The sequence below is a fragment of the Cohaesibacter sp. CAU 1516 genome (assembly GCF_005771485.1).
Classification (GTDB): Bacteria; Pseudomonadota; Alphaproteobacteria; order Rhizobiales; family Cohaesibacteraceae; genus Cohaesibacter; species Cohaesibacter intestini.
In genome coordinates this window covers 112496-170166 of the sequence record NZ_VANT01000002.1, presented here as the reverse complement: position 1 = coordinate 170166, position 57671 = coordinate 112496, and the positions used below count along the sequence as shown (strand labels likewise).

The window sequence follows — 57671 nt, the reverse complement described above, 5'->3', positions numbered from 1 at the left end:
TCGCCGTTGGCGCAGGGGATGCTGACCTCGAAATATCTTGGCGGCATCCCAGAGGAAACCCGGGCAACCCGTGGCGGCTCGTTCGACCCCAATAGCTTGACCGAGGATGTGTTGAGCCGCATCCGTGCGCTCAATGCCATTGCCGAGAGGCGCGGGCAAACGCTGGCGCAGATGGCGATTGCCTGGACCTTGCGCGACCCACGGGTAACCTCGTCCTTGATCGGTGCCCGCAATGTGGAGCAATTGTCCAATTCGCTCGACGCTCTTGATGGTTTGGACTTCACAGCGGAAGAGCTGGCAGAGATCGATCAATATGCCCATGATGGCAATACTGATCTGTGGAAGGCATCGACCGCGCTTTAAAAGGTGGTCTGTCGCCTGTTTTGCCAATCGTTATGGGCCAAATCCGCTTTCTGTCGGGTTTGGCCCCTATTGGCTGGAATCACTTGTTCCAGTTGCGCTGGGCGTGGGCGGTTTGCCATAGGCTTTGGGAATAGCCCCAGAGTGGTTTGGTGCGTTTGGGCTTGTCGTTCGGGCCACCCATGTCGTGCAGCAGAAAATCGCTGAGCGGCATCACGTCCTGACCTTCAAATTCAAACGTCTCGGTGACATGACATAGTGGGCAGCCTTGAGCGTCAAAACGGCCGCGCTCCCTTTCGGTGGCAAAGGGGCTCGTCGGGCTGGGGGACCGGGCGGCAAAGGCCTGTTTTACGGTCTTGATTATCGCATCACTTTCCAGTGGCACTGCATGGGCGGCCGAGGCGATCAGGGCAAAGTCTTCAAAGCGGGCGGCGGCAAGATTGCTACCCCATTTGGCAATCAGGGGCTGGCCGTGGCCGCTGACAAACTGCAGGCGTCCGGCAACGCCGTCGCTGTCCATGTCAAACGCATCCTCAAAGCGCATTTGCCAGTCTGGTGGCAGGGCATCGAGGGCCTTGATCCCGACAATGTCGAGCTTTCCCGCTTCGTCGATATGGCAGGACAGACAGGCCCTGATGGTCTGATCTGTGCTAGCGGCATTTGCCAGAGCGTGCGTGGCGAGCAGACAGGCTGCGAGAATGAGACGCTGCATGCGCTAGTCCTTGAACAGGCCTGCGGCTTGGTTGAATTCGGTGGCCAATCTATTGGCCGAGATTTGCACAGCAATCAGGTCCTTGCTGTCTGCGGTGAGGACAGCCTTGCCGCGAATGTGGCTTTTCACTCCAGTCAGCAGCTGATCAATGGTCGCTTCGATCCGGTTATCAAGCGGCTTATCCATCATGCCGATATAGGGCGCGAGTGTGTTCCAGACGGCGAGTGTGCCGACAATCCGGCCTGCAATTTCGTCACCGTCCTTGCCCAGCTCTGTCAGGGTCAGGTTGCTATGCCATGCAGCGCTGCCCAGATAATCGGCCATGGCGGTGAAAATTTCAGCCATCAATTGCCGTTCGGGCTTGGCTTGCTGGCTGATGGCTGCCCGTTCCACGGCATTGGCTGTGGCATCAAAGGCTTGAGAGGCGTTGAGGAAGGCGGCAAGGAGCGCTGCACGCTTTGTCTCGCAGGCTTCACCCTTGTTCTCGCATGTCTGCGCTGCGGCCTTGGCAACCGCGAGAACAACCGACGGATCGATTGGCGCTACGCTGCGGTCGGTGGCGAACAGCCAGTTGGCAGCACTATAGCGGGTGATCATGGTCTTGAGTGCAAAGCGTGCCTGTGGGGCAAGACGGGAAAAAGGCGTGTCCTTCTTGCCTGCCCGCAATATGTGATCGCTGACCACGTGACCGGCGCGGATACCGGAGACCGCCAATGCCCATGTGGTCAGGGCCGCTTCCTTGGCGCTCAGCTGCGGGTCATAGCTGTTGGGATCCACCGGCGGCAGCGGTACGGCCTTTTCGTCATTTGCTGCTTTGGCTGTTTGCGCAAAGGATGCAGACACCCCAACATTCAGGGCTTGCACGGTGAGGAACAGGCTGACAGCGCTGAGAAGGAATGCTGACCGGATAGACATATGGATCTCCATGAACTGATATCGGAGCAGCGATATTGGATTTGCTTGACGCTTTCGTGACACTGGCACAGGAGCACCGTGCGCGGGGCGGTTCTGCTGGACCATGATCACGAAGGGATGGAGATGCAAAAAGGCCCGCCTCTCGGGTGAGGGCGGGCCTTGATTGGATCAAGGCTTGTGTCGCTCGCGATGAGGGGCGGCTCAGTCTTCTTGGCGTTTTGCACGCTCGTCGTCGATGACCTCTTGCGGGAACTGGCTCATGAAGCAACAGCAGACGCCTTCATCGATCATGGTGCGTGGCCCGTGGGGATGGGCAATATGCTTGTAGATGCCATGGCTGTGACCGTGGGAATGGTCATGGCCGTGACCATGAGAGTGCCCGTGATGATCATGATGATCGTGTGAGTGGCCGTGATCATGGTGCCCGTGGTCATGCCCGTGATCATGCCCGTGATCATGGCTGTGATCGTGATCATGATTGCCCTTGGCTTCGTCATCATCCGGATCGGTGAACTCGGCATGATGGTGATGGATTTCCACTTCGCCGCGGGCCAAGCGTTCCTTGAAGGATCCCATCAAATCAAAAGTCTCGGTCAGCTTGCCGCTGCGGGCCTCTTCGATCCGTTCGACAAAGGTGTCGATGACGTGATCCTGATCCTTCAGATAATGGGCCTTGTAGAAGCTCACATCCGGATTGTCGCCAGCGACCTTGTCGACATAATTGTAGATTCGATCGATGAGACGGCCGGTGAACAGAAAATATGGGGCCACAACGACCTTTTTGAAGCCAAGCTTGAGGGCCATTTCCAGACCACGGCCGACGGACGGGTAGGTGACGCCGGAATAGACAGTTTCCGACCAGCCAAAGCCCATATCTTCCGAGACGATGCGGGTCAGGCGGGCGGCTTCGGCATTGGCCATGGTGTCGGAGGTGCCGCGACCGACCACCACCAGCATGGTGTCATAGAGATCGCCATCATGAACGTGATCCTTGCCGAGTGCTTCAAGAATGCGAACCTTGAAGGCTTCGATCATTTGCGGATGCAGGGCCAGTTCGCGGCCATATTGGATCGTGACGCCGGGATGCTTGTCCTGATAGGTGGTCAGGACGGACGGGATGTCGTTTTTCGCGTGGGTGGCGGCGAACAACATGCCGGGAACGGCGGTGATCTCGGTCACACCTGCCTTGATCAGTGCATCGAGCCCCATGTGAATGTTGGGGGCTGAATATTCCAGAAAGCCATATTCGACGGGGAGATCCGGGTAACGTGTGCGGATGCCTTTGGCAAGGAGACTGAATTCTTCTTCTGCTGATTTGGCGCGGCTGCCGTGGCCGCAAATCATGATACCATGTTTTGGCATTGTCCTGCCTTTTTTGGATGGGCGTTCTACTGAGCTATGGGAGACGCATGGCACAGCATTCTGACGGGATGCTGACGAACCGCCATCGGTTCTGGCGATATGCGGATAACAAGTCAGACAGATCTTGTCCTATGTCTATAGGCGTTGGGAAGGGGCAATTGCAAGCGGTCAAATGGCGGAGCTTGCCTGATCGCTGGCCGGCTTGATTGGGATTGTGCAAGTCCTTTCCAAGGCTTGCACTGATCGCGCGTCATGCTAGTGTTCCTGCCAGATTGATTTGATCCACAAAGGGGGCTTGATCGCGTGCATTGGTCATTCCCTCTGGGCGAAGAAAGGGGCCGTTGGCATGGCTGAGGAAAAGACCGCACCGATGGGCAAGGGCTTGATGGCGCTGGAAGAGGCGCAGAGCAAGATTTTGGCCTCGGTCACGCCCTTGTCGGACCATGAGGCATTCGCACTCGGCGATGGGCTGGACCGGGTTTTGGCCGAAGCGGTGTCGGCGGCTGTTGACATGCCGCCATGGGACAATAGCGCCATGGATGGTTATGCGGTGCGCAGCGAGATGCTGTCGCAGGATGGCCCAATCCGTCTGCCGGTCTTGCAGCGTATTCCGGCGGGATATGTCGGCGAGGCGATGGAGGCGGAAACGGCGGCGCGCATTTTTACCGGCGCAGCAGTGCCCGACCGGGTGGATGCGGTGGTGATGCAGGAAAATTGCGTCGCTGAGGATGGTTTCGTCGCGTTTGAGGGGCCGGTTAAGGCGGGCAACAATATCCGCCGGACGGGGGAAAGCGTCGCCAAGGGGGTGCGGATCCTTGAGGCGGGTGTGAAGCTCGGCCCGGCCCATATCGGGCTGGCGGCATCCGTCGGGGTCGGCTCTTTGTCGGTGGTCCGTCGGCTGAAAGTGGCTGTGCTGTCGACCGGGGATGAGTTGCGTGATCCCGGTGAGGCTTTGGGGCCGGGGCAGATCTACAATTCCAACCATGCGGCCCTGATTGCCTTGTTGACCCGGATGCAATGCGAAATTGTTGATCTGGGCTGTGTGGCTGATGAACCGAATAGCACGCGCCGTGCTTTGGAGCAGGCGGCAAAGGCAGCCGATCTGGTGGTGACGTCGGGCGGGGTATCGGTGGGCGAGGAAGATCACGTCAAGGATGCGGTCCTTGCTCTGGGGTCGCTCGATTTGTGGAAGTTGAACATCAAGCCGGGCAAGCCGCTGGCCTTTGGCTGGCTGGGGGCGGTGCCCTTTGTCGGGCTGCCGGGCAATCCGGTCTCGGCCTATGTCACATTTCTTCTGGTCTGTGCGCCCTTGATCCGCAAGATGCAGGGCCGGTCGGACAGTTTGCCCACTGCTTCCAAGATTGCTTTGGGCTTTGATCAGGGCAAGGTCAGCATGCGGCGGGACTTTGTCCGCGTGCGGGTGGCGGACAATGGAAAGGGCGCGCAGGAACTGGTGCCTTTTCCCCATCAGGGGTCAGCGGTGATGGCCAGTGTCTTCTGGGCTGACGGGTTGGCGGCTTTGCCGGACGGTGTCCTGTCACGAAAAGGGGATCTGGTTGACTATTTCTCCTTTGATCGCTTGCTCGGCTGATCAGAGGCTATCGGCTTGGCGCAGGCCAGTGAAGCAAAGCCGGATCTGACGCTGATGACGGTGAGCGCGATGCTCGATGAGATAGATGCCCTGCCATTGGCCAAGCAGCATCTGCCCGTGATTAACGGGGATGGTTTCACTGACTGATGTGAGCGCGGTTTTCAGATGGGCAGGCATATCGTCCGGTCCTTCATAGGAATGGACATAATGGCGCCCCTGTGGTGCCAGATCTTCGAGATAGCTTAGCAAATCGTCCTGCACGGTCGGATCGGCATTTTCCTGAATGGTGAGGGACGCCGATGTGTGCTGGATGAATAGGGTCACCGTGCCGGAGATGGCCCCTATGGATTGCAACCAGTCTGCCACTGGACGGGTGATGATCTGGATGCTCTTGGCGCCGGTCTGAAAGGACAGGCTGTCATGAATCACATCAAAGTGGGTGTTGGGGGCGGCTGGCATCGGCTGTTTCCTAATTCCTTTAACAGAATGAGCGCACTCTAGGCCCGTTTGCTGCCCCAAGACAAGGAGGGTGACAAGGTGGGCCTAGAGGATGATGCCATCCCGAAAGGGGTCGGACGGATCAAAGATCAGCTTCGTCTCGGCCATGATATAGGCTTGCCCGGTGATCTGCGGGATGATCCCTCCCGCTTGGCCGGGCTGATAGGAGAGCTGGTAATGAGAGCCGATGATGCTTTCCTGCTGGATCTCTTCCCCTGGTGCCAACAGACCATCGGCGGCAAGGCAGGCGAGCCGGGCCGAGCTGCCCGTGCCACATGGAGAGCGATCGTAAGTGTCGTCCGGACATAGGACAAAATTCCTGCTTTGTATGTCCGGTTTGGGCGATGGGCCCTGGAAGATCACATGATCGACCTCGATCCCAGTTTGATCGGCTTGCTGGCGTTCATTGATCGCTGTGCGGATTGAAATCGCTGTGTCTGTCAGTGCGCGCAGGTTGGATGGCTCCACGGCAACAGGGCTGGGATCGATGATGTAGAACCAGTTGCCGCCATAGGCAATGTCGCCTGTGATGGTGCCCAAATCATCAAGCGTTATGCTGACATCCTTGGCCACGCGGCGGCTTTCAATGTTGCGCACGGTGACGGTGTTGCGGTCTGTCAGGGTGACTTCGACGATGCCTGCCGGAGTTTCGATCCGGTGGGTGCCGATGTCGATCCGACCCAAATGGGCCAAGGTGACGGCCAGACCGATGGTGCCGTGACCGCACATGCCAAGCACGGCACCAGCGTCAAAATAGATCACACCAGTGACGCAGCTTTCGTCGGTTGGCTCAACCAACAAGGCCCCGACCATGGCCGGTTGGCCGCGTGGTTCCATCATGATCGCGCGATAAAGCGCCTGATGGTCGGTGGCCAGACGCTGAGCGCGATCTGAAAGCGACCCGGATCCAAGATCCGGGCCACCATCAAGGATCACCCGCGTCGGCTCACCACCCGTATGGCTGTCAATTACATGCATTCCTTGATGATCCCGCCTTGCGTGACCCAATCGGCAAACCAGCTGCGGAACAGGGCATATTGCTGTTCGCAATAGGTGGCTTGCGAAGCGGTCAGAGCGTCGGTTTCGTTGAAATGCAGACGATATTCTTCTTCGCCATTCAGGACCAGCAGATACTTGTAATAGAGGACAAGATCCGGGCCTTCGTCAAAGCTGGACAGCACCTCGATGGCTTCGGTCAGCTCCAGCGCCCGTTGGCGGGCTTCGGCGTGCCCTTCGGCAGCCTTTTTCGACAGGCTCGCCAGCAGCAGGACTTCCTTAGGCAGAGCGGTGCCAATGCCGGTGATCGAGCCGGTGGCGCCGCAATTGACGATGCCATGATAGACGGCGGTGTCGACACCAACCATCAGGGTGACCTGATCATCCTGCGCGGTGATGTTTTCCGCCGCATAGCGCAGATCGGCCGGGCCACCAAACTCCTTGAAGCCAATCAGGTTCGGGTGCTCGGCCCGCAGGGCAAAGAACAGATCGGCCTTGGTGGCAAAGCCATAATAGGGGCTGTTATAAATGATCGAAGGGATGTCCGGTGCAGCTTCCAGAATGGCCTTGAAATGGTTCTTCTGGGCAGCTGGGGACGGGCCGCGTGACAGGACGCGGGGAATGACCATCAGACCGGCAGCGCCCACTTTCTGCGCATGAGCGGCATGAGCGACTGCGGATTTGGAGTTGATGGCACCGGTACCGACCACCACAGGCAAACCGGCTTTGACCAGACGTTCAACGCCTTCCATGCGCTGTTCGTCACTGAGCAACGGCCAGTCGCCCATCGAGCCGCAATAGACCAGCGCGGACATGCCAGCCTCGATCATTTCTTTGCCCTTTTTCACCAGCGCATCAAAATCCGGGGTGCGATCCGCTTTGCAGGGGGTCATTAAGGCAGGCATCGTGCCGCTGAAAATGTTGGAAGCCATCGTGTCTGTTCTCGCCTCGTGATAGGGTGTTTTCGTTTGTTGGATATTGTATACTATTTTCAATCACAGGCAATCCCTTTCTTTTTATCCGCTTTCCGGATCCTTGCTTCGTCTTTCGACGTCTCTCAAAAACCGATGAAATGGGACGAGGCGGAGCAGGCTCATCCTGTTCAGACAGATGAATAGGGATGGGAAAGCGGGCGAAAAGGACTGGATTTCACTTGATCATATTGCCTATTGATGAGGGAGAGGATACCAGTAGAGCAAAGCAGATCGGTCTTTGCCGGTCATCCCCTTTTGCGCATGGTGTCTTGTGCATGCCGTCTGTTGGCCATCGACAGGGCAAGTGTTGGAGACATTTGCATCGCAAGCAGGGTTAGAGCTTCGCGATAGAAGCGTTTTCCCAAGAGTGGACTTTGATATTTATGACGAAAAAAGCACTGATCACAGGCATTACCGGGCAAGATGGCTCCTATCTTGCGGAGCTGTTGCTGGAAAAAGGCTATGAAGTGCATGGCATCAAGCGCCGGGCTTCCCAATTCAACACCCAGCGGATCGACCATATCTTTCAGGATCCGCATGTTGAGAATGCCAATCTGAAACTGCATTATGGCGATCTGACCGACACGTCGAACCTGACGCGGATCATCAGCGAAGTGCAGCCCGATGAAGTGTATAATCTGGGGGCGCAGTCTCATGTGGCCGTCAGCTTTGAAGCGCCGGAATATACCGCGGATACGGATGCGATTGGCACTTTGCGGTTGCTGGAGGCCATTCGTTTTCTGGGCCTTGAGAAAAAGACCCGCTTCTATCAGGCGTCGACGTCAGAGCTATATGGTCTGGTGCAGGAAACACCGCAGAAGGAAACCACGCCCTTTTATCCGCGTTCGCCTTATGCGGTGGCCAAGCTCTATTCCTACTGGATCACGGTCAATTATCGCGAAGCTTATGGCATGTATGCCTGCAACGGCATTCTGTTCAATCATGAAAGCCCGCGTCGTGGTGAAACCTTCGTGACCCGCAAGATCACCCGCGGCCTTGCCAATATTGCGCAGGGGCTGGAAGAGTGCCTCTATATGGGCAATATCGATGCCTTGCGCGACTGGGGCCATGCCAAGGATTATGTCCGGATGCAGTGGATGATGCTGCAGCAGGACGAGCCGGAGGACTTCGTCATTGCCACCGGGGTGCAATATTCGGTGCGCCAGTTTGTGCAATGGTCGGCAGAAGAGCTGGGCATCAAGCTGCGCTTTGAAGGCACGGGGCTTGAGGAAGTTGCTGTGGTGGAAGCCGTGATTTCCGACATGGCTCCGGCGGTGAAAGCCGGAGATGTTGTGTTGCGCATCGATCCACGCTACTTCCGTCCGGCAGAGGTGGAAACCCTTCTTGGTGATCCAACCAAGGCCAAGGACAAACTGGGTTGGGAGCCTGCCATTACCGTTCAGGAAATGTGTGCGGAGATGGTGCGCGAAGACCTCAAGGCTGCACGTAGGGCCCGAGTTCTGCAAGAGCATGGCTATGAGTTGCCGGTATCGGTCGAGGGATGAGCATGGACAGTCAGAAGCGCCTGCTGCTGACCGGTGGCGGCGGCATGGTTGGCAGCAATGTTTTGGATCATCCGGCAGCGGCCAGCTGGGACATTGTTGCGCCGCGTAGCGCGGATCTGGATCTGACGGACCGGGTGGCGGTGGATGCCTATATGGCTGAGATCAAGCCCGATCTTGTGATCCATGCGGCGGGTCGGGTCGGTGGCATTCATGCCAACATTGCCAACCCGGTGGCTTTTCTTGATGATAACCTTCTGATGGGGCGCAATGTGATCATGGCGGCTCGTCAGGCCGGTGTGAAGCAGCTGATCAATCTGGGCTCGACCTGCATGTATCCGCGTGAAGCGGTCAATCCTCTGGTCGAGGACAGCATCCTGACCATGCCGTTGGAGCCGACCAACGAAGGCTATGCGCTGGCCAAGATCATGGCGGCGCGTCTGTGCGACTATATCCGCACCGAAGATGCAAGCTTTGCCTACAAGACCCTCATTCCCTGCAACCTCTATGGGGCGCATGACAAGTTTGATCCGCGCCATTCGCATTTGGTGCCTGCAATCATTCACAAGGTGCATCAGGCCAAGAAGACTGGCATCAATGAGGTTGAAATCTGGGGCGATGGTACCGCTCGGCGCGAATTTCTGTTTGCGGCCGATTTGGCGGATGCGATCCTGAAGGCGGCAGAGGATGTCGAGGGGCTGGCCGGCGCGATGAATATCGGTCTTGGCCATGACCATTCGATCAATGACTATTATGCCATCGTGGCCGAGGTGATCGGCTGGGACGGGCGCTTTGTGCATGACCTGAGCAAACCGGTCGGCATGAAGCAAAAGCTCTGCTCGGTTGCCAAGCAAACGGCGTGGGGCTGGGAAGCGCCCACAGCCTTGCGGGATGGGATTGCCCGGACATACCAATATTATCTGGAAAGCGGACATTCATGACTATCAAGTTTCCCCTTGCCACATCGTCCTGGGATAAGGCTGAGCTGGATGCCTTGCAGAAGGTGATCGCGTCGGACATGTATTCGATGGGGCCGGAAGTGAAGGCGTTCGAGGCGGAGTTTGCCGACTTTTTCGGTAGCCGCTATGCGGTGATGGTCAATTCCGGCTCCTCTGCCAACCTGCTGATGACGGCTGCTCTATTCTTCACCAAAAATGCCGATCTGAAGCTGGAACGGGGCGATGAAATCATCGTGCCGGCGGTCAGCTGGTCGACGACCTATTATCCGCTTGGACAATATGGCCTGAAGATGAAGTTCGTCGATATCGACCTTGAGACCCTGAATTATGATCTTGAGGCATTGGCTGGGGCCATTTCCGAGAAGACCAAGGCGATCATGCTGGTCAATCTGCTCGGCAATCCGAATGATTTTGACGCCATCAAGGCCCTCGTCGGCGACCGCTCAATCGCTCTGATTGAAGACAATTGCGAGTCCATGGGGGCGACCTATCAGGGCAAGCAGGCTGGCACCTTCGGGGTTATGGGCAGCTATTCCTTCTTCTTCTCCCATCATATTTCCACCATGGAAGGGGGCATGGTGGTGACCGATGATGAGGAGCTCTATCACGTCATGCTGAGCCTCAGGGCCCATGGCTGGACCCGCAATCTGCCGAAATTCAACCATGTCACCGGCGAGAAGAGCGACGATCCGTTCGAGGAAAGCTTCCGCTTCGTGTTGCCGGGTTACAATTTGCGGCCGCTGGAAATGTCCGGGGCCTTGGGCCGTGAACAGCTCAAAAAGCTACCATCTCTGATCAAAGGGCGGCGGGCAAACGGGACGCTGGTGCAGGCGGCTCTGTCGGATCATCCCGCTTTCATGATCCAGCGGGAAATCGGCGAGGCGAGCTGGTTCGGCTTTTCGCTGGTCATTCGCCCGGATGCGGGCCTGACGCGGGCTGAACTGGTGCAGCAACTGGGTGCGGCAGGTTTTGAGTGCCGGCCGATCGTTGCAGGCAACTTCGCCAAGAATGAAGTGATGCGCTATTTCGATTATGAAATCCATGGCCAGTTGGCCAATGCGGATTATATCGACGCCAACGGTCTGTTCGTTGGCAATCACCACTATCCGGTGCCCGAAGCGGTTGAGGCTTTGGCCAAAATCGGCTGATAGGATATCCATCTTTGACAGACAGAAAACCCGCCAGTTGGCGGGTTTTCTTTTTCAGGCTTTCGGGGCTTAGATGCCACCCATGCAGACATATTTGATTTCGAGGAAATCATCGACGCCATATTTCGAGCCTTCGCGACCGAGACCGGATTGTTTGACGCCGCCAAAGGGGGCGACCTCGGTCGAGATATGGCCGGTATTGACGCCGACCATGCCGGTTTCCAAGCTTTCCGCCACGCGCCAGACCCGGCTCATGCTGTCGGAATAGAAATAACCCGCCAGACCGAATTCGCTGTCATTGGCCATGGCGATCACGTCTTCTTCCGTTTCAAAGCGGATCAGCGGTGCAATGGGGCCGAAGGTTTCTTCACTGTTGACCAGAGCAGTGGAAGGCACATCGGTCAAGATGGTCGGCTCGAAGAAAGTCCCTTCCAGCCGCTTGCCACCGGTCAGCACTTTTGCGCCTTTGGAAAGGGCGTCCTGCATGTGGCTTTCGACCTTGGCGACGGCGGCTTCGCTGATCAACGGCCCAGAGGTGACGCCTTCCTCCATGCCATTGCCGGTTTTCAGCCCGGCGACGGCGGCTTTCAACTTGGCGGCAAAGGCATCATAGACCCCACTCTGGACATAGATGCGGTTGGCACAGATGCAGGTCTGACCATTGTTGCGATATTTCGACATCATTGCGCCGTCGACAGCTGCATCGAGGTCAGCATCGTCAAAGACGATGAATGGCGCATTGCCACCAAGCTCGAGGCTCAGTTTCTTGATGCCTTCGGCGCATTGGCGCATCAGGATTTTGCCGACCCGTGTCGAGCCGGTGAAGGTGATTTTGGAGACTTTGGGGTTGGCACAAAGCTCTTCACCCGCCGCTGCTGCATTATGGTTCGGTACAACGCTGAAGACGCCCTTTGGGACACCGGCCCGTTCAGCCAAGACGGCCATGGCCAAAGCCGACAAGGGCGTCAATTCTGCCGGACGGGCAACAAAGGCGCAGCCAACGGCCAAGGCCGGGGCGACTTTACGGGCGATCATGGCATTGGGGAAGTTCCAAGGGGTGATCGAGCCAACCACGCCGACGGGTTGTTTCAGCACGATAATCCGTTTGTCTGGCTGGTGGCCGGGGATGGTGTCGCCATAGATTCGCTTGGCTTCCTCGGCGAACCATTCAAGGAAAGCTGCGCCATAGAGAATTTCGCCCTTGGCCTCAGGCAGGGGTTTGCCCATTTCGGCGCACAGGATGATCGCCAAATCATCGGCATTGGCGATCAACAGCTCCTGCCACTTGCGCAGGATCTTGCCGCGTTGTTTGCCGGTCAGAGCAGCCCAGTGTTTTTGGGCGGCGTAGGCACCATCGATGGCCTCGCGCATGTGGGATATGTCGCAGTCGGCGACCTTGGCCACCAGATCGCCTGTGGCCGGGTTGGTGACATCGAAGTGTCGATCAACGGCACGCCATTCCCCATTGATGTAGGCACGTGTCTCCAACAGGCTTGCGTCTTTTAATTCCAGCATGGCTCTTCCCGAACTTTGGCTGCCTTCTCCTTTGCATCGGTTGGTAGAACGGCAGATTGTTGTATTTGCGGCGAGAGCCTATGTGATCCGCTTCAGGGTCGCAAGCCAGAGGAAGGTCGTGTTTTGGGGAGAAATGAGGCTTGCTGACAGCAAAAAGGCCGCACTGGGCGGCCTTTTCAAGGATGATGCTTTTGTCTGGCTCAATGCGAGCCAACCGCTTGTCGGACTTGGCTGAGGAAGCCCTGAACGCCGTTGCGCAGATTGGTGGCCTCGCGTTGCAGCTCAGAAGCGGACTGGCTGACGAGCCGTGCTGCATCACCGGTCTCGATGGCTGCTGCCGACACACTGGAAATGTTGGTCGACACTTCCTTGGTGCCAACGGAGGCTTCCTGAATGTTGCGGGCGATTTCCTGATTGGCGAAACCCTGCTGTTGCACGGCTTCGGAAATCTCCGAAGAGATCTGGTTCATTTGCTCGATGGTGTCGGTGATGATCTTGATGGCATCCACCGCTCCATCGGTCTCCGCCTGAACCGCCTGAATCTGCTGGGAGATTTCGTCGGTGGCCTTCGACGTCTGGTTGGCCAGTCCTTTCACTTCTGCGGCCACCACGGCAAAGCCCTTGCCTGCTTCTCCGGCGCGGGCCGCTTCGATGGTGGCATTCAGCGCCAGAAGATTGGTCTGTTCGGCAATGTCGGTGATCAGGCTGACGACTTCGCCAATGCGGCTGGCGGCCGTAGACAGGCCCTGGATCTTTTCGTTGGTCTGACGGGCTTGCGATACGGCGCTGGCCGCGATCTGGCTGGATTGACCGACCTGACGATCAATCTCGCTGCCGGAGGCGAAAAGCTCTTCGGCGGCAGCGGCAACGGTCTCGACGTTGGCTGAGGCCTGCTCGGAGGCAGCTGCCACGGCGTTTGACCGGGACGAGGTGTTGTCCGCTCCATGGGTCAGGACCTCGGAGGTCTGGTTGAGGCTGTCAACAGAGCCGGAGACGGTATCAAGCAAGGTGGTGACCTGCTTGTCGAAATCCATTGCCAGTCGGTTGACCAGCTCTGCCCGCTTGATCTGTTCTTTCTGTTCCTGTTCCTGCTCGGCGCTCAGCTGTTCTGCCCGCTGGGCGCTCTCCCGGAACACTTCGAGTGCCTGATTGATCTGGCCGATTTCGTCCTTGCGGTCCAGATGATGCAACTTGACACCATAATCGCGATTGACCAGAGCCCGGATGCTCTCGATGGTCGTCGTCATGGGTTTGCGGATGATCGACTGACCGACCATGAAGAGGGCAGCTGCCACGGCGAGGATCAACACGATGCCCGTCAGCAGGACAGACAGGGTGATCTCAGAGCTTGCCACGTCGAGGGTTGTCATCGGGACATTGACGATGAGTGCCAGTTTCTTGCCGGTGTCGCCCAATTCGATTGGCTCCACGATGCGGATGACGTTCTGAGCAAGGCTGTTGGAATAACCCTGATATTCAAATCCGTGCCCCGCTTTGACGGCGGCGAGCAGATCCCCCTGGTGGGCGAGATCGGTTTCCGAGCGACCTTCGCTCCAGTCCTTGCCAAGCAGCTTGCCATCCGGATGGGCAATCCATTTGCCAGACTGGGAGAGGAGATGCACCGAACCGGTGCCCAGTGGCTTGACCTTGGCAAGCATGTCGGACAAACGGGTCAGAATGAGATCCGTCCCAACAACGCCGATTGTCTTGCCACCATTCTTGATCGGGGCGCCAATGGAAACGCCGACCACGGTCGTGCCACCCATATCCCAACTATAGGGATCGGTCATGTAGGTCTTGCCGCTGTCATAGGCGCCATAGAACCAGGATAGTTGTTCCTTGGTTTTGTCGTCCATGTCGGCAATGGTGCGAAAGCCGATGGAACCGTCGGCATTGCGGTAGAAATAGGGACGCCAGATACCCGATGCATCATGATGTTCGGCATCGACAAAATCCTTGTCCTTGCCATCGAGTGCATTTTCGACGACCGCGCCCCAAGTGCCTGCCAGCTTCTTGTCCTCTTCGACCACCAGTTTGAGAATGTGTGTCCAGTCGTTGCGGGTGGGGGCCTGATTGAGACGCAGGGCCGAGAGAGTCTCGCCAAGCTTGTTGGCGGTTTGCAGACCATATTCCAGTTCGGCCTTGACCAGAGCGGCTTCGCGACCGGCAACGGCTTCGGCTTCGCCTACGGAAATCTTATGGGTGATCGATGCGCTCTGCATGCCGATAAAGGCGATGCCAATGGCCAGCACGAAAGCCAGCGTGGCAATGCTGGCGACCAGCATCTTGGTTGTGATCATCATTCTCGAAAACATGGCAGACTTACTCCGGATGTCGGCTCGATGCGTGAATTGGCAAGCAACTGAGAATTGGGTAAAATACTTATGCTTTGTTGCGTAAGTATTGGCTGTCTAGACATAATAAGGAAGAGTCGTTAATCCTTTGTGTTTTCGCTGATCTGCCGGATAACACATATTCATCATGTTTGTTCTTTTGGGCCTCTTCGCCATGGCGGCATATGGGATGGCGTCATTCTGATTGCGATCGTGCGGAATGAAAGGGGCGTTTGGTGTGTTGCCGGTTCTTGGCATGCGACAGATGTTCAATATCCAAGGGACAGGCTTGGGACTAAAGACAGGAGCAACTTTGCCCGCAATGCAGTTGCAACTGCTACAATTTCCGTGGAAACACGCTTGAATGTCGGAAGTCGGTTGACGCATAGTGCGAACACTTCTGACCGATCGCTTGCAAAGCGGAACATGTCGGTGCTGGAAACTGGGGAACCAGAAAGGTAGAAAACATGGCCTCTCAATCTAATCCAGATATCATTTACACCATTGTCGACGAAGCGCCTGAGTTGGCGAGCGCCTCGCTTTTGCCAATCATCCGGTCGTTTGCTTCGGCTGCCGGTATCGAGGTTGGCACCAAGGATATTTCCCTTGCGGGCCGCATTGTTTCTGCGTTTCCGGAATATCTCAACGATGACCAGCAGCAGAGCGATGATCTGGCCGAGTTGGGCAAGCTGGTGAAAATGGCTGATGCCAACATCATCAAACTGCCAAACATCTCCGCCTCCGTGCCACAGCTGGTCGTGGCTATCGCAGAGCTTCAGGCGCAGGGCTATGATCTGCCGAACTATCCTGAAGAACCAAAGAATGCGACCGAGCGCAAGGTCAAGGCCCGGTATGATGCAATCAAGGGCTCTGCCGTTAACCCGGTTCTGCGTGAGGGCAATTCCGATCGCCGTTCCGCCAAAGCCGTGAAAAACTACGCCCAGAACAATCCGCATTCGATGGGTAGCTGGAGTGCCGACAGCAAGACCCGTGTCGCCTCCATGCCTGGCAACGACTTCTATGCCAATGAGCGCTCGGCAACCCTCTCCTCCCAGCAAGCCGGGGAAGCCCGGATCGAGTTTGTTTCCAAGGGCGGCGATATCACCGTTCTGAAGGACAAGTGGATGCTGCAAGCTGGCACCGTTGCCGATGCGACCTTTATGTCCGCAGACGCCCTGTCCCGTTTCCTTGAGGACGAGATCGCAAAGACCAAGGAAGAGGGCATCATGTTCTCGCTTCATATGAAAGCGACCATGATGAAGGTGTCCGATCCGATCATCTTTGGCCATGCGGTCCGTGCTTGGCTGGCTCCGATCTTTGAGAAACATGGCGACGCCTTGGCGGCTGCCGGTGTCAATGTCAATTCCGGCATGGGTGACGTGCTTGCTCGCATCGCCAAGATGCCAAAGGGTGCACAGATCCAGAAGGAAATCGATGCTTTGGCCAAACAGCGGCCTTCCATGTATATGGTCGACAGCGACAAGGGCATCACCAACCTGCATGTGCCGTCGGACGTCATCATCGACGCTTCCATGCCTGCGCTGATCCGTGCTGGTGGCAAAGGCTGGAACGAAGCAGGCGACAAGGGCGATGTGAATTGCGTCATCCCGGACAATTGCTATGCAACGGTCTATGATGAAACCATCAAGTTCTTCAAGGAAAATGGCGCTCTGAACCCGGCCACCGCCGGTGCGGTCGCCAACGTTGGTCTGATGGCCCAGAAAGCCGAAGAATATGGCTCCCATCCAACCACCTTTGAAGCGCCTGATGCGGGCACCATCCGCATCGTGCTGGCCAATGGCGACACGCTGCATGCCCATGTGGTTGAGGCTGGTGACATCTGGCGCGCCTGCACCGTCAATAAAGCTCCGATCGAGAACTGGATTGAACTGGCAATCGAACGTCAGCGTCTGACCGGTACGGAAGCGATCTTCTGGCTGGATGAAAAGCGTGCGCATGATGCCGAGCTGATCAAATATGTCGTCCCTGCCCTGGAAGAAGCTGGTGTGGCCGACAAGTTCCAGATCATGGCTCCGCGCGAAGCAACCCGCGCGTCGCTTGAAACCATCACGGCAGGCAAGGACAGCATTGCCATCACCGGCAACGTGCTGCGTGACTATCTGACCGACTTGTTCCCGATCCTTGAGCTTGGCACCTCTGCCAAGATGCTGTCGATCGTCAAGCTGATGAATGGTGGCGGTCTGTTTGAAACGGGTGCTGGTGGCTCTGCACCAAAGCATGTGCAGCAGCTGGTGGAAGAAAACCATCTGCGCTGGGATTCCATGGGCGAATTCTGTGCTTTGGGTGAAAGCTTCAAATTCCTCGCTGAAAGCAAGGGCAACAAGAAAGCGGGCGTGCTGGGTGCTGCTGCCGATGTGGCAACACAGGGCATTCTCGACAACAACAAGTCCCCATCGCGCAAAGTGGGTGAACCGGACAACCGCGACAGTCATTATTGGTTCGCGCGTTACTGGGCCGAAGCTTTGCACGCTCAGAAGGACGACAATGCACTGGCCAAGAGGTTCGGTCCGATTGCCAAGAAATTGATTGATGGTGAGAAAGCCATTCTTGAAGAGTTCAAGGCGGTTCAGGGCAAACCTGCCGATATTGGCGGCTATTATAAGCCAAATGGTGCGAAGAAAGCCGATGTGATGCGTGCCAGCAAAACGCTGAATGCGATCATCAAGTAATCGCTGCCTGTCTTGGCTGCATATTAAGAAGCGTCCGGTCCTGCCGGGCGCTTTTTTGTTGGCACCATGTGCCGCTCTGGCGTAGGATTCGTTCTGTTATTTTGTGCCCCGCCTTTGAAGAAGTCAAAAGATTGACATGAAGTCCCAAGCTCCTCTCCTGTTTCGCAATCGTCACATCAATACCATCTTTGGCAACAATGGACCGCGCAAGTGGGTTGTTGGCCGTCGGGCTGAAGCGCTGAATGCGGCAAGCCATCCGGTCATACTGGATTGTCGCAATGGTGTGCAGTTGCATGGCCTTTATACGCAGGGTCATGATGCCGGGCGCGGGCTGGTGGTTTTGCTGCATGGCTGGGAAGGCACGGCCTGGTCAACCTATCTGCAGTCGCTGGCGGTGCGTCTGATGGGGGAAGGCTATAGCGTTTTTCGATTGCATATGCGCGATCACGGGCCAACCCATCATCTCAATCATGACCCGTTTCTGGCGATCCGGCTTGATGAGATCCTTGATGCGCTGGAGCAGATCTGCGCCCAGTTTCCCCATGACAGGACGGCCCTTGTTGGCTTTTCTCTGGGGGCCAACATGGCTGTGCGGGTGGCGGCCAATATCGGTGAACGTCCGATCCACCTTGATCGGGTGATTGCTGCCTCACCGCCAATCGACCCGGAGGCTGCCGCCGTGTCGATCCGTTCCTATCAGATTTACAATCGCTATTTCATCTCCAAGTGGCAGCGCTCCTTCGAGCGCAAGATCGAACTGTTTGCCGATTATCGCCAGCATGCGGATCTCCTCAAACATACCGATATTCTGGAAATGCATGATGATTTCATCCCGCGTTTTTGCGAGCATGAAAATGCTGCCAGCTACTTCAGGGCCTATGCGTTGAGCGAGGCCAATATCGCGGCTATGGATGTGCCCTGCCATATCGTAATGGTGAAGGATGATCCGGTGATCCCTATTGATGCGCTTGGCTTGCTGCCAAAACGGGATGGGCTCAGCCATGAAATTGTTGACGATGGTGGGCATTGCGGTTTCGTCAATGGCTATCGTTTGACCAGCTGGTTCGATGACAAGGCGGTGGCAATGCTGTCTCGGGCTGGTTTCTGACTGGTGTATTTGAGCGGTGGATGCCCTTATGCTAAGGGCCGTTGGTTGGGTCAGACCGGTTCCGGATGAGGGGGCGAGTGGGTTCGATCGACCTATTTTTGAGGCTCAAAAGGGCTGCGCAGTGGGTATAGGGGGAAGATTGCGGTCATTCATTTTCCTGTCATGGGAGGGAGATATGCACGCGCAGTGTTTGACTGTCGGCGCCGTTTGGTGCAAATGAAGGGCAGCTTTCAAGAAACATTCGGTTTTTCTTCCCCCGATTTCTCCGCATTCTCCCCCGGATGCGGTCCGTTTGTTTCACCCCGACAATCGGGAATGGGCCTGATTGTCCAATATGTTGAATGGTATGTCCGGGCTGATCCATGACTATGGATGTCCGTCGGTCTGCCATCGTAGGTTTGGAGAAAAATATGATCCGTATCGGTCTTTTGGGCGCTGGTCGCATTGGACAAATTCACGCACGGGCGGTCAGCGCTCTTGATAATGTCGAAATTGTTGCGGTTTACGACCCATTTGATGAAGCGGCTGCCTATGTGCAGGCCATGACCGGCGCGGCCCGCCGGACCTCGGTGATGGAAATTGTCGACGATCCGGAGATCAACGCTGTCATCATCGCCTCGCCAACCAATCAGCATGCGGATCAGATCATCGAAGCTGCGCAGGCTGGCAAGCATATTTTCTGCGAGAAACCAATTGATCTTGATCTCAAGAAGGTGCGCGAATGCGTCGACGAAGTCGAGAAGGCTGGTGTTCAGCTGATGATCGGTTTCAACCGTCGCTTCGACTACAACTTCAATGCGGTCAAGCGTAACATCGACAATGGCGAAGTCGGCGAAGTCGAGTTGGTGCAGATCACTTCGCGTGACCCGGAAGCCCCCTCGGCTGCCTATCTGAAGAATTCCGGTGGTCTGTTTCTTGACATGATGATCCATGATTTCGACATGGCTCGTTACATGCTCGATGACGATATCGTCGAAGTCTTTGCCACAGGCTCGGTGTTGACCGACCCCGAGATCGGCAAGATTGGCGATCTGGATACGGCGACCGCTACGCTGAAAACTGCCAAGGGCCGGATTGCGGTGATCACCAACTCGCGTCGCGCCTCCTATGGGTATGACCAGCGGGTGGAAGTGCACGGATCCAAAGGCATGGTGCGTGCTGACAACCTGCGGGGTACTTCGGTGACGTTGGCCACCAAGCAGGGCTATCGCAGCGATCCACTGCTTGATTTCTTCATTCAGCGTTATGCTGAAGCCTACAAGGCCGAGCTGCAGACCTTCTGTCGCCTGTTGGCCGGTCAGAACGAGATTTATCCGGATCATGTCGATGGCATGAAGGCTATTGAGCTGGCCCATGCGGCACAGCAATCCTTTAAGACCGGCAAAGCGGTCAAGATCCGTTAAGGTCTGTTGGCCTTGGAAAATCAAAAAGAAAAAGGGTCGCGGTAGCGACCCTTTTTTGTTGGCTTGCATGTGATCCTTCAGATTGGTCGGGCAAAGCCAACCAGAATTTGCCTCAGACCCAGAGCTGCTCCGGCAATGATGGCGGCAAGGGTGACCGGGCCGCTATAGGCAAGCACGGAAATGGCCGACAGGCCCTGACCGATGGAGCAGCCGACGGCGGTGACCGCGCCAATTCCCATCAGGCCTGCGCCAATGATCTGACGCCGCAACTCGCGGGGATCTTCGCAAGCCTCCCAGCGGAAATGACCCTTGATCAGGCTGCCAATGAAAGCGCCGATCCAGATGCCGGCAACCGAGCCGATTCCAAAGCTCAGCTGGCCGCCGGAAGCGGTCATGATATAGAGGATGGTCTCTCCGATCGGGCCGGAGAAGGTGTGCGAGGAGACCGGCACGGCTTCGAAGCTGTCGGTGGCCACCCATTGGGTGCCCCACCAGCCCGATGCAATGGCCAGCCCGATCATGGTGCCCCAGAAGAGGGTTGTGCGATTGTCCCGCACATGGCGTGGAGCGACGACAGCGATCAGAATGATGCAGCCGACAAGGATGCCGATCAGCGAAGGGGGCAGGCCCGTGATGTTTGCCAAATCCTGGGCAAGACCAGGGCCGCCATTGACGGCCGGTTTGTCCGGGAACAACCAGACCCGGATATAGGCCAAAGGCCCGGAAATGGTGGCATAGGCGCTGATGCCCATCACCACGACAATGACGAAGGCGCGCAGATCTCCGCCGCCCAGCCGGGCCAGTGCGCCATAGCCGCAATTGCCCGAAATCGCCATGCCATAGCCAAAGATCAGACCGCCCAGAATGCTTTGCATGGGATACCAGTGCTGGCTGAGATAAGGGGTCTGATTGAGGGTGAGGGCGTTGAAATGGACAAGCAGGAAGGCCCCGATCATTGCGACGCCGATGGCGATGCCCCACATGCGCAAGCGCAAATCCGAACTTGAGTAAAAATAGTCCTCAATGGCGCCAAGCGTGCAAAAACGCCCAAGCCGCGCCGCCAGCCCAAGCGTGATGCCGCCCAATAGTCCGATGGCGGCTACCATCACAGGTGCCGTGATCCAGTCTGTCATCGTCCGTTTCCTCCCCGGCCGATTGGTTTTTATGGGTCGGCCAATGGTGTCAGGCGATGGATTTTTGGTGTTATGTCTCTTCGCCTTCGACCGTGTCCCGACAAAAGAGGTCGTAGACCACTTCCATTATTTGTTTCGGGCGGTCATCGGTCAAGCGGTAATAAATCGACTTGCCTTCGCGGCGGGGTTCGATCAGCCCTTCCAGACGCAGGCGGGAAAGCTGCTGGGAGACAGCAGCCTGTCGGGCGGAGAGCAAATCTTCCAGCTCGGTAACCGACTTTTCTCCTGTTGCCAGATGGCACAGGATCATCAAGCGTCCGTCATGGCCGATTGCCTTGAGAAAGTTCGAAGCGGTTTGCGCCTTCTGAGCCATTTTCTCAAGGGCATCCTCATCCATTTCTTCATGGAAGACGGGAAGCGGCATTGGGGGTCACCGAGGGTTTGTGTCGTCATCAATCTGCATTGGCAGACACTGCTTTATCTACAGAAGAAACCAATTGATCAAGTAGGCCCCAGAAGAAATCCTCTCCGGGATAGCCTTCGATACGCCCTTTTTCCTGCCCGTCCACAAGCAGCACGAAGGTCGGCGTATAGAAGAATCCGCGGGCCAGCCAAATCCCTTCGGGCAAGGGGTCTTGCTTGTCGATTCGCCGCAAGGGCGCCCGCTTGCCTTCGTCTGTCTTTGGATAGATGGGGCCAATTTCCTTGTTCCAGCGCGCGCACCAGACGCAGCCTGCTGCCTCAACCATCAATAATTCCATGCCTTTTCCGGTTGGCCCGGCAGCGTTGGCAGGCAGGATGCCAGTGAGAAGAAAGGAGAGCAGGATGCAGATTCTGATCATGGGTTGTAACGAGCCGGTTGACGAATGCAGTTTTATATAATCTAATTTGAATATGTGAATTATACAAGAGACAGGGGATCAAACATGTTGGACGTGACGCTCTGGGGCGCGCTTGTGGCGGGTCTGCTGTCATTTTTGTCTCCCTGTATTCTGCCCATCGTGCCCTTCTATCTGAGTTATTTGGCGGGCGTCGGGATGAACCAGATCTCGGCGGACGCGAAGATTGATGCGGCTGTTCGCAAACGGGCGGTGCTGGCGGCGATCTGCTTCTCCGCTGGTGTGATCACCATCTTCATGCTGCTTGGGTTGGCCGCCACTTTGTTCGGGCAGTTGGTGCGCGATTATTTCGACATTCTGCGCTGGATCGCCGCTGGAGTGATCATCCTGATGGGGCTGCATTTTCTCGGTGTCATCCGGATCGGATTTCTCTATCGCCAGTTTCGCAGCGATGCCGGGGCGACAAGCAATGTCGGCTATCTCGGGGCCTTCGTGATCGGGCTGGCTTTTGCCTTTGGCTGGACACCCTGTGTCGGGCCGGTGCTGGCCTCGATCCTGTTTATGGCGGCGGGGGCCGAGGGGGCGTCGCAAGGCTCGTTGCTGCTGTTTGCCTATGGGGTCGGCATGACCTTGCCGTTTGTCATAGCGGCAATGTTTATCGGTCCCTTCATGCGGTGGATGGCGGGATTTCGCAAGCATCTGGGACTTGTTGAAAAGCTGATGGGCGGGCTTTTGATCCTGTTCGGCGTGTTGATCGCCACCAACAGCATCAATCTGATTGCCCAATGGATGATTGAAACCTTTCCGGTCTTTTCCGCCATCGGTTGAATGGCGGGACAAACAGGAGCGGATCAAATCCTGAGGACGGGAGGCCTCTGGACATGACCTTTTTTAACAAGCTGCTGCTGGCCTGTCTGGTCAGTTTGATGAGCCTCATTCCCCTGACTGCGGCACAGGCCGAAATGGGGGATGATGGGCTGCATAAGGCGTCCTGGATGCGGGACACCTTCAAGGATCTGGGCGAGGATCTGCAGGAGGCCACTGCAGAGGGTAAACGCCTGATGGTGATCATCGAGCAACGGGGCTGCATTTACTGCAAGAAGATGCATGAGGAAGTGTTTCCACGGCCGGAAATTGCTGACTTCATTGAGAAAAATTTCTTCGTCGTGCAGCTCAACATGTTTGGTGATGTCGAGGTGACGGACTTTGACGGCGAAGCTTTGCCGGAGAAGGACATGGTGCGCAAATGGGGTGCCTTATTCACGCCGACCCTGATGTTTTTCCCACAAGAGGTGAGTGGAGACAAACCTGCCAATCAGGTCGCTGTGGTGCAAATGCCCGGCGCTTTCGGGCGGCACACAACCTTCAACCTTCTCAACTGGGTCGTTGAGAAAGGCTATGAAGGGGAAGAGAGCTTCCAGAAGTATCACGCCCGGAAATTCGCCGAACAGCAGCAGTAAAGCGCCATTTCTGCGACTATTGCCTCATTGCATAAAAGTGAATTTAAACACATTATGAAATTCAATTTTTTGAATTTGTTCTTGTGTAACGGGAGGAAATGAGGGTACGCTTCTATCTGAGGAGATAGGAACAAACACCTAGAGTGACGCACGGAGTCGATCCACACAAAACAAGGACCAGGGATCGGTTCCGGCAAGGGGAGGACCGGAATGAAACAACTCTTTTGGGCAGCAGGAGCCCTGATCCTGAGCTCGGGCATTGCTTTGGCTGATGCAGTTAAGCCAGCTGACGTGATGTTTTCCGAAGGCGCCGTCGAGGCATCCCTGACGGGCCAGGCGGGCAATGTGGATGAGGGCCGCAAGGCATTCATCAATCGCAAGCTGGGCAACTGCCTTGCCTGCCATGAAAATAGCGATTTGCCAAAGGAACAGTTCCACGGCGAGGTTGGACCAAGCCTCGACGGTGTGGCTGATCGTTGGAATGAGGCCGAAATTCGCGGCATCGTTGTCAACTCGAAGCTGACCTACGAAGGCACCATCATGCCTGGCTTCTATGTGGCAACAGACTTTCCGCGTACGGCCGAAAAATTCAAGGGCAAGACCATTTTGACCGCTCAACAGATCGAGGATGTGGTCGCCTATTTGATGACACTGAAAGAAGAGTAATTCGGGGCTATTGCGAAGCCGCAAGACCGGCTTCGTGCGCTCTGCATCACTGGAGGATGACAATGAAATTTACACGCAGGGACGTGCTTGCACTCGGGTCTGGGGCAGTGGTCGCAGTCAGCTTTGCAAGCCTGCCAGCCATGGCCAGTGCATCGGATGATGCGATCAAGGCTTTTACCGGTGGCATGGACATGACCGAGGGTGGGTTGACACTGACCGCGCCGGAAATTGCTGAAAATGGCAACACCGTGCCGGTGGAAGTGAGTGCTGAAGGGGCCGAAGCCATCACCTTGCTTGCTCTTGGCAACCCGACGCCCGCAGTGGCCACTTTCAAGTTCGGTCCGCTCAATCCAAGCCAGTCCGCATCCACCCGCATTCGTCTTGCCAAGACGCAAGACGTGTTGGCGATTGCCAAGATGAAGGACGGCACCTTCCGCAGTGCCAAAGCGACGGTCAAAGTGACCATCGGCGGCTGCGGCGGTTAAGAAATCAAGGGAGAATAAATCATGGCAAAGGGTGTAAAACCTCGCGTGAAAGTGCCTCGCAAGGCATCCGCCGGTGACGTCATCACCATCAAATCGCTGATCAGCCACAAGATGGAATCCGGTCAGCGCAAGGACGGCGACGGCAATCTGATTCCGCGCTCGATCATCAATCGCTTCACCTGCGATTTTAACGGCCAGAATGTGATTGATGTGACGTTGGAACCGGCAATTTCGACCAACCCCTATTTCCAGTTTGAAGCAACCGTGCCGGAAGCCGGCGAGTTTCACTTCACCTGGTATGATGATGATGGTTCGGTCTATGAGACCAAAAAGAAAATCAACGTTGCCTGATCATCTGAACTGACCATCGGACGCATTGGCTGGCCCGGAACGAGGAAGTCCGGGCGCCGGAGGGAATGCGCTTCGAAGCAACATTTACGGGCTGGTGTCTGACAGTGTCCTGTCTGTCGACATCCGCGCCCGCAGAGGGAGGACCAAACAATGGCAAAGGGACCAATTATCTTATCGTTGGCGCTGGGCGTCGGGATCACCATGACCAGCATGAGCGCCATGGCCGGAGAAGATTCCAAGCTGGTGATCGATGGGCAGGAATTTGTAACCAAGACCGAAGCGCCGGACCATCTGAAGGATAATCTCGACGAGATCTATTCGGGCTGGGTGTTCCGGTCTGACGAGACCCAGGCCCTGCAGCTTGATGATTTCGACAATCCCGCTTTCGTTTTCATTGATCAGGCAACCGAACAGTTTGATGTGAAAGAGGGCTCTGCCAACAAGGCCTGCGCAGACTGCCATTCCGGCGTCGAGGATTTCAAGGGTTTGCGGGCGATGATACCACGGGTCAAGGATGGCAAGCTGCAGACAATGGAAGACCAGATCAACCAGTGTCGCACCGAGCAGATGGGGGCCGAACCATGGAAATGGGGAGGCGCAACCATGCAGTCGATGGTGGCATTGATCGGGCTGCAGTCGCGCGGCATGCCGATGAATGTGAAAATTGATGGCGACGCCAAGCCTTTCTGGGAGAAGGGCAAGGAAATCTACTATACCCGCCATGGACAACTGGATATGGCATGCGCCAATTGCCATGAAGACAATTACGGCAACAACATCCGTGCCGACCATCTCAGTCAGGGCCAGCTCAATGGCTTTCCGACCTATCGGTTGAAAAATGCCAAGCTCAACTCGGTCCATGATCGCCTGTTTGGCTGCATTCGTGATGTGCGTGCCGAGCCCTACAAGGTTGGGTCTGATGCCTTCCGTGCACTGGAGCTTTATGTCTCCTCGCGCGGCAATGGCCTGACAATCGAGACGCCAGCTGTCAGAAACTGAGCCGACTGCCCGCGCTTGTCAGAGTGCGGGCATCCTTTCATTTGTCATATTCATTTATGCGAATGTGTAGAAAAATACTTATCAGGATGAATGTTCGATGATTTCCCGACGCGATTTTCTTCAGGTGGGAATGGCTGCTGCCTCCCTTTATGGTCTGAGCTCTTTTGGTGGCTGGTCGCGGGTCGCGGCCCAGCAGGCCCTGACGCAGGATCAATTGCTGGAATTTGACACCTTTGGCAATGTGTCGCTGATCCATGTCACGGACATTCACGCACAGCTCAAGCCGATCTATTTCCGTGAGCCGGAGATCAATTTGGGCGTCGGATCGAATCGCGGGCAGGTGCCGCATTTGACCGGTGCGGATTTTCGCAAGGTCTATGGCGTTGCCGACGGCACGCCAGCCCAGTATGCGCTGACCTATGAGGATTTTGTCTCTCTTGGCAAGGGCTATGGCAAGGTGGGTGGACTTGACCGGATGGCCACCGTGATCAATGCCATCCGTGCCGATCGCCCCGAGGCCCTGCTGCTCGATGGTGGGGATACCTGGCATGGCTCCTATACCTGCTATCACACGCAGGGGCAGGACATGGTCGATGTGATGAATGCCCTCAAGCCTGACGCCATGACCTTCCATTGGGAATTCACCCTCGGGTCCGACCGGGTCAATGAAATTGTCGAGGGACTGCCTTTTGCCGCGCTGGCGCAGAATATCTTTGATGCGGAATGGGATGAGCCGGCGGAGCTGTTCAAGCCCTACAAATTCTTTGAGCGTGGCGGGGTGAAGGTGGCCGTGATCGGTCAGGCCTTCCCTTACATGCCGATTGCCAATCCCGGCTGGATGTTCCCCGAATATAGCTTCGGCATTCGCGACGAACGGATGCAGGAAATGGTGGATGAAGTGCGGGCTGAAGGGGCGGAGCTGGTGGTCTGCCTGTCGCATAACGGCTTTGACGTCGACAAGAAGATGGCATCCATGGTGACCGGTATCGATGTGATCCTGTCTGGCCATACCCATGATGCGCTGCCTGAACCGGTGCAGGTGGGCAACACCTTCATCATTGCGTCCGGGTCAAACGGCAAATTTGTCAGCCGGATCGATCTCGATGTCCGCGACGGGGCGATGAAGGGCATCCGCCACAAGCTCATTCCGATCTTCTCTGACGTGATTGCGCCGGATCCGGCCATCACCAAATTGATTGACGAAGTGCGAGCGCCGCATGAGGAGGCCATGGGCGAAGTGATTGGGCAGACGGACAGTTTGCTTTATCGCCGAGGCAACTTCAACGGCTCGTGGGATGACCTCATCTGTGCGGCCCTGTTGTCCGAGCGCGAGGCAGATATTGCCATGTCGCCCGGGGTGCGCTGGGGGCCAAGCTTGCTGCCCGGTCAGGATATTACCCGTGAAGACATCTGGAATGTCACCTCAATGACCTATGGGCAAGCCTATCGCACGGAAATGACCGGCGAATTCATCCATGTGATTTTGGAAGACGTGGCCGACAATCTGTTCAACCCGGACCCCTATTACCAGCAGGGGGGTGACATGGTGCGCACCGGCGGGCTTGGCTATGCCATTGATATTTCCAAGAAACAGGGCGAGCGGATCACTGATCTGACCTTGCTGAAGACCGGCGAAAAGATCGATCCGGCCAAAACCTATGTCGTGGCTGGTTGGGCCAGCGTCAATGAGGGCACCGAAGGTCCGCAGATCTGGGATGTCGTCGAGAGCCATATTCGCAAACAGGGCACCGTCAGTGTGTCGGAAAATACCAGCGTGAAAGTGACCGGGGCCTGATCGGCTCGACATTTCAGCGCTTTGCATATGAGGGAGGGATAGATTCTATGCCTGTATTGTTCAAAGGGAAAAAACCGTCCCGCCGTGCCTTTCTGAAAGGGGCAGTGGCAACGGGCGGAGCCGCGTTGAGTGGCGGAGCAGCCTTGGCTGCCGGCGAGAAAGTGATCACGGAAGTCCAGCCATGGATGTCGGAATCCGGAGCACCGGTGGATGCGGCGCCCTATGGCAGCCCGTCCCCATTCGAAAGCCATGTGAAACGCCGCACCGTGGAATGGCTGACGGCGGATCCGATTTCATCGATCAATTTCACGCCTTTGCATGAGCTGGATGGCATCATTACGCCAAACGGGTTGGCTTTCGAGCGCCATCATGGGGGAGCGGCCGAGATTGAGCCGTCCAACCATCGCTTGATGATCAATGGTCTGGTCGATAGCGAGCTGGTTTTCACAATGGAAGATCTGATGCGGTTCCCGCGTGAGAATCACGTCTATTTCCTTGAATGCGCGGCCAATTCCGGCATGGAATGGCGCGGGGCGCAGCTCAATGGTTGTCAGTTCACCCATGGCATGATCCATAATGTGATGTATACCGGCGTGCCATTGCGGCTGCTGCTCGAAGAAGCGGGGGTCAAGACGGCTGGCAAATGGCTGCTGGCAGAAGGGGCGGATTCCGCCGCCATGACCCGCTCCATTCCGATGGAAAAGGCGATGGATGATTGCCTCGTCGCCTTCAAGATGAATGGCGAGGCGTTGCGTCCCGAGCAGGGCTATCCGGTGCGTTTGGTGGTGCCCGGCTGGGAAGGCAATATGTGGGTCAAGTGGCTGCGTCGTCTCGAAGTGGGCGACAAGCCCTGGCATCACCGCGAAGAAACCTCGAAATATACCGATCTTTTGGAAGATGGCCGGGCGCGGCGCTTCACTTGGGAGATGGATGCCAAGTCAGTCATCACCAATCCCAGCCCGCAAGCCCCGATCAAGCATGGCAAGGGGCCAACCATCATCACCGGTCTTGCCTGGTCAGGACGGGGCACGATCCCGCAGGTTGATGTGACCATCGATGGGGGCATCACCTGGCACAAGGCGCGGATTTCCGGGCCGAGCCTCGATAAGTCGATGCATCGCTTCTATTACGAATTTGACTGGGACGGAAAACCGCTTCTGCTGCAGAGCCGGGCCCATGACAGCACCGGCTATGTCCAGCCGACCAAAGACCAGCTGCGGAAGTTCCGTGGCGTCAATTCCATCTACCACAATAATGGCATCCAGACCTGGGCCGTCAATGAAGAGGGGCAAGCGGAAAATGTCGAAATTTCTTAAAGGATTGATGGCGACCGCCTTGCTTGTCTCGCCGCTGATGTTGGCTCCGGCACAGGCGGAAAAACTCGGTCTTGGCCGCCCGGCAACCCCCGATGAGGTCAAGGCCTGGGACATTGATGTGCGACCCGACGGCAAGGGATTGCCGGTGGGCAGTGGCAGTGTGCTCGATGGAGAAGAATTGTTCATCGAGAATTGTGCGGCTTGCCACGGTGATTTTGGTGAAGGGGTGGATCGCTGGCCGGTCTTGTCCGGCGGCCATGGGTCCCTGAAAGACGCCCGACCGGTCAAGACCATCGGCTCTTACTGGCCCTATGCCTCCACCGTGTTTGATTACATCAACCGGGCGATGCCGTTTGGCGCGGCTCAGACGCTGGAACCGGATCAGGTTTATGCGATCACCGCCTATCTGTTGAACATGAATGACGTGGTGGATGAGGACTTTGTCCTCAGCAATGAGAATTTCAACGAGGTGACGCTCGAGAATGAAGAGAATTTCTTCATGGATGACCGGGCAAATGGCGAGCTGAAGGAATTTTCTGCCACGCCGTGCATGAGCAATTGCAAGGCATCGGTGAAAATCACCAAACGGGCCGCGATCCTTGACGTGACGCCGGAGGAAACCGCTGCCGCCAAAGCTGCCGAGGAAGCCAAAAAGGCTGAAGAAGCCGAAGAGGCGGCCAAAGAGATGAAAGTGGCCTCAGCCGAGGCACCAACGGAAGAGATGAAGGCGGAGGAACAACCTGCTGCTTCCGAGGCCAGCGCACTGGACCCTGAACTGGTGAAAGACGGCGAGAAGGTCTTCAAGAAATGCAAAGCCTGCCATCAGGTTGGCGAAGGGGCGCAAAACAAGGTTGGCCCTGTACTCAACGGTGTTGTCGGCCGCGAGATCGCTGCGCTTGATGATTTCAAATATTCCAAGGCCTTCAAAGCCAAGCAGGAAGAAGGTGGTTTTGTTTGGGATGAGGCCAATCTGACCGGCTACCTGACCAAACCGAAAAAGTTCATTCCGAAAAACAAGATGGCCTTTGCCGGATTGAAGAAGGACAAGGATATCAAGGCGGTGATTGAGTATCTCAAATCATTCCAGGAGTGAGGAGATCATGAGCATTTCGAGATGCTTTCTGCTGGTCGTTGCCTGCGCTTGGGGCGTGGTTGGTATGTCTGGAGTTGGGTTCGCCAAGGACCTTTCCGCGCTGGAGATGACTGGCAAGACGGTTTTTAAGAAATGCATGGCTTGTCATGCAATCGGGGCTGGCGCGAAAAATCGCGTCGGCCCTCACTTGAATGGGCTGTTCGGGCGGCGGGCGGCCAGCATCGAAGGCTTTAAATATTCCAAGGCGATCATTCGGCAGGGGCAGGATGGGATGGTCTGGAAGGCCGCCAATCTCGATGCCTATATTGAAAATCCGAAGAATTTGGTGACCGGTACAAGGATGAATTTTGCCGGAATCAAGGACAAGGAGAAGCGCACGGCTCTGCTTGCCTATTTGCGAATCTTCTCTGACAATCCTGCCGACATTCCCGAGGCTGCACCCACCGCATCTGATAGAAACCATGATCTGGACCCTGCCATTCTGGTGCTCAAAGGGGACCCAGACTATGGGGAATATCTGTCGAGCGAATGCACCACTTGCCATCAGACAAGCGGGGCGGATGAGGGCGTGCCGTCCATCGTGGCATGGCCTGAAGAGGAATTCGTTATTGCCATGCATGCCTACAAACGAAAATTGCGTGTGCATCCGGTGATGCAGATGGTGGCAGGGCGTTTGTCCAATGATGAGATCGCAGCTTTGGCTGCCTATTTCGGAGATTTGACACCAGAATAAACTGAGAAAAAGTGGGAGGAAGATACGATGACACTGAATAGACGTGCTTTTTTGGGCACAGCGGCCGCTGCGGCAGGAACGCTGGCGGCGCCTGCGGTTCTGGCAAATGGCCAGAAGAAGGGCCGTGTGGTAGTGATTGGCGGCGGAGCTGGCGGGGCAACGGCCGCGCGCTATCTGGCCAAGGACAGCAAGGGGGCGCTGGATGTCACGTTGGTTGAACCGTCGCGGGACTATTATACCTGTTTCTTCTCCAATCTGGTGATCGGCGGTGTGAAGGAGCTTGCCTCGATCCGTCATTCCTATGGCACGCTGGCCGCCGCCTATGGTGTCAATGTCATCCATGACTGGGCCATTGAAGTGGATCGCGCCAATAAGACAGTCAGTCTGGCGGGGGGCTCAAAACTTGCCTATGACAAGCTGGTGATTGCACCGGGGATCGATTTTGTGGACGGGGCTGTCGAGGGCTGGAGTGTGGCAGCCCAGAACAAAATGCCCCATGCCTATAAGGCCGGGTCGCAGACCGAACTGTTGCGGGCGCAAATTCTGGCGATGCCTGAAGGCGGAACTTTTGCCATGGTCGCCCCACCCAATCCCTATCGCTGCCCTCCCGGACCCTATGAACGGATTTCGATGGTCGCCCATCTGCTCAAACAGGTGAATCCGAGCGCGAAAATTCTGGTGGCCGATCCGAAGCCGAAATTCTCCAAGATGGCCCTGTTTCAGGAAGGCTGGAACACTCATTATGAGGGGATGGTCGACTGGGTCGGGCCGGACTTTGGCGGCGACAAGGTTTCGGTCAATCCCGATAGCATGACGCTGACCATTGATGGCGAGGAAAACAAGGTCGATGTCTGCAACGTGATCCCGGCCATGAAAGCGGGACGCATTGCCGAGATTGCCGGGGTGACCGAGGGCAACTGGGCGCCGGTCAATGCCAAGGATATGTCATCGAAGATTGACGGCGATGTCCATATATTGGGTGATGCCGCCGCACAGGGCGACATGCCCAAATCCGGTTTTGCGGCCAACAGTCAGGCCAAGGTGGCGGCGATGGCCATTCGCGGTGCGCTGACCGGCTCCAAGGTCTTTCCGGCGAAATTCTCCAACACCTGTTGGTCACTGATTGACACGGATGATGGTGTCAAGGTCGGAGCGACCTACAAGGCAACGGATGAGAAGATCGCCAAGGTCGATGGCTTCATTTCCAAGACGGGCGAGAGCTCGGCAGTCCGGGCGCAGAATTTCAAGGAATCCGAAGGCTGGTATGCGGGCATTACCAAGGACATGTTTGGCTAGGCTCTATTCCAATATTCAAAGACCGGTGCGTTACGGGACGCACCGGACCATAAGATGGTCGGGAGGACTGACGGAATGAAAAAGTGGATTGCGGTTGGTGCAATGCTGGCAGTTGGCTTGTTTGGCCAAGCTGCCGCGGCGGATGATCACATGGCCAAGGTGGCAACGGTTTATCCGTTCGAAGGTTCATTTGACGATGCGACCTTTGCGGTGGAAAGCGCGATTGTCGACAAGGGGCTGGTGATTGACTATGTGAGCCATACCGGCGAGATGCTGGCCCGCACGGCGGCTGATGTGGGCAGTGACAAGAAATTGTTCGATGGGGCTGATGTGTTTCTGTTCTGCTCGGCGGTGCTGTCGCGCAAGGTGATGGAAGCGGATCCGATGAATATTGCCCATTGTCCCTATGGCATCTTTGTTGCCGACCGGGACGGCAAGGTGATGATCGGCTATCGCAACATGCCCGAAGGCCCGATGCAGGAAGTGCAGGCCTTGCTGGATGATATCGTCAAGGCAGCGCTTGAAGAGTGAGATTGGCCGCCGGAACGACCGGTAAGCCAATCACTTGAAGAAGTTGATGTTGTGTGGTCGGCATATCCTGTGCGCTCGACCGTCTCAACCGCCTTTGCGTGAGGAGGCGGCTGGAGGAGGACGTCTATCGGAAGGACGCTGATATGGAAGCCTTCATCGAAGTCCTGATTGAACAATTTGGCGACGACGGCGTGATGATGCTGGCGGGGCTTTGTGTCGGGTTGGTGTTCGGGGCCGCTGCGCAACATTCGCGCTTTTGCCTGAGGGCCTCCATTGTGGAGACGGCAGAGGCCAAACTGGGGGGGAAGCTGGCCATCTGGTTGCTGGCGTTTTCCGCAGCGGTCCTGTTTGTTCAGCTTGCCATCCTGCTTGAGTATCTTGATGCGTCGCAATCACGGCAATTGTCAGCGGTCGGCAGCATGTCCGGAGCGATTGTCGGCGGCGTGTTGTTCGGGGTGGGAATGATCCTGTCGCGTGGCTGTGCAAGCCGGCTGCTGGTTCTGTCGGCCACGGGCAACTTGCGGGCTTTGGTGACGGGACTGGTGCTGACGTTGGTGGCACAGGCCTCGTTGCGCGGGGTGTTGTCGCCCGTGCGGGAAGCGGTCGGCGGCTGGTGGCTGGTTGATGGCGGGGAAGCGCGGAACCTGTTATCTCTCATCGGTCTGTCGTCCAAAGGCGCTGTCCTGATCACTCTGGTTGTGATGATCGCTGCGCTGGGGCTGGCGCTCAAGCGGTCGGTGCGCTGGAGTCATATTGTCGGGGCCTTGTTGGTGGGCTTCGCGGTTGCCCTTGGCTGGGGCTTCACCTATCAGATTGCGCAAGTGTCATTCGAGCCGATCGCTTTGCAAAGTGTCACCTTCACCGGACCGTCGACCGACACCTTGATGACCTTCGTCAATCAGTCGGAGCTTGATTTGGGGTTCGGGGTTGGTCTGGTGCCGGGGGTGTTCATTGGTGCGGCCCTGATGTCCCTTGTGACCGGAGACTTCGAAATTCAGCGCTTTGGCTCTGATGTCAAAATGGAGCGTTATCTGCTGGGGGCCTTTCTGATGGGCTTTGGTGCGATGCTGGCCGGAGGCTGTGCGGTCGGAGCAGGGATGACCGGCGGATCGATCTTTGCAATCACAGCCTGGGTGGCGGTTTTCTCGATGTGGATGGGTGGGCTTCTTGCGATGGCCTTGCTTGAAGGGAAGCATCCGTTCAAATCGCGCGTCAGGGCGTGATCAGGCACCCCGTGACCGGGATGCCTGATAGACGTTGTTTCCGGTCTGAACTCTATTCAAATTCCATCTGCTCATAGACGCGTCCGGCATTCTTTCTGGCCAACTCTTCGAATGTATCCAGATGCTTGTAAGGCGACTGATCAACATAATAGGCGTCTTCGAGTGTGCCATCCTTGTCGAGATGTTCGCGGATTTTCTCGCGTAGATATTCCAGATACCCCTTGGTGTAACGCCGCACCTGATCCATGTTGGTCGGGTGGCCATGGCCGGGAATGACATAGGTGGCATTCAAGGCCTCAAAGGCGGTGTCCCATGTTTCCAGCCAATCGGCGGTCATGGTGTCTTCGAACAGCGGCAGCATGCGTTCATGGAAGGCCATGTCACCAGAAATAACGAGGCTTTGCTCAGGCAGCCAAACAACGATGTCGCCATGGCTATGAGCGGGGCCGAGATAGCGCGCTTCGATGCGGTAATCGCCCATCTCGACCAGATAGGCGTCGGTGAATGTTTCGGTCGGCGGGGTCAACTTTGTGCCTTCGGCCTTTTCTTTGTTGAGCTTTTGCATGGCGGTGAGGCTTTGAGGGCCGCGGTCAGCAAATTCGTCAGCCGCTGCCTCGTGGGCGATGATTTTTACCCCTTGCTCAGCCCAGTAGGTGTTGCCAAGCATGGCGTGGCCTTGGCCATTTTCGCAAATGACCAGTTTCACCGGCTGGTCAGTAAGCGCCTTGATTTCCTCATGCAATGCCTTGGCGAGACTATAGGCGCCGCCGCTATTGATCACCACCACACCATCGCCGGTGATGATGAAGGAAAGATTGTTGTTGTGGCCGCTATTCTCATAGGTCGGTGGCGCTGTGGCCCCGATGGCGGAATAGACATTGGGGATGAACTCAACCGGTTTTGAATATAGCACTGAGCCGGGATATTGATCGGCAATGTCTTCACTGGCCATCAACGAAGTGTTGAGGCCAAGCAGCAGAAGGCCCGCAGCGAGGGTGGAAGGGATGCGTCTGTTCATGGCTCAAACCTCCGGTATGAAGCGGAAGCCGCCATCATGTTTCTCGGCATGGCCCATGCCACCATCGGGCAAATGGAAGCCGATCAGCCGCATATTCTCGCTGGCAATCTGGTCGAGCAGACCAAGGCGGGTTTTGGCGGCTTTTGGCTGGTCCTGATCGGAGCCGGAGGCCCAGTCGGGTTTCTCGAAGGCGACATGGTGGTTGCCTATGGCGTCGCCGATGATCATCAGGCTTTCGCTGCCATCACGGATCTCGAACGACATGTGGCCGGGTGTGTGGCCGATGCTGGCGCGGGCCGCAATGCCGGGCAGGATTTCCTCGCCATCCTTGAAGAAGGTGATCGCATCTTCGATCACTTCAAGGCGACGTTGAGCGCCGACGGCAAAGGCGGTTCTGGCCGTGCCGATGGTGTTGACGGTGTTGGGATCCATCCAGTAATCCCATTCCGCTTTGCCAATCATATGGGTGGCGTTGGGGAAGAGGGGGTCATCGAAATCGTCGAGCAAGCCCCAGAGATGATCTGGATGGGCATGGGTGAAGACAATATGGGTGACGTCCTCAACGCTGAGATCTAGGGCTTCCAGAGCCTCAAGGGCCTTGCCGGCGGTCGGTTGGAAATTGGGCCCGGAGCCAACGTCAAACAGGATCACCTTCTCACCATCACGCACGAGGGTCATGTTGCATTCGGGTTCAAGCCTGTCACTTGTGAGATGATATTGCGTGAGGATCGGGGCCAGCTCATCCTTCGGCATTGGCGCGAAAATGAAGCTGCCCGGCAGGACAAGCGTGCCGTCATGGATCGTATCAATCTGCTTTTTGCCCAGCGTCAGGCTGTTTTTTGCCCAAGCAATGCTGGGTGGCGTCAAGGCCATGGCAGCCATCATGGCTGCACTGCCTTTCAGAAATTCGCGTCTTGTGGTCATGTCTCCCCCTGTGCCGCTATCCATCAAGTGGGAGTGTTTCTCCTCCCGCTGTTGATGGGTTGTTCGGTCTGTTGCTTTGTCTGCCTGATTTTGCTCGGGTTCTCGCCAATCTCCTGTTGCATGGCGGTGCCTCAGTCACTCTTGCAAGCAATAATCAAACATATTGCAATATTATGATATATTATGCGCAGAATATGGCCGCAAATCCAGTCATCAAAGGTCGCAAAAGGGAGGTATCTGCCTTTCAGGCGGATTTTTTGAGGCCGGGGGAGCCTTCGGACCGGTTGCTTTCATTCAGATAGGCCGTGAAATCGGTCTGTGACATTGGCTTGCCGAAATAATATCCCTGACCGATGTTGCATCGCGCAATCTTCAGGACTTCCGCCTGTTCTGCCGTTTCCATGCCTTCGGCAATGACATCCATGCCAAGGCCATCAGCAAGGGCAGTGACTGCATTGATGACGGCCATCGAATCGGTGGAGTGGGGAAGATCCTTGACGAAAGCACGGTCGATCTTGAGCTTGTCGAGGGGGAACCGGTGAATGTAGCTCAGGGAGGAATAACCGGTTCCAAAGTCATCAAGGGCGATTTTGATGCCGTCGGCGCGGATGGCATTGAGGGTTTCGATCACTGGTTCGGGGTCGGCAATGAAGAGGGATTCGGTGATTTCGATATGGAGCCTTTCCTTCGGCAGGCCCGAGATCGTCAGTGCGTGCTGGATGTCGGCGCGGATATCCGAGCGGATGAATTGGACCGGTGAAATATTGACCGCCACCGTGATCGGTTTGGGCCATGTCATCGCATCCTTGCAGGCCTGTTCGAGAATCCAGCGGCCAAGCTCGACGATCATGCCGGTTTCTTCGACAATCGGGATGAACAGGTCCGGACGGACCACGCCCAGTTCTCGGTGCCGCCAGCGGATCAAAGCCTCACAACCAACCACGTCTTCTAACTTCAGTTTAACCTGAGGCTGATAATGCAGTTCAAATTCCTTGCGATCCGTTGCGTCGATGATTTCGCGTTCAAGAAGCCGGCGGTGGACAACATCGGCGGCAAGCTCCGCGGTGTAGAATAGCTGCCGGTCGCCGGTTTCCTTGGAGCGATAGAGGGCAACAATGGCGGCGTTGGCGACTTCTTCTGCCAGCAGGCCGCTCTGCTCGAAGTCCGCAACGCCGACATGGCAGCTGGCAATGATGCGGTGACCGCGCACATCGAAAGGTTGGTCCAGACACTCGAAAATGACATCGGACAGAGCAACAAGATCCCGTTCAGTTGCACCGACCTTGGCGATCAGAAACTCTTTCTGTTCCGAGCAGCCGACCAGATCGAAGGCGTCGAGTTGCGCAAACCGTTCGCCCATATGGCGCATCAGGAGGTCGGAATATTCTGCACCGAGTGACTGGGTGACCTTGTCAATCTGTGGGCATTGGCAAGCAAAGATCAAGGCATCCTGCTCGATGATGGAAATCATACGCTCGTCGAGCTCGTTGCAAAAACCGGGCTTGTTGAGCAAGTCTGTCAGTTGGTCATGATCCGCCAGATAGGCCAGTCGCATTTGCTCCTGTTTGGTGGCGGTGACATCGTGAAACAGCATGGTTGCCACTTGAATACGCTCATGGGTTCCATCCGTTTCGGCGGTGATCCGCGACGGAGTGAGAGAGTACTCATAATAGCGGGTCTCATCGCCCTGATTGACCAACAGGGTTTTCAAAGTCTGGTCGTGGTCATAAAGATCGGGATTTTGCAGGCAATCCTTGATCAGGTTCTGGAAGATGGTGGGCAGTTGTTTCTCAATGGTGGTGTTGCGATCAATGTCATGGCCCAGCGCCTTGAAGCTGGCTTCGGCTTGCTGGCTGATCTCCCGGATATAGCCTGCCTGGTCGACAATCAGGATGCCCGAAAAGCTGTCGGTGACGATGGTCTGTAGCAGGCGTGAAATGCTGTCGGCGCGGCGCTTTGACAGAGTCAGCATGAGATCCTTGAACCGGATTTCAAACAATACCAGAGCTGCTGCGGACAGGGCCAATTGCGTCTGAGGCAGCCCAGTGCGCAGAATCAGAGGTTGGTTGAAATAGATCCAAGCGCCAAGCGCTTCGATGCCAAGGGACAGCACGGTGAGGACACCAATCTTGGAGTAGGTGTTCCAGGAGCGTCGAATATTGACAAGTATGCTGATGCCGAGCAACAGGACTGTCAGGCCGACGGTCCAGCTTTTCGGTGCATAGCCCAGACTGCGGCCCTGAAGGATGTTCTCGGCTGCCAGAACCTGCATTTTGGGTCCGGAAATCATGCCATAGATCGGCACCGTCAAGGTATCACGCAACTCGGCCGCGCCTGCACCGATCAGCAGTTTCTTGCCACGCAAGGCATCCTGCGGCAGCTTGCCCTCCAGCAGATCAATCACCGAATAGGTCGGGATGGTGTCGGGGTCTATGCCATAATCGACCAGAAAGGTTGAGGGGATGACATGCTGAACGCCGCCAAGCACGCTGGTCAAGGAGGGGACATACTCGCCGTCAATTTCCTGCGCGAAGGGGAAATGGCGGATCACGCCGTCCGGGTCCGCCAGCACATTGACGGTGGCGAGCCAGGCATTGTCTTCAAGGCGCGAAATGGGACGGTTGGTTTGTAGGGTCGCTTCACGATTGTTGGAGATACTGTTCTGCTGGAAAATGGCCAGTGTGACGGGGCCAGATGCATTTTCCAGAGCCTGTTGGAACTCCCGGTCCTCTTTTTCCGAGGAGGAGGCGCTGAAGTCGATATCGAAGGCGATTTCCTCCGCACCTGAGGCAAAGGCTTTTTCGACAATCTGGCCGTAGATAGAGCGCTTCCAGGGCCACAAGCCGATGGCGGTCAGGCTCTTGTTGTCGATTTCCAATAGCACGATGGCCCCGCTCGTGGGCTGCTTGTCGAGCATCATGCGTTTTTCGGCGAGAAATTGACTGAGATAGTACAGCAAGCCTGAATTGGCAGCGAAGGAGCAGCCTACAAAGATGACGACCAGAATGAGGATACGACTGAAGGTGACTTTTTTCATGATGCGCCAGATGTCGACTTGAGCTTTTCGGCAAGTCTAGGTGGTAAATCTTGCTCAAGTCTTTTGGCTGGCGGATTGTTGGTCACAATTGTGCGCTATGGCAAACAAGGGGTTAATGGTGGGCCGTGGGATCGGTCCACCGGGGCCCTCGTCTGGCGGGGCCTTTAGGCCGGATGCGCCAAAGCGGCGCGCAAATGGGCCACCCGGTCGGCATTGTCGCGTGCCAGGCTGCCGTCGCTGTGATGGAGATTGTTTTCAAACCCGATCCGCACCTTGCCGCCCTTTGCCACCGCTCGGGCGAGGCAATCGGTTTCGGCCTGTCCAAAGGCGCAGCAGGCCCAGTCCGATGGCGCGCCGCATGTCTGGTCGAGCGCTTTTTGTGCCTCGAGGAAGGGCAGCAAGTCGTCCGGGCTAGACACCTGTCCTGCCGTGTAACGCCCCAACACAAACAACAATTTCAGATCATCTTTGGGGACGATGCCTCGCTGGCAGAGGTCCTGCAGAAGGGCAATGTCGTCGGTGCCATAGAGGATATGCTGGATGCCGGAGCTAGCGTGCCACTGGTCGTGATAGAAGCGAAGGATGTCCCGATTGTCGCCGTCGCTCAACATTTCGCGGATGGAAATGGACACCGCTTTGGGTTGAACCGACCGGACCAGTGCCCGTTGTTGCTCCGGGTTGTAGATGCCGACTGCCTCGGTGGTGATCTGGACATAGAGATCCGGGGTCTCATGGGCCAGTTCCGCCAACAGTTCCTTGTAGAGGCCACTGTCGAGCACATGGCGGCCTTCTGCATCGCGGACATGGGCGTGCAAACCGTCTGCGCCGGCCTCTTGGCAGGCCTTTGCGGTGGCCACCACTTCGGTGATGGTGATGGGAAGCGCTGGATGGTCGGCCTTGGTGCGGCGGGCTCCATTGGGCGCGACCATGATTGTGGGCAGATTCTGAATGGAAGAGAGGGTCATGGCAGAACCTTGTCGAAAGCGATGCGGATTTTCCCGACCAATTCCTCGATATGGCTGTCATCAATGATGAAAGGCGGGGCGAGGAGAATATGATCCCCATTGCCGCCATCAATGGTGCCGCTCATCGGATAGCAGATGAGGCCAGCCTCGAAGGTTTCCGCCTTCAGACGCTTGGCAATTGTTTTGGCCGGGGCAAACGGGCTTTTTGTTTCCCGGTTCTCGACAATCTCGATGCCGATGAACAGGCCGCGACCGCGAATGTCGCCGACATGGGCGTGCTGGCCAAAGGCTTCGATCAGGGCGGCTTTGAGCTTTTCACCCATCATCCGGCTGCGCTCGGCCAGACCACCGTCAGTCAATTTGGTGACCACGGCCAACGCGGCGGCTGCGGCGGTTGGGTGGCCCATATAGGTATGACCATGCTGGAAGAAGCCTGTGCCGCTTTCAATTGCGTCATAAATGGTCTGGGTGCAAAGGGCAGCGCCGATCGGCTGATAACCAGCGCCCAAGCCTTTGGCGATGGTCAGAATGTCAGGTGCGATGCCGTCCTGCTCGCAAGCAAACAGGGTGCCGGTGCGGCCCATGCCACACATGACCTCGTCGAGAATCAACAAGATGCCATATTGGTCGCAGATTTCGCGGATGCGCTTGTAATATCCCTCGACCGGAGGCAAGGCACCGGCGGTGGCACCGACCACAGGCTCGGCGATGAAGGCCATCACCTTGTCTGCTCCGACCCGCAGGATTTCGGCTTCCAACTCGTTTGCGACACGCTGGCCATAGTCAAAGGCGCTCTCATCAACCCTGCGGTCACGATATTCATAGCAAGGGGCGATGTGGCTGGTCTCGATCATCAGCGGTGCAAAGGGCTCGCGGCGCCACAGATTGCCACCGGCAGACAGGGCACCAAGGGTGTTGCCATGATAGCTCTGACGGCGGGCAATGATGCGGTGGCGCTGAGGTTGGCCGATTTCGAGGAAATATTGGCGGGCAAGCTTGATGGCGGCCTCCACGGCTTCCGAACCACCCGACACCAGATAAACACGGTTGAGGGCGCCGGGCGCGTGGGCAATCAGCTTGTCCGCCAACTTTTCTGCGGGGGCAGACGTGAAGAAACCGGTATGGGCGAACGGGATGGTGTGGATCTGTTCGGCAATGGCGGAGATCACATCCGGATCACTATGGCCCAGACAGGAGACGGCAGCGCCACCCGAACCGTCGAGATAGCGCTTTCCTTCGGTGTCGAACAAATAGACGCCCTCTCCTCTGGCAATCGTGGGGAGAACGGCTTTGGTATGACGGGGAAACATATGAGACATGTTTTCAAATGCCTGAAACTGGTTGTTTTCTGGATGCAATCGCACATTAAGCGAGAGATTCTGAATTGAGAATATAGATAAAAGAAACATATGTTTCAAGTGTTGACTTTGTGGGGCACAATTGAAATTTTAGTGAATAGATCATTGCCTGAATGCAGGGTTCGATCATACGGGGAGTGGAACACTGGACGCATTGTCGATAAAGGATCGGATTGCCGGCCATTATGGGGAACTGAGCGAGCGGCTGCGACAGGCCGCGGACTATGTGGCTGCCCATGAAATGGAGGTTGCGACCTATTCTCTGCGGGCGGTTTCCGGTCGGGCGGGATTGGCTCCAGCGACCTTCACACGGTTGTCTCAGGCGCTTGGCTTTGCCAATTATGAAGAGATGCGGGATCTGTGTCGGGCTGCTGTGGGGCGCCAAGCGCTGAGTTTTGCACAGCGTGCAGATCTTCTTGTGCAAGAACAGCATGGAGCGGATGCTCCAACTTTTTTTGATCGGCAAGTGTCTGCCTGCCTCAACAATATCAGCATGATGGGCAGTGAGCTTGACAGGGAGCGTCTGTTCGATGTGGTCAAGACTCTCGATGCCGCGCGCGAGGTGCATCTGTTTGGTGCCTTCAGCTCCTCAGGGCTCATCGAGTATTTTGCCTATCTGGCCCGGTATTTTGCCAAAAACTGGCGGGTTGCAGGACGTATGGGTGCGTCTCTGAGTTCGTCTCTGGTCGGTCTCTCGGAAGAGGACGCCCTGATCATCATCACCAAGTCGCCCTATGCCAGACGATCGATCCTTGCGGCTCAGATGGCTCATGAGGCTGGTGCGTATGTCTTTGTAATAACGGATAAACATTCCTGTCCGGCGCTCGAATTTTCCTCCTCCTATTTCATTGTACCGACCGATAGTCCGCAATTCTTCTCTTCTTATGCAGCCACTCTTGTGCTAATTGAAACTATAGTCGGAATGTTGGTTCATCGCGCCGGCAAAGAAGCGCGTGCGCGAATAGAAGAAGTCGAAACCCGAAACCATCTCAATGGTGAGTTTTGGGATTAAAATAAGCACACTGGACCTTTTCAACTCAGGGAGAACAATATGTTGAAAAAAGTAACCTTGACGGCCGCTGCACTCGCAGCCGGTGTCACCTTCTCGCCAGCCGCTTTTGCTGAAGAGTTCATCACCATTGGTACCGGTGGCGTAACCGGCGTTTACTACCCGACCGGTGGTGCGATCTGCCGTCTGGTCAACAAGGGCCGCAAAGAACATGGTGTTCGTTGTTCCGTCGAATCCACCGGTGGTTCCGTATACAACATCAACACCATCCGCGAAGGCGAGCTGGAATTCGGCGTTGCCCAGTCCGACTGGCAGTATCATGCTTACAACGGCACCTCCAAGTTTGAGGATAAAGGCAAGTTTGAAGACCTGCGCGCTGTCTTCTCCGTGCATCCCGAGCCATTCACCGTGGTTGCCCGTGCCGATTCCGGCGTCAAGTCCTTCCAGGACCTGAAAGGCAAGCGCGTCAATATTGGTAACCCTGGCTCCGGTCAGCGCGGGACCATGGAAGTCCTGATGGAAGCTTTGGGCTGGACGACCGAAGATTTCGCTCTGGCAACCGAGCTGAAAGCGGCTGAACAGTCTGCTGCCCTGTGTGACAACCAGATCGATGCCATGGTTTACACCGTTGGTCACCCATCCGGTTCCATTCAGGAAGCAACCACCGCATGTGATTCCGTTTTGGTGACCGTTGACGGCGCTGCTGTCGAAAAACTGATCGGTGACAACAGCTACTACCGCACCGCGACCATTCCAGGCGGCATGTATCGTGGCAATGATGCAGACACCAAAACCTTCGGTGTTGGCGCGACCTTCGTGACCTCTGCCAAAGTTTCTGAAGACACCGTTTACACCTTGGTAAAATCCGTCTTTGAAAACTTCGATGCCTTCAAGAAGCTGCATCCTGCTTTTGCCAACCTGAAGCCTGAAGAAATGGCAAAAGACGGTCTGTCTGCTCCTCTGCATGCAGGCGCTGCAAAATATTACAAAGAAAAAGGCTGGATTAAATAATCCATTTTGATGCCGGGCTTCGGGACAGTCAGTCCCGGAGCCTTTTTTCGTTTAACAGAAGTGGACAGCACATCCTGATTGCGTGCTGACTCCCACTCGATACGATGCTGTTGCAGACTGAGGTGTGACATTCCGCGGCCTCTGCATGCCTTTCATGCTTGTCATTGTGACCCATTTCGGGTCTGTCCGGGGGATCCGTTTTGGTTGATCTCCGGTGGCGCGTTCGCATGATGGCCAGAGACATATGCCCTGCGGTGAGAATCTCCTGACGATTCTCTGGTCAGCCGCGCTGTTGTGACGGCAGGGAGCTGTTTGAAATGTCACAAAAAAAGGAAAGCGGGCGTCCCCTTTCTGAAGAAGAACTTCAGGAACTGGTCGCGTCCACCGATGCCGGTTCGCGTAATCCCGTCGGCGCGGTGGGGACCTTCCTCGCAGCCGTCGCTCTCATTTGGTCTCTCTTTCAGGTCGTTCTGGCCTCTCCGATCTCCAATTATGTTCTGCCCGGCGATCTGATCAACAACTCCCGACAGTTCCATCTGGCCTTCGCGATCTTTCTCGCCTATATGGCCTATCCTGCGCTGTCCTCGAGCCCACGCCATCACATTCCGGTCCAGGACTGGTTTTTTTCGCTGGCTGGCGCCTTCATCGCGCTCTATGGCTTCTTCATGTATCAAAAGATCGTCGACAATGGCGGTCTGGCCGACGATATGGACAAATGGTTCGCGCTGGCAGGTCTGCTTCTGCTGTTTGAAGCCGCCCGGCGTGCGCTTGGGCCGGCCATGGCGATCATTGCAACGATCTTCCTGTTCTATGTCTTTTTCGGAGCGTCGGAATGGATGCCCGAGGTGATCCGCTGGAAAGGCGCGTCTCTCAAGAAAGCCATGAGCCATATGTGGATCACCTCTGAAGGTGTGTTCGGTATTGCGCTTGGGGTTTCAACCAAGTTCGTCTTCCTGTTCGTGCTGTTCGGCGCCTTGCTCGACAAGGCCGGTGCGGGCAACTATTTCATCAAGATGGCCTTTGCCGCGTTGGGGCACCTCAAGGGTGGTCCGGCGAAAGCCGCCGTTGTCGGCTCCGGTGCAACAGGCCTGATTTCCGGCTCGTCGATCGCCAACGTGGTGACGACCGGTACCTTCACCATTCCGCTGATGAAGCGGGTGGGCTTCACCTCCGAGCAGGCCGGTTCTGTTGAGGTGGCCTCATCGGTCAATGGCCAGATCATGCCGCCGGTGATGGGGGCTGCTGCCTTCCTGATGGTGGAATATGTCGGCATTTCCTATGTCGAGGTGATCACCCATGCCTTCCTGCCTGCGATCATTTCCTATATCGCTCTGGTCTATATCGTCCATCTCGAAGCGGTGAAACGCAATATGCCGACCCTTGGCAACAAGAGCGTTTCGACCCTGCGGACGGTGCTTGGCATGTTTGCCTTCTTCTTCTGCTTTGCAGCCATTTGCTATGGGATCAAGTTCCCGATTGGATGGATTTCGGCAGCTGTGCCCGACGGGGCTAGCTGGGTTCTGGCGCTTCTGGTCTTTGTGGCTTATGTGGTGCTGCTGAAATTTGCTGCGACCGTTGAAGACCTGCATCCGGATGATCCGAACGCCAAGGAAGTTGTGCTGCCGGAAATGTCCGAGATCTACAAGTCCGGTCTCTACTATCTGCTGCCGATCGTTGTGCTGGTTTACTTCCTGATGATCGAGCAGAAATCACCGGGTCTGTCGGCCTTCTGGGCAACGGCCCTGTTGTTTGTCATCCTTCTGACCCAGCGGCCGCTGAAGGCTATTTTCCGCGGGGAAAGTGCCACAGCCAATGTCTTCGCCGAAGGGGTCAAGGATCTGGGTAGCGGCCTGATTGACGGTGCGCGCAACATGATCGGCATTGGTCTGGCGACCGCGACTGCCGGGGTGATTGTTGGCACCGTGACGCTGACCGGTATCGGTCAGGTGATGGCCGATCTCGTCGAGCTGATCTCCGGTGGCAACCTTGTCTTGATGCTGATTTTTGTCGGCATGCTGTCGCTGGTGCTTGGCATGGGGCTGCCGACCACCGCCAACTATATCGTCGTCTCCTCGCTGATGGCCGGGGTTGTGGTGTCGCTTGGGGAGCAAAGCGGGCTTGTTGTACCGTTGATTGCCGTGCATTTGTTCGTCTTCTATTTCGGCATCATGGCGGATGTGACGCCGCCGGTGGGGCTTGCCTCCTTCGCGGCGGCGGCGGTGTCCGGCGGGGATGCGATCAAGACTGGCTTCACAGCCTTCTTCTATTCCCTGCGTACGGTGGCTCTGCCCTTCGTCTTCATCTTCAACACCGATCTGTTGTTGATTGATGTGACCTGGTATCAGGGCATTCTGGTCTTCATCATCGCGACGATAGCCATTCTGGTCTTCACAGCCGGAACGATGGGACATTTTGTTACCAAAAGCCGGATCTATGAAAGCGTTGCACTGGTGTTGATTGCTTTCGTGCTGTTTCGTCCGGACTATTTCATCAATCACCTGCAACCACCTTATGAGAAGGTTGAACCTGCTGCCATTTCCGAGACCTTCGGGACGTTGCACAAAGGTGGCGAGTTGCGTCTGGTGGTGTCTGGACCGGATTTCGATACCAGCCAGATCAAGGAAACCACGCTTGTGCTGGAAGCTGGCGATGAGCAGGGCGGCGATGCCCGTTTGTCGGCCGCCGGTCTGACCCTGATGGATGAGGATGGGGTGACCAAGATGGATGAACCATTCCCGGGCACGCCCCTATTTGAAAAAATGAGCTCGTTTGACTTCTATGGCGACGATCCAGTGGTGATCAAATCCGCCAAGGTCAAGGCAGATCAATTGCCCAAGGAGCTGGTCTTCATTCCGGGCCTTTTGCTGCTTGGTCTGGTCTATATGTTGCAGCGGGCGCGTGTACGCCGTGAGGAGGAGACTGCGTCATGATTAAATCAGTTCTATGTGCTCTGGATATCAGTCAGGACAATGACATCGAGGTGCTGCGCAAGGCAGACAAGCTGGCGCGACTCGACGATGCAAGCCTTGATGTGGTGACGGTTGTGCCGAATTTCGGCATGACCCTCGTGAGTTCCTATTTTGATGACAATTTCCAGAAGCAGGCGGTCAAGGAAGCCAAGGATCGGCTGCGCGAGCGGGTCGGGTCCATTCTCGGTGATGAGCGGAATGAGGAAATCCGCCACATCGTGGCCACCGGGTCGGTCTATGAGGAAATTCTAGAGCTTGCCGAGCAAACCGATATCGATCTGATCGTCATCGGGGCGCACAAGCCGGACTTGCGTGAATATCTGCTGGGACCGAATGCGGCGCGCGTCGTGCGTCACTCCAATTGTTCGGTCTATGTGGTCCGCAACAAATAGAGCGCCCGATTAAGGACAAAAAAAAGAAAGGCCACCCCATTCTCCGGGGTGGCCTTTTGCGTTAGTCGCCATGACAGGGGTTATTGGGCGGCTTCGATCGAGCCATAATGGGTTTCGACCAGCCCCTTCATGATATAGTTGGCCGACGTTCCGCTGCAGGCCATCGGCAGGTCATAGACAATGGCAAGTCGGTTCAGGGCCTTCACATCCACATCGTGGGGCATTGGGGACAGAGGATCGACAAAGAAGATCAGCCCATCTAGTCGTTTCTCGGCAATCATTGCGCCGATCTGTTGGTCGCCTCCAAGGGGACCGGAGAAGAGCGGCTGCAGATTGAGGCTTGGATAGGCTTTGAGAATGCGGCCACCAGTGGTGCCTGTCGCAAAGAGTTGCGCCTTTTCCAGCAGGGAGAGATGTTCTCCGACCCAGTCGATCATGTCATCTTTTTTGGCGTCATGAGCAACTAGGGCAATGCGCAAGATGTCTTTGCCCGACTGGTTCTGTGTCTCTTGCATGGATCTTGTGTCCTTTAGCCGTTTGGCGACCGACAACAGGAATGATGACCGCCGCATAAGGCATGCCAGAGCGGTCCTGCCGGTCTTGGAAACCGGGCGCAGTCTAGCGGCATTCGGCGTCGCCTGTCCAGAGCCGGTGGCCACTCACCACAGGGTCAAGTGAGAGACGGATTGCCGCGATTGCCTTTGGCTTTCAGGTATATATGGCATGGCCGGATCTATCGAAAGGGCGGGCCTCGCATCCTTGCAAGACATCACAAGCCGGTCAGTATGGGCCGGGCATCGGGCGGGGGCGGCGTGTTGGACGGTCAAAGATCTTGCGACCGAACAAGGAGGCCGTCAGGTCGGTCAACAATTCCGCCGTCTTGCCGCGATGGTCAAGGAAGGGATTGAGTTCAACCAGATCGAGCGAGGTGACGCATTCGCTTTCATGGAGCATTTCCATGATCAGATGAGCCTCGCGGAAGGTGGCGCCACCGGGAACCGTGGTGCCCACGGCAGGGGCGATGCTCGGGTCGAGAAAATCGACATCGAGGCTGACATGCAGCATGGCTTTGCGGGCCTTGATCTCATCGAGCATCTGCTGCAAAGGCTGCATGACGCCAACCTCGTCAAGGACACGCATATCATGGACATGGACCCCGTGGGTCTTGAGCAACTCGCGTTCCTGCCGATCGACGCTGCGAATGCCCATCATATGAACCTGTGTCGGGTTCACCGGATGGGCAAGCGGTGCGGCATATACGCCTTCAATGGCCTCAAGGCCGCAGAAGGCCGCGACCGACATGCCATGCATGTTGCCGGAGTCCGAAGTTTGGGGAATGTTGAAATCCGGATGAGCATCCAGCCAGAGCACATAAAGCGCACGGTCACACTCCGCCGCGTGGCGGGCCATGCCGGCAACAGAGCCCATCGACAGGGAATGATCCCCGCCCAGAAAAATCGGAAAACTATCCTTCGCCATCGCATAGGCCTGATCGGCAAGGGAACGGGTCCAGTTGGCAATCTGTTTGAAATTATTGGCATTTCCCTTGGTAGGGGGTGTCGCCTCAAGGCTGGTCGGGGTGAGATTGCCATGATCAATGCAGGCAAAGCCCAGACCCGTCAGGGTTTCAACGATGCCTGCGGTGCGCAGGGCGTCGGGGCCCATAAGGCAGCCCTTTTCATGGGTGCCATCTTGCACCGGAACACCTAGAAGGCCAATCGATTGACGCTCGAACATTGTATCGCTTTACCCCTGAAACTGCGTGGCGCGCCAGTGCTGCCTATATCCGGTATGGGTCGGAGTTGAGGTGCGCGCCCACTGCATGGTTGCGGATAGGGTCAATTATTCCGACCGGGGCGCCAATCTGAAGGCAACAAGTGTGGTAAATTTGATAGGACTTCTGGCGATTTGCGTCACTGGATTGTGCAAATTGATAGCCTGACAAGAGGACCGCAAAGCGACGCCCCTCTTGTCAGGGATGGGGCTGGTCAGTTGCCGAACAGGCCCTTGGTCAGATCCCGCAGCAATCTCTGCTCGACCGGCTGCTGTTGTTGCTGCTGGTTTTGATTTTGATTTTGATTTTGATTTTGCTGGGGCTGATTGTTGTTGCCTGATTGCGGCTTGAGGATGTTGTTGAGATCAATGCCCAACTTGTCCGACTGTTTCTGAATTTCCTTGGTGATGTTTTTCTCAACCCGCTGAAGGCCCTCGCTGGCCGCTTTGCCCGGCGCGCCGAGCTGTTGCAGGCCTTTGAAAATGGCGTCCGGATTTTCCAGAATGCCGGGAATGTCAGGATAGATGCGTGGTTTGGTTAGCTTGCCCTTGATGATAATCGGGATCGGAACCCCTTGCGCATCAACCAGACCGCCCTGTCCCTTGAGGGTGGTGGACAGCTTTGGCGTTGCCTTATAGTCGATGCGGCTGTTGGGCAGATCGATCTGGCCCGTCCCTGCAAGGCGGAAGAGCGGGCTCAGCATCAACAGATCCTGATTGCTGACCATGCCATTGTTGAACTGGAAGCTGGCGGTCAGGGATGAGAAATCGGTGGTTTGGCTCTGGGATGTGGACCATCCCTCCAGAATGTTGCCGCTCAGGCGGCGCATCATTTGCGGGATGTTGATGCCACGGATCTGGCCGTCAAGCATTTCCAGTTTGGCAAAGCCATTGAGCTGGCGAATGATGTCGGCCTGACTTGCACCCTTGGCTGTCAGATCGAGGGTGACGCCGCCACGCCCGCTTAGGGCCTTCATGTCAATGCTGTCGCGCAGGAAGCCAGACATTTGCATGTTCGCCAAGGCGAAGTTGGCTGACAATTGCGCTGGCTTGGTGGCAGCATTGACGAAAAAGCCACCGGTTCCCTGACCTTCATACAGATTGAGGCGATCCAGCGAACCTGACAATTGCCCGTCTTTCAGGCGGACGGCCATTTGCACCGAGCCTGTCTTGATATCGCGGGCCACGAGGGACTTGGCGGACAGGGTGAGCTCGGCATTGACATTGTTAAGGCCAGAAAAATCTATCGGGCTTGTGTCCCAGCCCTGCTGGGCCGTCTGTGTGGACGCGCGTGCCGTGCGGCCCTGACTCTTGCCGTCCCCCATGAAGGGGGTGAGGTCCAGCGTTTCAAAGGCAAGGGCGCCATTGACCACAGGCTTGGCACCCGCTTGATAGGCGAGATTGCCACTGCCGCGGGATTGGCCCATTTGCAGCGACAGATTTTGCAGATTGGTCCTGTCACTCGACAGGGCAAGTTTGGTCGACAGGCTGATCGGCAGGTCTGGTGTGCCGCTGGTGACGGATTGCCCAAGCCAGCTGAGCAAGTTCCGGCTTGAGGGGCTCTTGATTGACAGGGTCGAGCCGGACAAGCTGACACTTGCCGGGTTTACCAGACCGGAAAGGGCCAACGACAAGGGGCGGGCATCAACGGAGAGGCTTGCCGGGATTGGCTGTTGCCGCAGGGCTTCGGCCAGTCCAATGCGGCTTGAATAGCGGATCGTCTCGCCATTCCAGCCAAAGGCGCCGGCTATGTCGATCGGCTGATCAAGGCTGGTGATTGTGACGCGGGAGGTGAGCTTGTCGATGGTGCCGGATTCACGGCCCGGAATGGCGGCCTGTAAAGCCGGATTGGCGAGCTTGCCATTGGCCAGAGTGATCTGCCCGGCGAGATTGCCATTGTTGGCGATGGCGTCTGGCGTGAGGCCTTTGGCGGCAAAGTTGAGATCGGAAGAAATCATGCCTGACAGGGGGCTTGCCTGACCGGCCAGACGGGCAGCTTCCTGTATGTCGATCTGTTGCACCTTCAGTGAGCCATTCCACAGCAACTGTCCCAGATCTCCAGACAGGTTGGCTTGCAGATTGCCTTTGGCAAGGTTGGCGGATTTGAGGTCAAGACGCATTTGCCCGTCGATGATCTGGGCCAGCAACTTCAATTGGCGCAGGCTCTTGCCCTGATAGGTTATCCGGCCAGCACGCAGATCGGCGGTCAGATCAAATTCGCGCAAGGCCGAGAGGTCCGGTTCGGCTTGATCCGTCTCGTCTTGGCTCGCCTGTGCATTCGATGCTGCTCCGCTGTTGTCCTTGTCGGCGAGCAAGGCATCGACATTGAAGGTCGGCATGTCCAGCGCAACGCGAATCAAGGGGCGGGTGAGGGACTCGTCGGTAAAGATGCGGGCGGCCCCGTGAATAGCCTGATCGTCAAAGGCGAGGTTGAGCGCGGGCAGGCGGATTTCATTGGCTAGCGCAACGAGCGATCCATCGGCCTCGATCTTGCCGATGGAGAGGGGCGCGTTGGCGGCCCCGAGCCACTCAAACAATTGGGTGACGTTGCCTGCGTTGAACGCATAATTGGCAACCAGCAGCGCGTCGCCTTTCAGCGCCAGCTCGCCGATCAATTTGGCTTTCAGCAGATCGTTGGTGACATCAATAGTGAGGCCCGAGGAGCGACCGTTGACCGCATTGCGAACATTGGCAATCTCGCCGGAAAAGGCAATGTCCTGTTCTTTGAAGGGCAGTGAGCCTTCAAGACTGGCCGCGCCGTCAAAGTCAGGCGCTCGCAGGGTCAGATCCAGTCCGGACAGCAGAGTGGTTTGATGCCCGCCACCATCCATGCGGACGATCATGGCATTGCGCAGTCCCAATTGACGCAGGCTGAGTGCCGAAAGGTCGATCTCGTCGTCAGAGGACGAGGTGGCGTCGGATGTCGGGTCTGTCTCGGAAGGTGGGGGTGAGGTCTTTTGTGTCAGCGTCAGCACCGGATCAATCAGGGTGATGCCGGTGATGTCGGCTTTGCCCGAGAGGAGCGGCGACAGGGCGAGGGAAAAATCCAGCTGTCCAATGGCCACCAGCGGCTGATCATTTTGATCGCGCAGAGCGACCTTGTCTGCCGACAGGCGCAAACCGGTCAGGAGAGACAGGGACACATCGCCGGAAATGTCGAGCTTCATGCCGGATTGTTGTTGGACAAATTGCTGGACCTGACTTTTCAAAAAGTCGGTCGAGACGAAGACCGGAACCATCGCCAAAGCGAGAATGACCAGAAAGACAGTGGAGAGCAGAGAGATCAGGATGTTACGCATCGGGCAGTCTCAAACTAGGGCAATTGGGCGGCCGTCCGTTTGGTGTATCGTCACCAAACGAATCAACACAACCTATCTTACTGCGTCGCAACCCATGGCACCAACTTCGCTGTCGCATGGGGCAGCAACGTGGCGGTATGGTGCAGTGGCTGGAAAATAAGCGGATTGTCTGCGATTTGTTGGTCAACGGGGTTGCAAAAGTGGAAAACTCGGCAGATCAAAATGCGCTCGGCTTCGACTTATGTATGATACGGGCCAAATGCGTAGGCCGAGCCGATTGGCTGGTTCGGTCCTGTTCTGTCTGAAAAAGCTCGATTGGGGGCAAAGGAGAGAAGAAAATGAGTTCAATGGAAGTCATCTGGTCGGATCTGGTTCGCCATCGCGAGGACTTTTCGTCTTTTCATCTCAGGGACGCCTTTGCCGAGGATCCAGAGCGGTTTGCCCGCTATTCGGCCGAAATGGACGACTGCCTGACGCTCGACTATTCCCGCAACCGGATCAATGACAAGACCCTGATGCTGCTCGAAGCCCTGATTGCTCAGGCAGACGTGGCCGAGCGCTATCAGGCGATGAAGTCTGGAGCGCTGATCAACAATACCGAAGGGCGTGCGGTTCTGCATATCGCGCTGCGCGGCTCGGTGGCCGACGATCTGAGCGTTGATGGGCAAGCCGTTATGGCCGATATCAATGCGGTCAAAGAGCGGCTTTATGCTTTTGCCAAGGGTGTGCGCGACGGCTCGATCGCTGCCAAGGACGGGCAGCCTTTCACCGATGTGGTCAATGTTGGTATTGGTGGTTCGGACTTGGGGCCACATATGGTGACGGCGGCGCTTGCTGCCTATCATGATGGCCCACGGGTGCATTTTGTCTCCAATGTTGATGGTGCCCATATGGGTGACACGCTAAAGGGGCTGGATCCGGCGCGAACCCTGTTTCTTGTGGCGTCGAAAACCTTCACCACACAGGAAACCATGACCAATGCCCGAGCCGCCAAGGCGTGGCTGACGGCGGCGATTGGCGAGGATGCTGTGGCCGATCACTTCGCCGCTCTGTCGACCAACAAGGCGGGCGTTGAAGCCTTTGGCATCAATACCGACCGGATGTTTGAATTCTGGGACTGGGTTGGCGGGCGCTATTCGGTCTGGTCGGCGATTGGCCTGCCGGTGATGATTGCCATCGGACCGGAGGGCTTTGAAGACTTCCTTGCTGGCGCCCGCGCGATGGACAGCCATTTTGAAACCGCGCCGTTCCGCGACAACATTCCGATGCTGATGGCCGCTTTGGGCCTGTGGTATCGCAATGTCTGGGCTTGCGCGTCGGTGGCGGTGCTGCCTTATGATCAGCGCCTGCTCTATTTTGCCGATTTCCTGCAGCAACTTGATATGGAATCAAATGGCAAGACCGTGCGCAATGATGGCTCGCCGGTGCTGCGTCAGACCGGTCCGGTGATCTGGGGGGCGGCTGGCACCAATGGTCAGCATGCTTTCTATCAGGAACTGCATCAGGGCAGCGACATCACGCCGTGTGAATTTTTGGTTGCCGCCAAGCCGAGCGAGGCGGACCAGCATCAGCATGATCTGCTGCTCTCCAACTGCTTTGCGCAGGTGGAAGCTTTGGCCTTTGGCCGCACCGCCGAGGAAGCCAAAGCACAGCTGGAAGCGTCTGGCAAATCGCCGCAAGAGGTTGCCGCTCTGACGACCCACAAAGTCTTCCCGGGCAACCGCCCAAGCTCGTTGCTGTTCTATGACAAGCTGACGCCGAAGATGCTGGGCCGTCTGATTGCGCTCTATGAGCAGAAGGTGTTTGTGCAGGGTGTGGTCTGGGGCGTTAACAGCTATGACCAGTGGGGCGTTGAGCTTGGCAAGGAATTGGCCAACAAGCTGGCGCCAGCGGTGGCAAGCGCCGAGCGCGGCGAAGGGGAACCAGCGATCCTTGATCGTCTGAAGGCCTATCGCGCCCGCTAAGGGTCCCTTAAAATTTGACAGTGAGACGGGCGGATTTTCCGCCCGTTTTTATTGGGGCTGTTCGGCCTGCCGTTTGGCGATGGTGTCATGCAGGTCTGGGGCAGCGGAAATCAGGCGACGGGTGTAAAGCGCTTGCGGGTTGGAGAAGACCGCTTCGGTGCGGCCCCGCTCGATGATCTTACCCTGATACATGACCAGCACTTCATCGGTGATGGCCCGGACGACGGACAGGTCGTGACTGATGAACAGATAGGCGAGATCAAGCCGGTCGCGCAGGTCGGTCAGGAGATCGAGGATCTGGGCGCGGATCGAGACATCCAACGCCGAGACCGGCTCATCGGCAATGATAATTTTCGGCCGGGTGATCAGCGCGCGGGCAATGGCAAGGCGCTGGCGTTGACCGCCGGAAAATTCATGGGGAAAGCGTTCGGCCACATCGGGACTGAGGCCCACTTGTGTGAGGCTTTCGGCGATGCGCTGGTTGCGTTCCTCCTTGCTCAATCCGTCACGATAGAGATGCAATGGCTCGGCGATGGAGCGGCCGACCTTGTGGCGCGGATTGAAGGATCCATTGGGATCCTGGAAGACGATCTGAATATCCTTGCGGATTTCCATCAAGGCGGCCTGATCGCTGGCATAGGGATTGCGGTCGCTGATGCGGATGTCGCCCTTTTGTGGTGCTTCAAGGCCGAGCAGGGCACGGGCAAGGGTGGATTTGCCACAGCCGGATTCGCCGACCAGCCCAACGCTTTGCCCCGCATGAATGGTCAGATCCACATGATCAACGGCGCGGAAATGGGCGCGGCGAAAGGTGGGGAACTGGCGCGGCAGGGGATAGTCGCGGGTGATGTCGTTGGTAATGAGGATGGGTGTTTCGCTCACCAGCGCCGGGTCGTCATTATAGAGCGGCGGTTTGGCGCGGGTCGGCACATGGGTCGAGGCGTCAAACAGGCTCTGGCTATAGGGATGGCTGAGGGTCTCAAAGAGCTGTGGCAGGGGGCCGGTCTCGACAATTTCCCCTTCTTTCATGATGGCAATTTGGTCGGCCATATCGGCCACCACCGCCAGATCATGGGAAATCAGCAACAGAGCCGACTGGTCTTCTTGCATCAGGGCCCTCAGCAATTTGAGGATCTCGGCCTGACTGGTGACATCGAGCGCGGTGGTTGGCTCGTCGGCAATGATCAGCTTGGGTTGCATGGCGATGGCCATGGCGATGATGACCCGCTGCTTCTGACCGCCGGACAATTGGTGCGGGAAGCGGTTGGGCGAAATCTGGTCTGGCGGCAGGCCGACCCTTTCGAGCAGATGACGGGCTTTGTCCTCGGCCTCGCGGCGGGTGCAAGCGGTGTGCAGCAGGATGGATTCGAGCACCTGCGCGCCAATGGGTTTCAGCGGATTGAGCGCGGTCATCGGTTCTTGGAACACCATGCCCATGCCATTGCCTCTGAGGCCGCACAGCTCGGCTTCGCTCATGGCCATCAGATCGTGGCTGCCAAGACGAAGGGAGCCGCTCAGTTGGGCCTTGGGCGGCAGCAATTGCATGATGGACAGGGCTGTGAGGCTTTTGCCAGAGCCGGATTCCCCCACCAGCCCAAGGCATTGGCCCGCTTCGAGCGACAGGGAGACATTTTTCAGAATCTGGTGCTGGCCAATGGTCAGATTGACCTGATCGAGCGAAAGCAGGGTCATGAGGCTTTGCTCCCGCCGATATCAAGGCTGGTGCGGGTTTTCGGGTCGAGCATGTCGCGCAGGCCGTCGCCCAGCAGATTGAGCCCCAGCACGGTGAGGATGATGGCAAGGCCGGGAATGATCGCCAGTTGCGGTGCCATCACCATCCAAGTCTGGGCCTCAGAGAGCATCTGGCCCCAGCTGGGCATTGGCGGCTGGGTGCCAAGGCCGACATAGGACAGGCCCGCTTCGGCCAGAATGCCGAGGGAGAACTGGATCGTCCCCTGCACGATCAGCAGATTGGCTATGTTGGGCAGAATATGCTCGATGGTGATGCGGGCCGCGCCCTTGCCAGACAGGCGAGCGGCATAGATGAATTCCCGCTCCCAGAGGCTGAGCGCTGCGCCGCGCGACAGGCGGGCAAAGACCGGAATGTTGAAAATGCCAATGGCGACGATGGCATTGATCGCGCCGGGGCCTGCAATGGCGGTGATCATGATGGCGGAAATGATGGCCGGGAAGGCGAAGATGAAATCCCCCGCCCGCATCAGGCCTTCATCGAGCCAGCCACCACGGGCCGCCGCCCATGTGCCAATCGGCACGCCAAGGCCCATGCCGATGCCAACGGCGACCAGAGCCACGGCGATGGAGTTACGCGCGCCCAGCATGATCATCGAAAAGAGATCATGGCCATAATGATCGGTGCCAAGCCAGTGGCTGGCGCTGATGGGTTTGAGGCGATTGGCAATGTCGACCACCAAGGCGTCATGGGGTGTCCAGACGAAGGAAACCAGCGCCAGTAGCGCGAAGATCAAGGTGATCAGGCCGCCAATCACAAAGGAGGGCGAGTGAAGGGAGCGGGCAAGAAACGAGGGCTGCTTTCTGGCGCTTGGCATCGCGGTCTCTGTCATGATTGTCTCCTGCGATGCAGGCGCGGATCGATCAGGGCATAGGTCAGATCGACGAGGAAATTGACCAATATGACAGTGGCGACCAGCAGGATGATCACCGCCTTGACGGTGATCAGGTCGCGCTGGTTGATGGCTTGAAAAACCAACCGCCCAAGGCCCGGCAGGGAAAAGACATTTTCGATGATGACGGTGCCCGCCAGCAAAAAGGAAAATTGCAGGCCGAGAATGGTGACGACCGGAATGAGCGCATTGCGCAGGCCATGGCGCTTGAGGGTCTGGGTGAAGGTCAGGCCCTTGGCGCGGGCGGTGCGCATATAATCTTCATGCATCACTTCGAGCATGGAAGAGCGCATGATGCGGGCAAGAATCGAGGCTTGCGGCAGGGCAAGTGCGATGGAGGGCAGCACCAAAGCCTGAAGGCATGGCAGGATGCCTGCCTCCCAACCGGGAAAGCCGCCGGACGGAAACCAGCGCAGGGTGACGGCAAAGACCAGCACCAACAGCATGGCAAACCAGAAATTGGGCACCGCAATGCCGAATTGGGTTGCGCCGATCAGGGAAATGTCCGGCCATTTATTGTGGTTGCCGGCTGCCAGAATGCCAAGCGGCAGGGCAATCAGCGTGGAGAGCAGTAAAGCGACCAGGGCCAGTGGCAGAGAAACGGTCAAGCGCTCGCCGATCAGCTCGGTCACAGGCACGGAATAGGTATAGCTGGTGCCAAAATCGCCCGACAGCATGCCGGTGATCCAAAGCCAATAGCGTTCGGTCAGTGGCAGATTGAGTCCCAATTGCTCGCGCAGGGCAGCCAGCGTGTCTTCTTGGGCATTGATGCCGAGTATGAGTTCCGCCGGGTCACCGGGGAGGATCTCCATGACAGCGAAGACGAAGAGCGACGCCGCGATCAGGGTCAGACATAGCGAGACAAGACGGCGCAGACTGTAAGCGATCATGAGGGGCGACGTTGGCTTTCGAAAGGCGTGAAAAACGGGGCGAAAGATGAGAAAAGGCACGGCGATGACCGCCATGCCTCGTTCTCTTGTAGCTTGTCTCTTTGCGTTAGTCCATCCACTCGACCTTGGTCAGATCGTTGGCCTGAACCGGCGCGTTGGCCCACAGACCCTTGAGCTTGGCATTCCAGACACCGGTTTTGGCCAGCTGGAACAGAAAGCCGTTGACGGCATCGTCATTGAGCTTTTTCTGCGCCTTGTGCAGAAGCTCGGTGCGCTTGGCTTCATCCGAGGTGGCATTCAGCTCTTCGATGGTGGCGTTGAAGTCGGCATTCTTATATTGGAAATAATAGTCATCGCGGGCATAAATGCCGATATCCATTGGCTCGGTATGGGAGACGATGGTCAGGTCATAATCCTTGCCCTTGAAGACCTGT

General features: G+C 56.7%; 49 protein-coding genes and 1 pseudogene (2 of these 50 running past the window's edge). 27 read left to right on the top strand and 23 right to left on the bottom strand.

The window, feature by feature from the left end; genetic code table 11:
• On the top strand, nucleotides 1–363 hold the final stretch of the coding sequence (mgrA, locus tag FDK21_RS07685) for an L-glyceraldehyde 3-phosphate reductase (RefSeq protein WP_138148072.1). Its footprint begins 669 nt before the window's first position; only the last 363 of its 1032 coding nucleotides appear in the window; its start codon lies beyond the left edge, outside the window; it ends in the stop codon at nucleotides 361–363.
• Between the two features lie 79 nt (nucleotides 364–442).
• Here the strand turns inward: mgrA and FDK21_RS07680 are convergent, their stop codons facing one another.
• From FDK21_RS07680 to FDK21_RS07670, 3 genes are all read right to left on the bottom strand, one after another.
• Nucleotides 443–1072 carry a hypothetical protein gene (locus tag FDK21_RS07680; RefSeq protein WP_138148071.1) on the bottom strand — a complete coding sequence of 210 codons (630 nt, stop codon included), beginning with the start codon at nucleotides 1070–1072 and terminating at the stop codon, nucleotides 443–445.
• Between the two features lie 3 nt (nucleotides 1073–1075).
• Nucleotides 1076–1987 carry a hypothetical protein gene (locus FDK21_RS07675; protein ID WP_138148070.1) on the bottom strand — a complete coding sequence of 304 codons (912 nt, stop codon included), beginning with the start codon at nucleotides 1985–1987 and terminating at the stop codon, nucleotides 1076–1078.
• A gap of 201 nt (nucleotides 1988–2188) precedes the next feature.
• The gene (locus FDK21_RS07670; RefSeq protein ID WP_138148069.1) at nucleotides 2189–3349 is read right to left on the bottom strand and encodes a sirohydrochlorin chelatase; all 1161 of its coding nucleotides are present in this window, start codon (nucleotides 3347–3349) and stop codon (nucleotides 2189–2191) included.
• 346 nt (nucleotides 3350–3695) lie between these two features.
• Here FDK21_RS07670 and glp point away from each other — a divergent pair, with 346 nt between their 5' ends.
• Nucleotides 3696–4940, top strand: a complete 1245-nt coding sequence (gene glp / locus FDK21_RS07665; protein WP_138148068.1) for a gephyrin-like molybdotransferase Glp — start codon at nucleotides 3696–3698, stop codon at nucleotides 4938–4940.
• On the opposite strand, the gene FDK21_RS07660 is transcribed toward glp, so the two are convergent.
• From FDK21_RS07660 to FDK21_RS07650, 3 genes are all read right to left on the bottom strand, one after another.
• The gene (locus FDK21_RS07660) at nucleotides 4941–5399 is read right to left on the bottom strand and encodes a secondary thiamine-phosphate synthase enzyme YjbQ (protein ID WP_138148067.1); all 459 of its coding nucleotides are present in this window, start codon (nucleotides 5397–5399) and stop codon (nucleotides 4941–4943) included.
• 84 nt (nucleotides 5400–5483) lie between these two features.
• Nucleotides 5484–6416, bottom strand: a complete 933-nt coding sequence (locus FDK21_RS07655) for a proline racemase family protein (protein ID WP_138148066.1) — start codon at nucleotides 6414–6416, stop codon at nucleotides 5484–5486.
• Nucleotides 6407–7366 (bottom strand): dihydrodipicolinate synthase family protein, encoded by a 960-nt coding sequence (locus FDK21_RS07650; RefSeq protein WP_138148065.1) that lies wholly within the window; start codon nucleotides 7364–7366, stop codon nucleotides 6407–6409. Before FDK21_RS07650 ends, FDK21_RS07655 begins: the two co-directional genes overlap by 10 nt.
• Before the next feature lie 425 nt (nucleotides 7367–7791).
• Between FDK21_RS07650 and gmd the strand changes: the two genes are divergently transcribed.
• Genes gmd through FDK21_RS07635 form a run of 3 tightly spaced genes read left to right on the top strand, consistent with a single transcriptional unit; the run spans nucleotide 7792 to nucleotide 11017 of the window.
• Nucleotides 7792–8913 carry a GDP-mannose 4,6-dehydratase gene (gene gmd, locus FDK21_RS07645; protein WP_114008400.1) on the top strand — a complete coding sequence of 374 codons (1122 nt, stop codon included), beginning with the start codon at nucleotides 7792–7794 and terminating at the stop codon, nucleotides 8911–8913.
• 2 nt (nucleotides 8914–8915) lie between these two features.
• Nucleotides 8916–9851, top strand: a complete 936-nt coding sequence (locus FDK21_RS07640) for a GDP-L-fucose synthase (protein WP_138148064.1) — start codon at nucleotides 8916–8918, stop codon at nucleotides 9849–9851.
• Nucleotides 9848–11017 (top strand): DegT/DnrJ/EryC1/StrS family aminotransferase, encoded by a 1170-nt coding sequence (locus FDK21_RS07635; RefSeq protein ID WP_138148063.1) that lies wholly within the window; start codon nucleotides 9848–9850, stop codon nucleotides 11015–11017. Before FDK21_RS07640 ends, FDK21_RS07635 begins: the two co-directional genes overlap by 4 nt.
• Nucleotides 11018–11086: 69 nt before the next feature.
• On the opposite strand, the gene FDK21_RS07630 is transcribed toward FDK21_RS07635, so the two are convergent.
• Nucleotides 11087–12532, bottom strand: a complete 1446-nt coding sequence (locus FDK21_RS07630; protein ID WP_138148062.1) for an NAD-dependent succinate-semialdehyde dehydrogenase — start codon at nucleotides 12530–12532, stop codon at nucleotides 11087–11089.
• Nucleotides 12533–12732: 200 nt separating this feature from the next.
• Complete coding sequence (locus FDK21_RS07625) at nucleotides 12733–14847, bottom strand: methyl-accepting chemotaxis protein (RefSeq protein WP_138148061.1); 2115 nt, start codon at nucleotides 14845–14847, stop codon at nucleotides 12733–12735.
• Between the two features lie 485 nt (nucleotides 14848–15332).
• Between FDK21_RS07625 and FDK21_RS07620 the strand changes: the two genes are divergently transcribed.
• The 3 genes from FDK21_RS07620 (at nucleotide 15333) to iolG (ending at nucleotide 20066) form a co-directional block, all read left to right on the top strand.
• Nucleotides 15333–17555 carry an NADP-dependent isocitrate dehydrogenase gene (locus tag FDK21_RS07620; protein WP_138148060.1) on the top strand — a complete coding sequence of 741 codons (2223 nt, stop codon included), beginning with the start codon at nucleotides 15333–15335 and terminating at the stop codon, nucleotides 17553–17555.
• A 136-nt stretch (nucleotides 17556–17691) separates the two neighbouring features.
• Nucleotides 17692–18663 carry an alpha/beta fold hydrolase gene (locus FDK21_RS07615; RefSeq protein WP_138148059.1) on the top strand — a complete coding sequence of 324 codons (972 nt, stop codon included), beginning with the start codon at nucleotides 17692–17694 and terminating at the stop codon, nucleotides 18661–18663.
• 410 nt (nucleotides 18664–19073) lie between these two features.
• Nucleotides 19074–20066, top strand: coding sequence for an inositol 2-dehydrogenase (iolG, locus tag FDK21_RS07610; RefSeq protein ID WP_114008408.1), 993 nt, complete (start codon nucleotides 19074–19076; stop codon nucleotides 20064–20066).
• A gap of 77 nt (nucleotides 20067–20143) precedes the next feature.
• Here the strand turns inward: iolG and FDK21_RS07605 are convergent, their stop codons facing one another.
• The 3 genes from FDK21_RS07605 to FDK21_RS07595 form a co-directional block, all read right to left on the bottom strand.
• Nucleotides 20144–21199 (bottom strand): YeeE/YedE family protein, encoded by a 1056-nt coding sequence (locus FDK21_RS07605; protein ID WP_138148058.1) that lies wholly within the window; start codon nucleotides 21197–21199, stop codon nucleotides 20144–20146.
• Nucleotides 21200–21269: 70 nt separating this feature from the next.
• Nucleotides 21270–21623: a metalloregulator ArsR/SmtB family transcription factor gene (locus FDK21_RS07600; protein WP_114008410.1), complete on the bottom strand. Its 354-nt coding sequence runs from the start codon at nucleotides 21621–21623 to the stop codon at nucleotides 21270–21272.
• A gap of 28 nt (nucleotides 21624–21651) precedes the next feature.
• Nucleotides 21652–22041: a hypothetical protein gene (locus FDK21_RS07595; RefSeq protein WP_171021993.1), complete on the bottom strand. Its 390-nt coding sequence runs from the start codon at nucleotides 22039–22041 to the stop codon at nucleotides 21652–21654.
• A gap of 84 nt (nucleotides 22042–22125) precedes the next feature.
• On the opposite strand from FDK21_RS07595, the gene FDK21_RS07590 reads away from it, so the two are divergent.
• The 14 genes and pseudogenes from FDK21_RS07590 to FDK21_RS07530 all read left to right on the top strand — a co-directional run bounded on the left by FDK21_RS07590 (nucleotide 22126) and on the right by FDK21_RS07530 (nucleotide 33986).
• The gene (locus FDK21_RS07590) at nucleotides 22126–22866 is read left to right on the top strand and encodes a cytochrome c biogenesis protein CcdA (RefSeq protein ID WP_138148057.1); all 741 of its coding nucleotides are present in this window, start codon (nucleotides 22126–22128) and stop codon (nucleotides 22864–22866) included.
• A gap of 53 nt (nucleotides 22867–22919) precedes the next feature.
• Complete coding sequence (locus FDK21_RS07585) at nucleotides 22920–23498, top strand: thioredoxin family protein (RefSeq protein ID WP_210238708.1); 579 nt, start codon at nucleotides 22920–22922, stop codon at nucleotides 23496–23498.
• A 210-nt stretch (nucleotides 23499–23708) separates the two neighbouring features.
• Nucleotides 23709–24164 carry a sulfur oxidation c-type cytochrome SoxX gene (gene soxX, locus FDK21_RS07580; protein WP_114008412.1) on the top strand — a complete coding sequence of 152 codons (456 nt, stop codon included), beginning with the start codon at nucleotides 23709–23711 and terminating at the stop codon, nucleotides 24162–24164.
• Nucleotides 24165–24226: 62 nt separating this feature from the next.
• Nucleotides 24227–24649, top strand: coding sequence for a thiosulfate oxidation carrier protein SoxY (gene soxY / locus FDK21_RS07575; protein ID WP_114008413.1), 423 nt, complete (start codon nucleotides 24227–24229; stop codon nucleotides 24647–24649).
• A 21-nt stretch (nucleotides 24650–24670) separates the two neighbouring features.
• Nucleotides 24671–25000 (top strand): thiosulfate oxidation carrier complex protein SoxZ, encoded by a 330-nt coding sequence (gene soxZ, locus FDK21_RS07570; protein ID WP_114008414.1) that lies wholly within the window; start codon nucleotides 24671–24673, stop codon nucleotides 24998–25000.
• 150 nt (nucleotides 25001–25150) lie between these two features.
• On the top strand, nucleotides 25151–25999 hold the full coding sequence (gene soxA / locus FDK21_RS07565) for a sulfur oxidation c-type cytochrome SoxA (protein WP_138148056.1): 849 nt from the start codon (nucleotides 25151–25153) through the stop codon (nucleotides 25997–25999).
• Between the two features lie 97 nt (nucleotides 26000–26096).
• Entirely contained in the window at nucleotides 26097–27794 is a 1698-nt protein-coding gene (gene soxB / locus FDK21_RS07560; RefSeq protein ID WP_138148055.1) for a thiosulfohydrolase SoxB, read from the top strand.
• A 47-nt stretch (nucleotides 27795–27841) separates the two neighbouring features.
• A complete protein-coding gene (soxC, locus tag FDK21_RS07555; protein WP_138148054.1) occupies nucleotides 27842–29110 on the top strand; it encodes a sulfite dehydrogenase in 1269 nt (422 codons plus the stop codon).
• Nucleotides 29111–29117: 7 nt separating this feature from the next.
• Nucleotides 29118–29780: pseudogene (locus tag FDK21_RS20925) on the top strand (cytochrome c); the annotation flags it as partial.
• A gap of 15 nt (nucleotides 29781–29795) precedes the next feature.
• Nucleotides 29796–30203, top strand: a complete 408-nt coding sequence (locus FDK21_RS20920; protein WP_348639244.1) for a cytochrome c family protein — start codon at nucleotides 29796–29798, stop codon at nucleotides 30201–30203.
• A 7-nt stretch (nucleotides 30204–30210) separates the two neighbouring features.
• Nucleotides 30211–30936 carry a c-type cytochrome gene (locus FDK21_RS07545; protein ID WP_210238707.1) on the top strand — a complete coding sequence of 242 codons (726 nt, stop codon included), beginning with the start codon at nucleotides 30211–30213 and terminating at the stop codon, nucleotides 30934–30936.
• A 27-nt stretch (nucleotides 30937–30963) separates the two neighbouring features.
• The gene (locus FDK21_RS07540; protein ID WP_138148053.1) at nucleotides 30964–32232 is read left to right on the top strand and encodes an NAD(P)/FAD-dependent oxidoreductase; all 1269 of its coding nucleotides are present in this window, start codon (nucleotides 30964–30966) and stop codon (nucleotides 32230–32232) included.
• A 75-nt stretch (nucleotides 32233–32307) separates the two neighbouring features.
• Entirely contained in the window at nucleotides 32308–32763 is a 456-nt protein-coding gene (locus tag FDK21_RS07535; protein WP_114008420.1) for a DUF302 domain-containing protein, read from the top strand.
• Nucleotides 32764–32906: 143 nt separating this feature from the next.
• Entirely contained in the window at nucleotides 32907–33986 is a 1080-nt protein-coding gene (locus tag FDK21_RS07530; protein ID WP_114008421.1) for a YeeE/YedE family protein, read from the top strand.
• A gap of 52 nt (nucleotides 33987–34038) precedes the next feature.
• Here the strand turns inward: FDK21_RS07530 and FDK21_RS07525 are convergent, their stop codons facing one another.
• The 5 genes from FDK21_RS07525 to FDK21_RS07505 form a co-directional block, all read right to left on the bottom strand.
• Complete coding sequence (locus FDK21_RS07525) at nucleotides 34039–35004, bottom strand: MBL fold metallo-hydrolase (protein ID WP_138148052.1); 966 nt, start codon at nucleotides 35002–35004, stop codon at nucleotides 34039–34041.
• A 3-nt stretch (nucleotides 35005–35007) separates the two neighbouring features.
• Nucleotides 35008–35928, bottom strand: a complete 921-nt coding sequence (locus FDK21_RS07520) for an MBL fold metallo-hydrolase (RefSeq protein ID WP_138148051.1) — start codon at nucleotides 35926–35928, stop codon at nucleotides 35008–35010.
• A gap of 244 nt (nucleotides 35929–36172) precedes the next feature.
• Nucleotides 36173–38965, bottom strand: coding sequence for an EAL domain-containing protein (locus tag FDK21_RS07515; RefSeq protein ID WP_138148050.1), 2793 nt, complete (start codon nucleotides 38963–38965; stop codon nucleotides 36173–36175).
• Nucleotides 38966–39129: 164 nt separating this feature from the next.
• Nucleotides 39130–39930, bottom strand: coding sequence for a 3-keto-5-aminohexanoate cleavage protein (locus tag FDK21_RS07510; protein ID WP_210238706.1), 801 nt, complete (start codon nucleotides 39928–39930; stop codon nucleotides 39130–39132).
• On the bottom strand, nucleotides 39927–41249 hold the full coding sequence (locus FDK21_RS07505) for an aspartate aminotransferase family protein (protein WP_114008658.1): 1323 nt from the start codon (nucleotides 41247–41249) through the stop codon (nucleotides 39927–39929). The genes FDK21_RS07510 and FDK21_RS07505 overlap by 4 nt, the downstream gene beginning before the upstream one ends.
• Nucleotides 41250–41442: 193 nt before the next feature.
• On the opposite strand from FDK21_RS07505, the gene FDK21_RS07500 reads away from it, so the two are divergent.
• The 4 genes from FDK21_RS07500 to FDK21_RS07485 all read left to right on the top strand — a co-directional run bounded on the left by FDK21_RS07500 (nucleotide 41443) and on the right by FDK21_RS07485 (nucleotide 46669).
• Nucleotides 41443–42300, top strand: a complete 858-nt coding sequence (locus FDK21_RS07500; RefSeq protein ID WP_114008424.1) for a MurR/RpiR family transcriptional regulator — start codon at nucleotides 41443–41445, stop codon at nucleotides 42298–42300.
• 39 nt (nucleotides 42301–42339) lie between these two features.
• Nucleotides 42340–43308, top strand: a complete 969-nt coding sequence (locus FDK21_RS07495; protein ID WP_114008425.1) for a TAXI family TRAP transporter solute-binding subunit — start codon at nucleotides 42340–42342, stop codon at nucleotides 43306–43308.
• A 317-nt stretch (nucleotides 43309–43625) separates the two neighbouring features.
• Nucleotides 43626–46238, top strand: a complete 2613-nt coding sequence (locus FDK21_RS07490; protein ID WP_138148049.1) for a TRAP transporter permease — start codon at nucleotides 43626–43628, stop codon at nucleotides 46236–46238.
• Nucleotides 46235–46669 (top strand): universal stress protein, encoded by a 435-nt coding sequence (locus FDK21_RS07485; protein ID WP_138148048.1) that lies wholly within the window; start codon nucleotides 46235–46237, stop codon nucleotides 46667–46669. The genes FDK21_RS07490 and FDK21_RS07485 overlap by 4 nt, the downstream gene beginning before the upstream one ends.
• Before the next feature lie 80 nt (nucleotides 46670–46749).
• Here FDK21_RS07485 and FDK21_RS07480 read toward each other — a convergent pair whose 3' ends face one another.
• The 3 genes from FDK21_RS07480 to FDK21_RS07470 all read right to left on the bottom strand — a co-directional run bounded on the left by FDK21_RS07480 (nucleotide 46750) and on the right by FDK21_RS07470 (nucleotide 51741).
• Entirely contained in the window at nucleotides 46750–47184 is a 435-nt protein-coding gene (locus FDK21_RS07480; protein ID WP_114008428.1) for a methylglyoxal synthase, read from the bottom strand.
• Between the two features lie 265 nt (nucleotides 47185–47449).
• Complete coding sequence (gene rocF, locus FDK21_RS07475; protein ID WP_138148047.1) at nucleotides 47450–48406, bottom strand: arginase; 957 nt, start codon at nucleotides 48404–48406, stop codon at nucleotides 47450–47452.
• Nucleotides 48407–48657: 251 nt separating this feature from the next.
• On the bottom strand, nucleotides 48658–51741 hold the full coding sequence (locus FDK21_RS07470) for an AsmA family protein (protein WP_138148046.1): 3084 nt from the start codon (nucleotides 51739–51741) through the stop codon (nucleotides 48658–48660).
• A gap of 338 nt (nucleotides 51742–52079) precedes the next feature.
• On the opposite strand from FDK21_RS07470, the gene pgi reads away from it, so the two are divergent.
• Nucleotides 52080–53705, top strand: coding sequence for a glucose-6-phosphate isomerase (gene pgi / locus FDK21_RS07465; protein WP_246657520.1), 1626 nt, complete (start codon nucleotides 52080–52082; stop codon nucleotides 53703–53705).
• A gap of 48 nt (nucleotides 53706–53753) precedes the next feature.
• Here the strand turns inward: pgi and FDK21_RS07460 are convergent, their stop codons facing one another.
• The 4 genes from FDK21_RS07460 to FDK21_RS07445 form a co-directional block, all read right to left on the bottom strand.
• Nucleotides 53754–55397, bottom strand: a complete 1644-nt coding sequence (locus FDK21_RS07460) for a dipeptide ABC transporter ATP-binding protein (protein WP_138148045.1) — start codon at nucleotides 55395–55397, stop codon at nucleotides 53754–53756.
• Nucleotides 55394–56287 carry an ABC transporter permease gene (locus FDK21_RS07455; protein WP_138148044.1) on the bottom strand — a complete coding sequence of 298 codons (894 nt, stop codon included), beginning with the start codon at nucleotides 56285–56287 and terminating at the stop codon, nucleotides 55394–55396. The genes FDK21_RS07460 and FDK21_RS07455 overlap by 4 nt, the downstream gene beginning before the upstream one ends.
• On the bottom strand, nucleotides 56284–57237 hold the full coding sequence (locus tag FDK21_RS07450; protein ID WP_138148339.1) for an ABC transporter permease: 954 nt from the start codon (nucleotides 57235–57237) through the stop codon (nucleotides 56284–56286). The genes FDK21_RS07455 and FDK21_RS07450 overlap by 4 nt, the downstream gene beginning before the upstream one ends.
• Before the next feature lie 106 nt (nucleotides 57238–57343).
• Nucleotides 57344–57671, bottom strand: partial view of an ABC transporter substrate-binding protein gene (locus FDK21_RS07445; protein ID WP_138148043.1) — the 3' portion only. It continues 1160 nt past the right edge of the window; only the last 328 of its 1488 coding nucleotides appear in the window; its start codon lies off the right edge, out of view; the stop codon is at nucleotides 57344–57346.

Coding starts and splice junctions, on each gene's coding strand:
- FDK21_RS07505 (WP_114008658.1), bottom strand. CDS start 41,249: ATGTCTCATATGTTTCCCCGTCATACCAAAGCCGTTCTCCCCACGATT.
- FDK21_RS07620 (WP_138148060.1), top strand. CDS start 15,333: ATGGCCTCTCAATCTAATCCAGATATCATTTACACCATTGTCGACGAA.
- soxX (WP_114008412.1), top strand. CDS start 23,709: ATGAAACAACTCTTTTGGGCAGCAGGAGCCCTGATCCTGAGCTCGGGC.
- FDK21_RS20920 (WP_348639244.1), top strand. CDS start 29,796: ATGAAAGTGGCCTCAGCCGAGGCACCAACGGAAGAGATGAAGGCGGAG.
- FDK21_RS07450 (WP_138148339.1), bottom strand. CDS start 57,237: ATGATCGCTTACAGTCTGCGCCGTCTTGTCTCGCTATGTCTGACCCTG.
- FDK21_RS07675 (WP_138148070.1), bottom strand. CDS start 1,987: ATGTCTATCCGGTCAGCATTCCTTCTCAGCGCTGTCAGCCTGTTCCTC.
- FDK21_RS07595 (WP_171021993.1), bottom strand. CDS start 22,041: ATGATCAGAATCTGCATCCTGCTCTCCTTTCTTCTCACTGGCATCCTG.
- glp (WP_138148068.1), top strand. CDS start 3,696: ATGGCTGAGGAAAAGACCGCACCGATGGGCAAGGGCTTGATGGCGCTG.
- FDK21_RS07495 (WP_114008425.1), top strand. CDS start 42,340: ATGTTGAAAAAAGTAACCTTGACGGCCGCTGCACTCGCAGCCGGTGTC.
- FDK21_RS07455 (WP_138148044.1), bottom strand. CDS start 56,287: ATGACAGAGACCGCGATGCCAAGCGCCAGAAAGCAGCCCTCGTTTCTT.
- FDK21_RS07655 (WP_138148066.1), bottom strand. CDS start 6,416: ATGCATGTAATTGACAGCCATACGGGTGGTGAGCCGACGCGGGTGATC.
- FDK21_RS07590 (WP_138148057.1), top strand. CDS start 22,126: ATGTTGGACGTGACGCTCTGGGGCGCGCTTGTGGCGGGTCTGCTGTCA.
- FDK21_RS07510 (WP_210238706.1), bottom strand. CDS start 39,930: ATGACCCTCTCTTCCATTCAGAATCTGCCCACAATCATGGTCGCGCCC.
- FDK21_RS07540 (WP_138148053.1), top strand. CDS start 30,964: ATGACACTGAATAGACGTGCTTTTTTGGGCACAGCGGCCGCTGCGGCA.
- FDK21_RS07525 (WP_138148052.1), bottom strand. CDS start 35,004: ATGAACAGACGCATCCCTTCCACCCTCGCTGCGGGCCTTCTGCTGCTT.
- FDK21_RS07600 (WP_114008410.1), bottom strand. CDS start 21,623: ATGCCGCTTCCCGTCTTCCATGAAGAAATGGATGAGGATGCCCTTGAG.
- soxC (WP_138148054.1), top strand. CDS start 27,842: ATGCCTGTATTGTTCAAAGGGAAAAAACCGTCCCGCCGTGCCTTTCTG.
- FDK21_RS07545 (WP_210238707.1), top strand. CDS start 30,211: ATGAGCATTTCGAGATGCTTTCTGCTGGTCGTTGCCTGCGCTTGGGGC.
- rocF (WP_138148047.1), bottom strand. CDS start 48,406: ATGTTCGAGCGTCAATCGATTGGCCTTCTAGGTGTTCCGGTGCAAGAT.
- FDK21_RS07640 (WP_138148064.1), top strand. CDS start 8,916: ATGGACAGTCAGAAGCGCCTGCTGCTGACCGGTGGCGGCGGCATGGTT.
- soxB (WP_138148055.1), top strand. CDS start 26,097: ATGATTTCCCGACGCGATTTTCTTCAGGTGGGAATGGCTGCTGCCTCC.
- FDK21_RS07585 (WP_210238708.1), top strand. CDS start 22,920: ATGACCTTTTTTAACAAGCTGCTGCTGGCCTGTCTGGTCAGTTTGATG.
- FDK21_RS07490 (WP_138148049.1), top strand. CDS start 43,626: ATGTCACAAAAAAAGGAAAGCGGGCGTCCCCTTTCTGAAGAAGAACTT.
- FDK21_RS07470 (WP_138148046.1), bottom strand. CDS start 51,741: ATGCGTAACATCCTGATCTCTCTGCTCTCCACTGTCTTTCTGGTCATT.
- FDK21_RS07670 (WP_138148069.1), bottom strand. CDS start 3,349: ATGCCAAAACATGGTATCATGATTTGCGGCCACGGCAGCCGCGCCAAA.
- FDK21_RS07660 (WP_138148067.1), bottom strand. CDS start 5,399: ATGCCAGCCGCCCCCAACACCCACTTTGATGTGATTCATGACAGCCTG.
- FDK21_RS07630 (WP_138148062.1), bottom strand. CDS start 12,532: ATGCTGGAATTAAAAGACGCAAGCCTGTTGGAGACACGTGCCTACATC.
- FDK21_RS07480 (WP_114008428.1), bottom strand. CDS start 47,184: ATGCAAGAGACACAGAACCAGTCGGGCAAAGACATCTTGCGCATTGCC.
- soxY (WP_114008413.1), top strand. CDS start 24,227: ATGAAATTTACACGCAGGGACGTGCTTGCACTCGGGTCTGGGGCAGTG.
- FDK21_RS07485 (WP_138148048.1), top strand. CDS start 46,235: ATGATTAAATCAGTTCTATGTGCTCTGGATATCAGTCAGGACAATGAC.
- FDK21_RS07615 (WP_138148059.1), top strand. CDS start 17,692: ATGAAGTCCCAAGCTCCTCTCCTGTTTCGCAATCGTCACATCAATACC.
- FDK21_RS07605 (WP_138148058.1), bottom strand. CDS start 21,199: ATGACAGACTGGATCACGGCACCTGTGATGGTAGCCGCCATCGGACTA.
- gmd (WP_114008400.1), top strand. CDS start 7,792: ATGACGAAAAAAGCACTGATCACAGGCATTACCGGGCAAGATGGCTCC.
- FDK21_RS07535 (WP_114008420.1), top strand. CDS start 32,308: ATGAAAAAGTGGATTGCGGTTGGTGCAATGCTGGCAGTTGGCTTGTTT.
- pgi (WP_246657520.1), top strand. CDS start 52,080: ATGAGTTCAATGGAAGTCATCTGGTCGGATCTGGTTCGCCATCGCGAG.
- soxZ (WP_114008414.1), top strand. CDS start 24,671: ATGGCAAAGGGTGTAAAACCTCGCGTGAAAGTGCCTCGCAAGGCATCC.
- iolG (WP_114008408.1), top strand. CDS start 19,074: ATGATCCGTATCGGTCTTTTGGGCGCTGGTCGCATTGGACAAATTCAC.
- FDK21_RS07520 (WP_138148051.1), bottom strand. CDS start 35,928: ATGACCACAAGACGCGAATTTCTGAAAGGCAGTGCAGCCATGATGGCT.
- FDK21_RS07460 (WP_138148045.1), bottom strand. CDS start 55,397: ATGACCCTGCTTTCGCTCGATCAGGTCAATCTGACCATTGGCCAGCAC.
- FDK21_RS07650 (WP_138148065.1), bottom strand. CDS start 7,366: ATGGCTTCCAACATTTTCAGCGGCACGATGCCTGCCTTAATGACCCCC.
- FDK21_RS07625 (WP_138148061.1), bottom strand. CDS start 14,847: ATGTTTTCGAGAATGATGATCACAACCAAGATGCTGGTCGCCAGCATT.
- FDK21_RS07515 (WP_138148050.1), bottom strand. CDS start 38,965: ATGAAAAAAGTCACCTTCAGTCGTATCCTCATTCTGGTCGTCATCTTT.
- soxA (WP_138148056.1), top strand. CDS start 25,151: ATGGCAAAGGGACCAATTATCTTATCGTTGGCGCTGGGCGTCGGGATC.
- FDK21_RS07635 (WP_138148063.1), top strand. CDS start 9,848: ATGACTATCAAGTTTCCCCTTGCCACATCGTCCTGGGATAAGGCTGAG.
- FDK21_RS07680 (WP_138148071.1), bottom strand. CDS start 1,072: ATGCAGCGTCTCATTCTCGCAGCCTGTCTGCTCGCCACGCACGCTCTG.
- FDK21_RS07530 (WP_114008421.1), top strand. CDS start 32,907: ATGGAAGCCTTCATCGAAGTCCTGATTGAACAATTTGGCGACGACGGC.